Source organism: Variovorax sp. AC103 (assembly GCF_979254005.1).
On record NZ_CEEDFC010000016.1, the window covers coordinates 108,348 to 166,018 of the forward strand.

Consider the following 57,671-nt stretch of genomic DNA (forward strand, 5'->3'; position numbering starts at 1 on the left):
GCACATCCATGAACATCTTCAACGTGGCGGGTTCCGCCATGACCGCGCAGTCGCAGCGCATGAACGTGACCGCCAGCAACATGGCCAACGCCGAGAGCGTGGCCGGCCCCGACGGCATGCCGTACCGCGCCAAGCAGGTGGTGTTCGAGGTCGCTCCCTCGGGCATGCAGGACATCGGCGGCGTGCGGGTGTCCGGCGTCGTCGAGGACCCGTCGCCGCCCCGGCTGGTGTTCGACCCCAAGAGCCCGAACGCCAACGCCCAGGGCTACGTGGCCATGCCCAACGTCAACGTGGTCGAGGAGATGACCAACATGATCTCGGCCTCGCGCAGCTACCAGGCCAACGTCGAAGTACTCAACACCGCCAAGACGCTGATGGTCAAGACGCTGACGCTCGGCCAGTAATCCCTCTCTTCCACAGACCCCCCCTCCACACCATGGCCATCTCCGACACCTCGTCCATCACCGGGCAGAACGCCACCAGCGCCGCAGCCTCCAGCAACGGCAGCGTCTCCAACGAAGACAGCGAGCAGCGCTTCCTCAAGCTGCTGGTCACGCAGCTCAACAACCAGGACCCGCTCAACCCGATGCAGAACGCCGAGCTCACCTCGCAGCTGGCGCAGATGAGCACCGTGAGCGGCATCGAGAAGCTCAACACCACGCTGTCGGGCCTGGTGAACCAGACCGGCTCCAACCAGGTGCTGCAGGCCGCCTCGCTCATTGGCTACAACGTGCTGTCGCCCGGCGACGTGCTCACCACCAAGAAGACCGAAGAAGGCAAGGACCCGGCCACGCAGGCCTTCGCCGTGGAGCTGCCGGGCACGGCCGCCGACGTCGACATCAAGATCCTCGACGCCTCCGGCAACGTGGTGCGCACCATCAACGCCGGCGCCATGAAGGAAGGCGTCAACGCCGTCACCTGGGACGGCAAGGACGACGCGGGCAACGCGGTGCCCGAGGGCGCCTACCGCTTCACCGTGGACGCCACCAACGGCAGCACTGCCGTGAAGGCCACCGCGCTCACCTTCACGCAGGTGGCTGCGGTGAAGCAGGGCACCGACGGCGTCACGCTCGAATTGTCTTCGGGCAACAACATCGGCCTGGCCGACGTGCGCCTGTTCCTCTGAGTCATCCATCGCATCCAACGCAAACGAATTAAGGAACCATCATGGCTTTTTCCCAGGGCATCAGCGGACTCGGCGTTGCCGCCGCCAACCTCGACGTCATCGGCAACAACATTGCCAACTCGGGCACCGTCGGCTTCAAGTCGGCCGCCGCCACCTTCCAGGACGTGTACGCCGGCTCGCGCGTGGGCCTGGGCGCCTCGGTGTCGGGCGTGTCGCAGAACTTCACGCAGGGCACCACGCAGTCGAGCAGCCGCCCGCTGGACGTGGCCATCCTGAACGGTGAGGGCTTTTTCCGCATGGCCAGCGCCAGCGGCGAAATCATGTACTCGCGCAACGGCCAGTTCACCAAGGACAAGGACGGCTACATCACCAACGCCCAGGGCCTGCGGCTCACGGGCTTCGGCGTGAACGCCAGCGGCGGCATCAGCGGCGGCACGCCGGCGGCCATCCAGATCCCGACCGCGGCCATGACGCCCAACCCGACCAGCAACATCAAGGCCGAGTTCAACATCGACGCGCGCCTCAGCGCCCCCACGAAGACGCCGTTCAACGCGGCCGACTCCGACACCTTCAACTACTCGAACGCCGTCGGCCCGATCTACGACTCGCTGGGCAACCCGCACGACGTGGCCGTGTACTTCGTGAAGACAGCGGCCAACACCTGGAACGTGTACGGCTCCTCCGACGGCGCGCCGATCGGCGCCGGCCCGATCCTCACCGGCATGACCTTCGACACCAAGGGTGTCATGACGGCGCCCGCCGGCGGCTCGGTGAACATCGGCCCGCTCAACTTCGCCAACGGCTCCGCCGCGCTGACCGCCAAGGTCGACCTCACGGGCACCACCCAGTTCGGCGCTGCCAACGCCATGAGCAAGCTCAGCCAGGACGGCTACCGTTCGGGCGAGCTCACCTCGTTCTCGATCAACGCCGACGGCACGCTGACCGGCAAGTTCTCCAACGAGCAGACCAAGCTGCTCGGCCAGATCGTGCTGTCGTCGTTCGCCAACCCCAACGGCTTGGAGCCCAAGGGCGACAACGTGTGGGCCGAAACGGCCGCCTCGGGCGCCGCGCTCACCGGCACGCCGGGCGAGGGCACCAAGCTCGGCGCGCTGCAGTCCGGCGCGCTGGAGTCGTCCAACGTCGACCTCACGTCCGAGTTGGTCAACCTGATCGTCGCGCAGCGCAACTACCAGGCCAATGCGCAGACCGTGAAGACGCAGGACCAGGTCATGCAGACGCTGATGAACATCCGCTGACGCACCGCCCCCCAACGACTCACACCAGGAACACCCAGTGGATCGCATGTTGTATGTCGCCATGAGCGGCGCCAAGCAAATCATGGAACAGCAGGCCTCGGTCGCCAACAACATGGCGAACGTCTCGACGCCTGGCTTCCGTGCGCAGATTGCCAACTTCCGCGCGGTGCCCGTGGTCGGCGGGGAAGCGCCCACGCGCGCCTTCGTCGCCGCCACCACGCCCGGCGCTGACTTTTCCCACGGCCCGCTCACCGAGACCGGCCGCCCGCTCGACGTGGCCGTGAGCGGCCCCGGCTGGCTGGTGGTGCAGACGCCCGACGGCGGCGAGGCCTACACCCGTGTGGGCAACCTGCAGATCGGTGCCGACGGCCAGCTGACCACCATGGGCGGTCGCCCGGTGATGGGCGACAACGGCGCGATGACCGTGCCGCCCGGCTCCGCGCTGACCATCGCCTCCAACGGGCTGGTCGCGGCGCGCGACCCCGCCTCGGGTACCTCCACCGGCATTGCCGAAGTGGGCCGCCTGAAGCTGGTGAACCCGGACAACGCCGACCTCGAGCGCGGGGACGACGGTCTGTTTCGCATGCGCGCGGGCCAGCAGCCGGCGCAGGCCGACGAGGCCGTCACGCTGGTCAGCGGCGCCATCGAAGGCAGCAACGTCAATCCGGTCGAGGCCATGGTGGCCATGATCGCCAACGCGCGCGGCTTCGAGATGCAGATGAAGTCGATGCAGACCGCCGACACCAACGCGCAGTCGGCCAACAAGCTGCTGTCGTACGGCTGATTCGCGGCCCACGCGCCCGCTTCAGTCGCCACCCGCCTCGCCACACACGCAGGACTCCCAAGAAATGATTCGCTCCCTCTACATCGCCAAGACCGGCCTCGACGCGCAGCAGACGCAGCTCGACGTGGTCTCCAACAACCTGGCCAACGTCGGCACCACCGGCTTCAAGCGCAGCCGCGCCGTGTTCGAAGACCTGGTCTATCAGAACCTGCGCCAGAGCGGCGGCCAGTCGTCCGACCAGACCCGCCTGCCTTCTGGCCTGCAGGTCGGCACCGGCGTGCACGTGGTCGCCACCGAGCGCATTCACTCGCAGGGCAACCTCACCAAGACCGACAAGCCCACCGACGTGGCCATCAACGGCGGCGGCTTCTTCCAGGTGCTGATGCCCGACGGCACCACCTCGTACACGCGCGATGGCTCGTTCCAAAAAGACCGCGACGGCCAGCTCGTGACCGCCAGCGGCTTCCCTGTGCAGCCCGCGATCACCATTCCGGCCAACGCCACCAGCATCACCGTGGGCCGCGACGGCATCGTCTCGGTCGTGCAGGCGGGCAGCACCAACACCGTGCAGGTCGGCCAGCTCCAGCTCGCGACCTTCATGAACCCCACCGGCCTGGAAAGCAAGGGCGAGAACCTGTACGCCGAAACCGACGCCTCGGGCGCCCCCAACCAGGTGAACCCCGGCGTCGACGGCGCGGGCACGCTGAGCCAGGGCTATGTGGAAGCGTCGAACGTCAACGTGGTGGAAGAGCTGGTCAACATGATCGCCACCCAGCGTTCGTACGAAATCAACAGCAAGGCCGTGCAGACCTCCGACCAGATGCTGCAGCGCCTGGCGCAGATGTGATGAGCGGCGTGCGTCTTCTTCATCGGGCCGTGCGGGGCGGCAGCGCGGTGTCTCGCGCGCTGGTGCTGGTGTGCGTCACCGCGCTGGGCGCGGGCTGCGCGCAACTGCCGCGCGAGCCGCTGGTGCACCAGCCGATGACGGCGCGCGCCGAAAGCTACGCGGCCCTGCAGCCGCGACGCGCTCCGGGCGCGATCTTCCAGGACGGCCCCGGCGCCAACGCGCTGTTCGAGGACCGCCGTCCGCGCAACGTCGGCGACATCCTGACCATTCTTATCAGCGAGAAGGTCAACGCCACCAAGAACTCCGGCGCGAATGCCAGCCGTGCGGGCAGCACCGCCAGCGTGTTCGCCGTCATTCCGAAGCTCATCGGCGGCCTGCTCGACGGACAGGACTCCAAGCTCAGCGGCACCAACACGCTCACCGCCAAGGGCGGCGCCAACGCCAACAACACCTTCAACGGCGTGATCACGGTCACGGTGACGGACGTGATGGGCAACGGCAACCTGCTCGTGAGCGGCGAGAAGCAGATGGGCATCAACCAGGGCACCGAGTACATCCGCTTCTCGGGCGTGGTGAACCCGCGCACCGTGTCGGGCAACAACACCGTGCCCTCCACGCTGGTGGCCGATGCACGCATCGAGTACTCGGCCAAGGGCTACATCGACGAGGCGCAGACGATGGGCTGGATGCAGCGCATCTTCCTCAACGTGATGCCATTCTGAACATGAAAAACATCCTGGCATCGCGCACCTCGGCGCTCCTGCGCACCGCGGCTTTCGCGGTCCTCGGCACCTTGTGCCTTGCACCCGTTCATGCCGAGCGGCTCAAGGAGCTCGCCAGCATCCAGGGCGTGCGCGACAACCCGTTGATCGGCTACGGCCTGATGGTGGGCCTGGACGGCACCGGCGACCAGACCATGCAGACGCCGTTCACCACGCAGAGCCTGAACAACATGCTGCAGCAGCTGGGCATCACGATCCCGCAGGGCGTGAACATGCAGCTGAAGAACGTGGCGGCGGTGATGGTCACGGCCACGCTGCCTTCGTTCGCGCGGCCGGGGCAGAACATCGACGTCACCGTGTCGTCCATGGGCAATGCCAAGAGCCTGCGCGGCGGCACGCTGCTGATGACGCCGCTGAAGGGCGTGGACGGCGCGACCTACGCGGTGGCGCAGGGCAACATGGTGATCGGCGGCGCCGGCGCCGCGGCCAACGGCAGCAAGGTGCAGATCAACCAGCTGAGCTCGGGCCGCATTCCGGCCGGCGCGCTGGTGGAGCGCACGGTGGAAGCGCCCGTGGGCGCGGAAGGCACCTTCGCCATCGAGCTCAACCGCTCCGACTTCGGCACCACGCAGCGCGCGGTGGACGCGATCAACCGGCAGTTCGGCCCCGGCACGGCCGAGGCCATCGACGCGCGGGCGATCCGCGTGCGGGCGCCCGAGCCGCAGCAGCGCGTGGGCTTCCTCGCGCGGCTGGAAGACCTCGAGGTCACGCCCACGCAGGCCGCGGCCCGCGTGGTGGTCAACGCGCGCACCGGCTCGGTGGTCATGAACCAGGCGGTTCGGGTGCGCGACTGCGCCATTGCGCACGGCAGCCTGTCGGTGGTGATCAACACCGAGCCGGTCATCAGCCAGCCGGGCGCGCTCTCGGGCGGCAGCACGGTGGTGGCGCAGACCTCGCAGATTTCAGTGAACCAGGGCGGCGGCGCGATCCAGATGGTGCGCGGCGGCGCCTCGCTGGCGGACGTGGTGAAGGGGCTGAACGCCCTGGGCGCGAATCCGCAGGACCTGGTGTCGATCCTGCAGGCCATGAAGTCGGCCGGCGCCCTGAGCGCCGAGCTCGAGATCATCTGAGGACGACGCAATGACGGTATCCACCTCCAGCGCCTGGAGCGGCGCCGACGCGGCCAGCCGCACCGGTGCGCTCGACCAGCGCTTCGCGCTCGACGTGCAGGGCGTCGACGCCCTGCGCCACACCGTGCGCTCCTCGCCCGAAGAAGGCCTCAAGCAGGTCTCGCGGCAGTTCGAGGCGCTGTTCATGAACATGGTGCTCAAGAGCATGCGCGAGGCCACGCCCTCCAGCGGCCTGCTCGACAGCCAGGACCAGAAGGTCTACATGTCGATGTTCGACCAGCAGCTCACGCAGAACCTCTCGGGGCGCGGCGTGGGGCTGGCCGAGTCGATGCTCGCGCAGCTGCGCCGCCAGCTGCCCTCGGGTCCGACCGATTTCGAGGCCGACGCGGCCATCGGCACCAAGCCCATGTCGCTGGAGCCGCGCGGCGGCTTCCCGTATGCGCCGAACGCGGGCATTCCGCTGGGCTCCGCGCCGACCAACCGCGTCGGCACGCAGGCCGACCTGAGCGTCTACCAGTTCAACAGCGACCGCCGAGGCAACGGCACGGGCGGTGGCGGCGACGCCTCGCTGCAGGGCAAGGTCGACGACTTCGTGGGCCGCATGGGCGCCTCCGCGCAGGCGGCCAGCACGGCCAGCGGCGTGCCCGCGCCGCTGATCCTGGCGCAGGCCGCGCTGGAGTCGGGCTGGGGCAAGCGCGAGATCCGCGCCGACGACGGCACGCAGAGCTTCAACCTGTTCGGCATCAAGGCCGACAAGAGCTGGAAGGGCGCGACGGTCGAGACCACCACCACCGAGTACGTCGACGGCGAACCGCAGAAGATGCGCGCCAGGTTCAGGGCCTACGGCTCGTACGAAGAGGCCTTCACCGACTACGCGCAGTTCATCACGCGCAACCCGCGCTACGCCAACGTGCTGGCCACCGACGACGCCGCCGCGGCCGCCCACGGCCTGCAGCGCGCGGGCTATGCCACCGATCCGAAGTACGGCGAGAAGCTGGTTCGCATCATGCAGAAGTTCGGTTGAACCGCACCCGGCCCGCCCGCCTGCCCGAGGCTTCGTGGCGGGCCACACCCTACCGAGAAACGCCATGACAGAGATCGCGGGCATCGCCCACACGCAGCAGCAGTCGCAACACATCGTCGCCGCCCGCCTGGAGGTCGTGACCTTCAAGCTGGGCGAAGAGGAATACGGCATCGACATCCAGAAGGTGCAGGAGCTGCGCGGGTACGACGCGGTGACGCGGATTGCGAACGCGCCGGACTACATCAAGGGCGTGGTGAACCTGCGCGGGATCATTGTTCCGATCATCGACATGCGCATCAAGTTCAAGCTGGGCGACCCGACGTACGACCAGTTCACGGTGGTGATCGTGCTGAACATCGGCGGGCGGGTGGTGGGGATGGTGGTGGACAGCGTGTCGGACGTGATCACGTTGACGGGCGAGCAGATCAAGCCTGCGCCGGAGATGGGTTCGGTGCTGGACGCGGACTACCTGATCGGGCTGGGCACGCTGGACGAGCGGATGCTGATCCTGGTGGACATCGACCGCCTGATGTCCAGCGACGAAATGGGCCTCGTCGAAAAGATGGCCGCCTGACGGCCGCCTGAAAGCCGCGATAAGCAAGACAACCACGACGACAACGACACAAGGGCCTGCGAGGAGCAACACATGAAAAACTGGAAGATCGGGCGGCGCATGGCCGCCGGCTTTGCACTGGTGCTGGCGCTGGCGCTCATCACCGCGGGCATTGCCGTGCTGCGCCTGCAGGGCGTGGGCGAGGCCACGGAGTCGATGGCCAAGCACTCGCTCGCGAAGGAGCGCCTGGCCGCGGCCTGGCAGCTGGGCACCAGCACCAACGGCGTGCGCACCCTGTCGCTGCTCAAGAGCAACGACCCTGCGGTGCAGGCCTATCTGCAGAAGAACATCGACGCCACCAGCGCCAGCATCAGCGAGACGCAGAAGAAGCTGGAGGCCCTGTTGCAGACGCCGGCCGAGCTGGCGCTGAGCGCCGACATCAAGAAAAAGCGCGGCGAGTATGTCGAACTGCGCAACCGGATCTTCAAGCTCAAGGCCGAGGGCCGCGGCGACGAGGCCGCCCGGCTCACCGACGCCCAGATGCTGCCCGCGCTGGAAGCCTACGACGCGAGCATTCGCGCCATGGTGGCGCAGCAACAGCAGGACATCGACACCACCGCCGCCGACATCGACACGCAGTACCGTTCGGGCCGCATCTACGTGCTGACGCTGACCATGTTCTCGCTCGTGGTGGGCACGGTGGTCGCATGGGCGCTGACCCGCAGCATCGTCGACCCGATCGGCGAGGCGCTGCTGATTGCCGAGACCGTCGCCTCGGGCGACCTGAGCAAGGACTTCGAGACCGAGCGCGGCGGCGACTTCGGCCGGCTGCTGCGCGGCATGGGCGAGATGGAAGACACGCTGACCGACCTGGTGACCCGCATCAAGGCCTCGACCGATTCGATCGCGGTCGCCTCGCGACAGATTGCAGCAGGCAACCAGGACCTGTCGTCGCGCACCGAGCAGCAGGCCAGCTCGCTGGAAGAAACAGCCGCCTCGATGGAAGAGCTGACCTCGACGGTGAAGCAGAACGCGGACAACGCACGCCAAGCCAACCAGCTCGCGGTGTCGGCATCGGAAGTCGCGGTGAAGGGCGGCCATGTCGTGTCGCAGGTGGTCGGCACCATGGGCTCGATCAATGCGTCGTCCAAGAAGATCGTGGACATCATCGGCGTGATCGACGGCATCGCGTTCCAGACCAACATCCTCGCGCTGAACGCGGCGGTGGAAGCCGCACGCGCCGGCGAGCAGGGCAAAGGCTTTGCCGTGGTGGCCTCGGAAGTGCGCAGCCTCGCGCAGCGCTCCGCGTCCGCCGCCAAGGAAATCAAGACGCTGATCGGCGACTCGGTCGACAAGGTCGCCGAGGGCAGCAAGCAGGTGGCCGAAGCCGGCCGCACCATGGACGAGATCGTCGGCAGCGTGCGCCGCGTGACGGACATCATGGGCGAGATCACCTCGGCCAGTCAGGAACAGACCTCGGGCATCGAGCAGATCAACCAGGCCATCAGCCAGATGGACCAGGTCACGCAGCAGAACGCCGCGCTGGTGGAGCAGGCTTCGGCCGCCGCCCAGTCGCTGCAGGAACAGGCCGACGACTTGATGCGGGCTGTGAGCACGTTCAAGCTCGACGCCGACGAACCCGTCTTGCTGGGGGCCTGAAGCAGCCGTGCGCATTCGTCTCAGTCCCAAGATCGCCCTTCGCCTGGGCACCGGTTTCGCCGTGTCGTTGTTCGTGCTGGCCGCGGCGTTGAGCCTTGGCTTCAAGGCCGGTGCCGGCTTCGAGTGGGCGCGCCACGCCGTGTTCGGCCTGGGCGTTGCCGCGCTGCTGGCCGGCGTGCTCGTTGCCTGGTGCGTCACCCGCTCCATTGCCCGCTCGTCGCGCGACGCCGAACTGGTGTCCCAGCGCCTCGACCGCGTTTTCAAGAATCTAAAAGCAAGCGACTCCTGACATCCTCCATGAACTCCATCCTCAATCTCAGAATCGGCACCCGCCTCGGCATCGGCTTTGCCGCGGTGCTCCTTTTGCTGGCCGGCCTGGTCGGCCTGGGCCTCGAATCGATGGCCGACATCCAGCAGCGGCTGAACGGCATCGTCACCGGCAACAACGCCAAGGTGGCCGCCGTCAACAAGATGGCGGACGCGATCCGCGACATCGCCATCCTCGACGGCAACCTCATCCTGTTGAGCGACGACGCCGCCATGCGCGAGGAAGCCAAGAAGATCTCCGGCGCGCGAGACCGCTTCTCCGAAGCCCGCGAGGTCCTGGTCAAGCTGCTCGCCACGCCCGCGGGCAAGGCGCTGCTGGCCGGCATCGACGAGAAGGTGGGCGTGCTCGTGCCGCTGAACGCCGCTCTGTCGGAGCTGGCGCTGCAGAACAAGAACGACGAAGCGACGATGCTCTTCATCACCAAGTTCCAGCCGGCCGTGAAGGCCGTGCTCGCGGAGCTCGACAAGCTGGACGCGCACGAAAGCCGGCTGTCCCGCGCGGCGAACGACGAAGCCGGCGCCGGCTACGCGTGGGCACGCAACCTGATGCTGGCGTTGGGCGCGCTGGCCGTCCTGGCGGGCGCCGCCATCGCGTGGTTCATCACGCGCACCATCACGCGCCCGATCAGCGAGGCCGTGCAGGTGGCCGAGAAGGTGGCCGCAGGCGACATCAGCTCGCGCATCGACGTGCATTCGAAGGACGAAACCGGCCGGCTGATGGCCGCGCTCAAGGCGATGAACGAGAGCCTGGTGCGCATCGTGGGCGAAGTGCGCACGGGCACGGACACCATCGCGACGGCGTCGAGCCAGATCGCTTCGGGCAACCAGGACCTGTCGTCGCGCACCGAAGAGCAGGCCAGCTCGCTGGAACAGACTGCTGCCTCGATGGAACAACTCACGAGCACCGTCAAGCAGAACGCGGACAACGCGCGCCAGGCGAACCAGCTGGCCGTGTCGGCGTCCGAGGTCGCAGTGCGCGGCGGCAACGTGGTCGGGCAGGTGGTCGGCACGATGGGCTCGATCAACGCATCGTCCAAGAAGATCGTGGACATCATCGGTGTCATCGATGGCATCGCGTTCCAGACCAACATCCTGGCGCTGAACGCGGCGGTGGAAGCTGCTCGCGCAGGCGAACAGGGCCGTGGCTTCGCCGTCGTGGCATCTGAAGTTCGAAGCCTGGCGCAACGCTCGGCCGCAGCAGCCAAGGAAATCAAGACCTTGATCGGCGACTCGGTGGAGAAGGTCGAAGAGGGCAGCAAGCAGGTGGAAGAAGCCGGCCGCACGATGGAAGAGATCGTGGGCAGCGTGAAGCGCGTGACCGACATCATGGGCGAGATCACGGCAGCCAGCCAGGAGCAGACCTCGGGCATCGAACAGATCAACCAGGCCATCTCGCAGATGGACCAGGTGACCCAACAGAACGCCGCGCTGGTGGAAGAGGCCTCGGCCGCAGCCCAGTCGCTGCAGGAGCAGGCCGGCAGCCTGGTGAAGACCGTGAGTGTCTTCAAGCTGGGCGGTGAAGAGCGGGCGCCCGCGCGCCCGAGCTTCACCCGAATCACCCCCATCAGGCCCGCCGCCCCCGTCTCGAAGACGGTCCGGCCGGCGGCCAAGGCGCTGCCTGCCCATCGCAAGCCCGCGTCCGCCCCGCAACTCGCCATGGCCGGCGACACCCCAGGCGACTGGACCGAGTTTTGAGAACAAGGCCCTCAACTCCGGCGCTGCGATGCCGATACAGGAACACGGCGATGCCGCGGCGTCCGGCCGCGAAGCAGGGGCCGTTCCCTTGACCTGAAAGAGAACCGATGAGCCTCGAACGACCTGGTGCGCCGCCACACGACGCACCGCCGCCCGCCTTTGTATCGCTCGCGCGCACGCTGAGCATGCGCGCCGGTGTGGCAATCCTCGGGGTCACGGGGCTGATGCTGTGCGTCTTCTATGCACTGGCGTCGCAGCAGCAGCAGCGCGGCGCCGCCCAATATGCCAACGCGAAGGCGGAGGCCATCGCGCGGTCCCTGGACATCTTCGACCAGACCATGCAGTCGACCGCCGGCAACGCCTTCGGCGTGTTCCGGCGGCAGTTCGCGCAGACGCTGGCGCTCGATGCCTCGGGCCTCCTTTCCAGCGACGGCACGCCCATCGACGCCGCCAGCACCAGCGAGGTCGACCGCTTCGCGAGCGACTTCCCCGGTGCCAACGCCACCGTGTTCGTCGCGCAGGGCGAAGATTTCCGGCGCGTGACCACCTCGGTGAAGAAGGAAAACGGCGAGCGTGCCGTGGGCACGCTGCTCGACCGCAAGAGCGCGGCCTATGCGCTGCTGCGCGAAGGCAAGCGCTTCGTGGGGCGCGTGACCCTGTTCGGGCGCCCCTACATCACGGTGTACGAGCCGGTGCGCGACGCGGCCGGCCGCGTGGTGGCCGTGCTCTACATCGGGCTGGACATCTCGCAGCAGCAGGCCGCCTTCGCCGAGGCGGTGCAGGGCACGCGCATCTACACGCAGGGCGGCCTGTACATCGTCAACCCGGCTGGAGCGGGCGCCGGCGGCCCCGGCGCGGCGCCCGAGCCCACGCTCGTGTTCCATCCCAGCGCGGCCGGCAAGCCGTTGTCGGATGTGTTGAAGGGCGATGCCAATGCATGGCTGGAGCGCCTGAAGGGCGGGGACGCCTTCTGGATCGACGACGCACCGGCGGTGCTGGCGCCGGGCGCTGCGGGCGCGCACCATGCGTCGGTCGCCCGCAGCGAAGCCACCGGCTGGCTGGTGGTGGCCGAGGTGCCGGCCGACGAGGTGATGGCCGGCCTGCGCCGCCAGCTGGCATGGCTGGGCGGCTGCATCGCGATCGCCGCGCTGGTGCTGGGTTTCGGGCTGGTGGCGTTCATCCGGCGCACGGTGCGCCCCATCAGCGCGCTGAGCGCGCATGTCGCGGCCATCGGCGGCGGCGACCTGTCGGGCCGGCTATCCTCGCAGCGCCGCGACGAGATCGGCGTGATCACCCGCGCCGTGGAAACCATGCGCGCCAGCCTGGTGCGCATCGTGGGCGAAGTGCGCACGGGCACGGACACCATCGCGACGGCGTCGAGCCAGATCGCTTCGGGCAACCAGGACCTGTCGTCGCGCACCGAAGAGCAGGCCAGCTCGCTGGAACAGACTGCTGCCTCGATGGAACAACTCACGAGCACCGTCAAGCAGAACGCGGACAACGCGCGCCAGGCGAACCAGCTGGCCGTGTCGGCGTCCGAGGTCGCAGTGCGCGGCGGCAACGTGGTCGGGCAGGTGGTCGGCACGATGGGCTCGATCAATGCGTCGTCCAAGAAGATCGTGGACATCATCGGCGTGATCGACGGCATCGCGTTCCAGACCAACATCCTGGCGCTGAACGCCGCAGTGGAGGCGGCGCGCGCTGGCGAGCAAGGCCGCGGCTTCGCCGTCGTGGCATCCGAGGTTCGCAGCCTCGCGCAGCGCTCGGCCGCAGCAGCCAAGGAAATCAAGACCTTGATCGGCGACTCGGTGGAGAAAGTCGAGGAGGGCAGCAAGCAGGTGGAGGAAGCCGGCCGCACGATGGAGGAGATCGTGGGCAGCGTGAAGCGCGTGACCGACATCATGGGCGAGATCACGGCGGCGAGCCAGGAGCAGACCTCGGGCATCGAGCAGATCAACCAGGCCATCAGCCAGATGGACCAGGCGACGCAACAGAACGCCGCATTGGTCGAGCAAGCCTCGGCGGCAGCCCAGTCGCTGCAGGAGCAGGCCGGGAGCCTGGTGCAGGCCGTCAGCGTCTTCACGCTGGAAAACGCCGCAGCGCACGCGCAGCCGGGCGGTTTTGTGCGTGCGTCGCCGATCTTTCCTCCTTTTGAGAACAAAGGTCTCAAGTCTGGCGGCCCGTTGCCGATAACAGGATGACGGCATTGCCGCGGTGGCCCTGTCGCCCTGTGACGGAAGGAATAGAGCTGTGAGTTTGAAAGATCTGAAAATCGGTACCCGCCTGGGCTTCGGCTTCACGGTGATGCTGCTGCTGATGGCACTCATCGCCGGCATCGGCGTGCTGCGGCTGACCCACGTGGGCAACGCCACCGACGAGATGGTGGGGCAGGCGCTGGTCAAGGAGCGGCTCGCGACCGAATGGCTCGCGAATCTCCGCTCGAACACCGTGGCCAATTTCGCCATGGTCAAGACCACCGACCCAGAGATCGCCGCCTACTTTGCCAAGACGCAGGCCGCCGGCTCTGCGCGCATCAGCCCGGCGCAGAAGAAGCTCGAATCGATGCTCAGCACGCCCGAGGAAAAGGCGCTCTATGCCAAGGTGGCGGCTTCGCGCGCCGTGGTGCTCGAGACGGTGGGCGTCCTCAACAAGCTCAAGGAAAGCGGCCAGCAGGCCGAAGCCAACACGCTGGTCGACACCAGGTTCACCGAGGCGCTGGCTGTCTACAGCGGCGCCGTGGAGGCGCTGGCCAACCACCAGCGCGAGAAGATCGACGCAACGGCCCAGGGCATCGACACCGAATTCAAGAGCGGACGCACCATGCTGCTGGTGCTGGCCGCCATTGCGCTGGTGCTGGGCGCGCTGTTCGCATGGCGCCTGACGCTGGGCATCGTGCGTCCGCTGGGCCGTGCGGTGACGGTGGCCGAGACGGTGGCCGCCGGCGACCTGAGCGCGGACATCGTGGTCGAGAGCCGCGACGAGGCGGGCCAGCTGATGCATGCGCTGCGCGAGATGAACGCCAGCCTGGCCAAGGTGGTGGGCGAAGTGCGCATGGGCACGGACACGATCGCGACCGCGTCGAACCAGATCGCCTCCGGCAACCAGGATCTCTCGTCGCGCACGGAGCAGCAGGCGAGTTCGCTGGAAGAAACAGCTGCCTCGATGGAAGAACTCACGAGCACCGTGAAGCAGAACGCGGACAACGCACGCCAGGCCAACCAGCTGGCCGTGTCGGCCTCCGAGGTGGCGGTGCGCGGCGGCAACGTGGTCGGGCAGGTGGTCGGCACCATGGGCTCGATCAATGCGTCGTCCAAGAAGATCGTGGACATCATCGGCGTGATCGACGGCATCGCGTTCCAGACCAACATCCTGGCATTGAACGCAGCGGTGGAAGCTGCTCGCGCCGGCGAACAGGGCCGTGGTTTTGCCGTCGTGGCCTCCGAAGTTCGCAGCCTGGCGCAGCGCTCGGCCGCAGCGGCCAAGGAAATCAAGACGCTGATCGGCGATTCCGTGGAGAAGGTCGAAGAGGGCAGCAAGCAGGTGGAGGAAGCCGGCCGCACGATGGAAGAGATCGTGGGCAGCGTGAAGCGTGTGACGGACATCATGGGCGAGATCACGGCGGCCAGCCAGGAACAGACCTCGGGCATCGAGCAGATCAACCAGGCCATCAGCCAGATGGACCAGGCGACGCAACAGAACGCCGCATTGGTCGAGCAAGCCTCGGCTGCCGCGCAATCGATGCAGGAACAGGCTGGGAACCTGTCGCAAGTGGTGGGCGTGTTCCGCCTGGACAGCAGCCGCGCCAACGGCTCGGCGCAGCACCCGCAGTTCACCGCACTCGCTCCATAAACAAGGAAAAAAAGAAATGCAATGGTTCCAGAATCTCCGCGTCACTGTCCGGCTGATCCTCAGCTTTCTCGTGGTCGCGGCCATCGGCGCGGCCGTCAGCGCGCTCGGCATCTATCACATGGGGCGCATCAGCGACGCCACGCAGCGGCTGTACGCCAATGAGCTGCAGGCGCTCCAGGCGGTCCAGGAAGCCAACATCCACCTGCTGTACGCCAGCCGTGCACAGGTCACGCTGCTGTCGGCCGGCACGCGCGGCGAACGCAACGCGGGGGCGACCGAACTCAAGGCGTCCATGGAAAGCCTGGCGGCGCGCGCCGGCGAGGTGAAGCCCTTCTTCGAGGAGACCGAGGAAGGCAAGAAGCTCTACGGCCAGTACGAGGCCCTGATCGGCCCTCTGACCAAGCGCATGAGCGATTTCGTGGCGCTGGTGTTCAAGCAGCCGCTGGACAGCTCGCAGTTCGACAACCAGGTGACCGAAGACAGCACCCGCCTGCTGAAGGAATCGCGCGGCGTCGAGGAAGTGCTCAAGGGCATGGTCGCGCACAGCAAGGAGCTGGCCAGGCTCAGCGCCGAGCACGCCGGCGACACCTACAGGACATCGCGCCTGATGATGGTGGTGCTGGCGCTGGCCGGCATTGCGGCGAGCGTGGGCCTGGGCGTGCTGGTCGCGCGCCTGCTGAGCCGCCAGCTGGGCGGCGAGCCGGTCTATGCGGCCGACGTGGTCAGCCGCATCGCGAACGGCGACCTGTCGATGGCCGTCGACGCCGATACGGCGCGCGACGGCAGCCTGCTGCACTCCATCAAGCAGATGCAGGCGCAGCTGACCTCGATCGTCGGAAGGATCAAGGAGTCCAGCGACACCATTGCCACGGCCTCGGGCCAGATCGCGGCAGGCAACCAGGACCTGTCGTCGCGCACCGAAGAACAGGCCAGTTCGCTCGAAGAGACGGCGGCCTCGATGGAAGAACTCACGAGCACCGTGAAGCAGAACGCGGACAACGCGCGCCAGGCGAACCAACTGGCCGTGTCGGCGTCCGAAGTGGCGGTGAAGGGCGGCACCGTGGTCTCGCAGGTGGTCGACACCATGGGCTCGATCAATGCGTCGTCCAAGAAGATCGTGGACATCATCGGCGTGATCGACGGCATCGCGTTCCAGACCAACATCCTGGCCTTGAATGCAGCGGTGGAAGCCGCGCGTGCCGGTGAACAAGGCCGTGGCTTTGCCGTGGTGGCGTCCGAAGTTCGCAGCCTGGCCCAGCGCTCCGCAGCCGCAGCCAAGGAGATCAAGACGCTGATCGGCGACTCGGTCGACAAGGTCGCCGAAGGCAGCAAGCAGGTGGCCGAAGCGGGCCGCACCATGGACGAGATCGTGGGCAGCGTGCGCCGCGTGACCGACATCATGGGGGAGATCACCGCGGCCAGCCAGGAGCAGACCTCGGGCATCGAGCAGATCAACCAGGCCATCACCCAGATGGACCAGGTCACCCAACAAAACGCCGCGCTGGTCGAGGAGGCTTCGGCCGCCGCCCAGTCGCTGCAGGAACAGGCGGGCAGTCTTTCGGAAGTCGTCGGCGTGTTCCGCCTCGGCAACCCACAGCTGGCTTTGGCCTGACACAGAAAACACCGACATGCGCGTCAACCTGCCGATCACCGGCATCGAATACGAACTCCCACCGGGCGCCGCCCTGGTGTCACGCACCGACCTGAAGGGCCGGATCACCTACGTCAACCCGGCTTTCGTGGAGGCCAGCGGCTTCGCGGTGGGCGACCTCATGGGCAAGGCGCACAACATCGTGCGCCACCCCGACGTGCCGGCCGAGGCTTTCGCCGACATGTGGGCCTCGCTGGGCCAGGGCCTGCCCTGGACCGGCCTCATCAAGAACCGGCGCCAGAACGGCGACTTCTACTGGGTGCTGGCCAACGTCACGCCCGTCCGGCGCAACGGCCGCGTGCAGGGCTACATGTCGGTGCGCAGCAAGCCCGGGCGTGCCGAAGTGGCCGAAGCCGACGCGCTGTACGCCCGCATCCGCGAAGGCCGCGCCAATGACATCGAGCTCCTGCAGGGCGAGGTGGTGCAGCGCGGCTGGCGCAACCCGCTGGCGCGGCTGCGCCGCATTCCGGTGCGCAGCCGCGTGGCCGGCGCCACGGCAGTGGCCGCCGTGCTCTCGCTGGGCCTGGGTCTGGCGGGCTGGATGGAAGCGTCGCGGCTGGTGGCTTCCGCCGGCGCGCACGGCAGCCTGCCTGGGCTGATCGCGGCCTGCGGCGCGGCCTCCGCGCTTGCCTGGCTGGGCCTGGGCCGGTTCCTCGGCCGCACGGTGTTCCGTCCGCTGGACGAGGCGGTGCACGTGGCCCGTGCCATCGCAGGCGGCGACCTCGCGCGCTTCGAGGTGCGGCGCGGCGACGAAATCACCGGGCTGCTGCGTGCTCTGAACCAGATGAGCGCCAATCTTTTCGCCATCGTCTCGGACGTGGGCGAGAACGTGGCCGGCGTGATGTCGGCGTCCAGCCAGATCGCCTCGGGCAACCAGGACCTGTCCTCGCGCACCGAGCAGCAGGCCAGTTCGCTGGAAGAGACGGCGGCGTCGATGGAAGAGCTGACCTCGACGGTGAAGCAGAACGCGGACAACGCGCGCCAGGCCAACCAGCTCGCGGTGTCGGCATCGGAAGTCGCGGTGAAGGGCGGCCATGTCGTGTCGCAGGTGGTCGACACCATGGGCTCGATCAATGCGTCGTCGAAAAAGATCGTGGACATCATCGGCGTGATCGACGGCATCGCGTTCCAGACCAACATCCTGGCGCTGAATGCGGCCGTGGAAGCGGCGCGCGCAGGTGAACAAGGCAAGGGCTTCGCCGTGGTGGCCTCGGAAGTGCGCAGCCTCGCGCAGCGCTCCGCGTCCGCCGCCAAGGAAATCAAGACGCTGATCGGCGATTCGGTCGACAAGGTCGAGGCCGGCAGCAAACAGGTGGCGGAGGCCGGCCGCACGATGCAGGAGATCGTGGGCAGCGTGAAGCGGGTGACCGACATCATGGGCGAGATCACCACCGCCAGCCAGGAGCAGACCTCCGGCATCGAACAGATCAACCAGGCCATCAGCCAGATGGACCAGGTCACGCAACAGAACGCCGCGCTGGTCGAAGAAGCCACGGCCACGGCCGAACTGCTGCAGGAGCAGGCCGACGGCCTCGTGAAGGCCGTGCGCGTGTTCCGCGGCGACGCGAGCCAGGTGGCCGAAGTCGCAGAGGCCTCGCAAGCCGCGCTGGCCGCCTGAAGCGCGCGCACCGCGAATCCAACTCACATTCAACAGACTCAACCCGGAGAAGACCCCATGCTCAACAAGGCAAAAGACCCATTGAAACAAGCCGCCTCGGCATCGTCCGCCGCCGCCGTCGCCGCCCGCCTGGAGGTCGTGACCTTCAAGCTGGGCGAAGAGGAATACGGCATCGACATCCAGAAGGTGCAGGAGCTGCGCGGGTACGACGCGGTGACGCGGATTGCGAACGCGCCGGACTACATCAAGGGCGTGGTGAACCTGCGCGGGATCATCGTTCCGATCATCGACATGCGCATCAAGTTCAAGCTGGGCGACCCGACGTACGACCAGTTCACGGTGGTGATCGTTCTGAACATCGGCGGGCGGGTGGTGGGGATGGTGGTGGACAGCGTGTCGGACGTGATCACGTTGACGGGCGAGCAGATCAAGCCTGCGCCGGAGATGGGTTCGGTGCTGGACGCGGACTACCTGATCGGGCTGGGCACGCTGGACGAGCGGATGCTGATCCTGGTGGACATCGACCGGCTGATGTCCAGCGACGAAATGGGCCTCGTCGAGGCCGCCGCCACCGCCTGACCCCCGCCTGCACATTCGCCTGAAGGCACCCCATGAACTTCCTCGCCAATCTTCGCATCGCCCGACGCCTCACGCTGGCCTTTGCCATCGTGCTCGGCCTGACCGTGATCTCGACCGCCATCGCGCTGGTGTCCGCGCGCAACAACGCGGAAGCCACGCGGTTGATGATGCAGAGCCCGCTCGCCAAGGAACGGCTCATCTCCGACTGGTACGTGCTGACCTACGCGGCCATTGCACGCACCTCGATGATCGCGCGCACCACCGACGAGACCTTGCCCGCGACCTTTTCCGACGTCATCTCCGACAGCGTGAAGAAGGGCAGCGAGACCATGGCGAAGGTGGAGCCGCTGTTGTTCACCGACGAGGAAAAGGCGACCTACAAGTCGATCGTCGAGCTGCGTGCGAAGTACCAGGCCGCCAAGGACGAGGTGGGCAAGGCCAAGTCGAGCGGCAATGCGGTGGACACGGCGCGAGCGTTCAAGGACGTGTTTCAGCCGGCCGCCAAGGCCTACGAGAGCCGCGTGCTGGAGCTGCTGTCGATCGAGCGGCGCGACATCGACCGCATGAGCCACGACATCGACGCCGCCAACCTGAAGAGCTTCAACCTGCAGTTGCTGCTGACCGTGCTGACGGTGGTGTGCGGCGGCATCTTTGCCTTCTTCATCTCGCGCAGCATCGTGCGTCCGCTGGCAAGGGCGGTGGTGGTGGCCGAGACGGTGGCGCAGGGCGACCTGAGCGCGGACATTCGCGTGGACAGCCACGACGAGGTGGGCCAGCTGATGCAGGCCCTGAAGAACATGAACACCAACCTGGCCAAGGTGGTGGGCGAGGTGCGCTCGGGCACCGAGACCATTGCCACGGCGTCGGGCCAGATTGCGGCGGGCAACCAGGACCTGTCCTCGCGCACCGAGCAGCAGGCCAGCTCGCTGGAAGAAACAGCCGCTTCGATGGAAGAGCTGACCTCGACGGTGAAGCAGAACGCGGACAACGCGCGCCAGGCCAACCAGCTGGCCGTGTCGGCTTCGGAAGTGGCTGTGAAGGGCGGCAGCGTCGTGTCGCAGGTGGTCGGCACGATGGGCTCGATCAACGCCTCGTCCAAGAAGATCGTGGACATCATCGGCGTGATCGACGGCATTGCGTTCCAGACCAACATCCTGGCGCTGAATGCGGCCGTGGAAGCGGCGCGCGCCGGCGAGCAAGGCCGTGGCTTTGCCGTGGTGGCCTCCGAAGTTCGCAGCCTGGCGCAGCGCTCGGCCGCAGCAGCCAAGGAAATCAAGACCTTGATCGGCGACTCGGTGGAGAAGGTCGAAGAGGGCAGCAAACAAGTCGCTGAAGCGGGCCGCACCATGGACGAGATCGTCGGCAGCGTGAAGCGCGTGACCGACATCATGGGCGAGATCACCTCGGCGAGCCAGGAGCAGACCTCGGGCATCGAGCAGATCAACCAGGCCATCAGCCAGATGGACCAGGTCACGCAGCAGAACGCCGCGCTGGTGGAAGAAGCCTCGGCCGCCGCCCAGTCGCTGCAGGAACAGGCTGGCAGCCTCGTGCAGGCCGTCAGCATCTTCAAGCTCGACCACAACGCCGTGGTCGCGCGCACCGGCTTCACACGCATCACGCCCATCGCCCGGCCCGCCAAGGCGGTTGCCGCTTCCCAGTCGGCGCTCAAGCGCCCGGCCAAGGCGCTGCCTGCGCGCCACGAACCGGCCAAGGGCGCCGCGCCGCGACTGGCCGTGGCTGCCGACGCCAAGGGCGACTGGACAGAGTTTTAAGAGACAAGCGAGCCAAGAGACACGAGGGCTCAAGACCGGCGGGCCTGTGCCGATAACGAATCGACAACGCCGCATCCCGCGGTGGGATTCGCTGCAGTTCTGAAAGAGAAGAAATCAAATGAGTTTGAAGAACCTGAAAATCGGCACCCGCCTGGGCCTTGGCTTCGCGGCCATGCTGCTGTTGATGGCGGTGATTGCCGGCACCGGCTTTCTGCGCCTTGCCAGCGTGGGCCAGTCCACGGACGAGATGATTGCGCACGCGCTCGTGAAGGAGCGCCTGGCCAACCAGTGGGCCAACCTGCTGGGGCCGACCGTGGTGCGCTCGTACGCGATGGTGAAGTCCACGGACCCGACCGTGGTGGCCTATTTCGCCAAGGCGCGCACCGAAAGCTCGAACCGCATCAACCCCGTGCAGAAGGAGCTCGAAGGGCTGCTGACCTCGCCGGAAGAAAAGAAGCTCTACGTCGGCGTGGCCGATGCGCGCGCGGTCGTCCTGGAAATCAGCGACAGGCTCAACAAGCTCAAGCTCGCGGGCCAGAGCGACGAAGCCACTGCCCTGGCGGACAACCAGTTCGCGTCGGGCCTCGCCGTCTATGAAGATTCCGTGGCCAAACTCGCCGCGTACCAGCGTGACAGGATCGACGTGCTGTCCAAGAGCATCCTTGCCGACCACGCGAGCGGCCAGACCCTGCTGCTGGTGCTGTCGGCCATTGCGCTGGTGCTGGGCGCGCTGTTCGCGTGGCGCCTGACGCTGGGCATCGTGCGTCCGCTGGGCCGTGCGGTGACGGTGGCCGAGACGGTGGCCGCCGGCGACCTGAGCGCGGACATCGTGGTCGAGAGCCGCGACGAGGCGGGCCAGCTGATGCATGCGCTGCGCGAGATGAACGCCAGCCTGGCCAAGGTGGTGGGCGAAGTGCGCGCTGGGACCGAGACCATCGCCACGGCGTCGGGGCAGATCGCCTCGGGCAACCAGGACCTGTCGTCGCGCACCGAAGAGCAGGCCAGTTCGCTCGAAGAGACGGCCGCCTCGATGGAAGAGCTGACCTCGACGGTGAAGCAGAACGCGGACAACGCACGCCAGGCCAACCAGCTGGCCGTGTCGGCGTCCGAGGTCGCGGTGCGCGGCGGCAACGTGGTCGGGCAGGTGGTCGGCACCATGGGCTCGATCAATGCGTCGTCCAAGAAGATCGTGGACATCATCGGCGTGATCGACGGCATCGCGTTCCAGACCAACATCCTGGCGCTGAACGCCGCAGTGGAGGCGGCGCGCGCTGGCGAGCAAGGCCGCGGCTTCGCCGTCGTGGCATCCGAGGTTCGCAGCCTCGCGCAGCGCTCCGCAGCCGCCGCCAAGGAAATCAAAACCCTCATCGGCGACTCGGTCGAGAAGGTGGAAGAGGGCAGCAAGCAGGTGGAAGAAGCCGGCCGCACGATGGAAGAGATCGTGGGCAGCGTGAAGCGCGTGACGGACATCATGGGCGAGATCACGGCGGCCAGCCAGGAGCAGACCTCGGGCATCGAGCAGATCAACCAGGCCATCTCGCAGATGGACCAGGTCACGCAGCAGAACGCCGCGCTGGTCGAAGAAGCCTCGGCCGCAGCCCAGTCGCTGCAGGAACAGGCCGGCAGCCTCGTGCAGGCCGTCAGCGTCTTCAAGCTCGACCGCAACGCCGTGGCTTCTCCCCGCGCGGCGTTCACGCCCATCACCCCGATCCCGAAGGTGGCGAGGCCCGCGCCGCGGCGTGCGGCCCCGCCCTTGCCCGCACGGCGTGCCCCCGGCGCCGCCGCGGCCCCGCAGTTGTCCATGACCGGCGACGCCAAGGGCGACTGGAGCGAGTTCTGACCCTCAACTTTCGGCCGATGCTGCCGATAGAGAGAACAAGGCATCGAAAAGACAGTGACTCGGTGCCACCCCTACACACCATCGACAGGTAAAGCCTTATGTCCGGAAGTTTGTTCTACACAGGTCTGAGCGGTCTGAGCGTCGCTCGCACCGCGCTGATGACCACGGCCCACAACACCGCCAACGTGTACACCGCCGGCTACAGCCGGCAAGTGGCGGAAATCGCCACCGGCAGTGCCATTTCCAGCGGCTCGGGCTTCATCGGCTCGGGCGCCAACGTGACGACCGTCTCGCGCAGCTACGACCGCTACCTGACGGCGCAGCTGGGAACGGCGCAGTCGGCTTCGGCCGCGCTGGCCACCAACAGCGTGCAGATCAACCGCATCGACACCCTGCTGGCCGACAAGACCTCGGGCATCGCGCCGCTGATGCAGAGCTTCTTCACCAGCATCCAGGGTGTGGCCAACACGCCGGCCGACCCGGCCGCGCGCCAGCAGATGATCAGCTCGGCCCAGGCGCTGGCCAGCAAGTTCCGCGCGACCGACCAGTACCTGTCGGACCTGAACTCTTCGGTGAACGAGCAGATCGTGGGCAGCGTGGACCAGATCAACACCTACGCGACCAAGATCGCCAGCCTCAACCAGCAGATCAGCCAGATCAGCGCCATGGCCGGCGGCCAGCCGCCCAACGACCTGCTCGACCAGCGCGACCAGCTCGTGAGCGACCTGAGCCAGGTGGTCGACGTGAAGGTGCTGCAGCAGGACAACGGCAAGTACAACGTGTTCATCGCCACCGGCCAGTCGCTGGTGGTGGGCGACTACGCCTCGCAGATGGTGGCGGTGAATTCCGCCGCCGATCCGTCGCGCAAGGCGGTGGCGCTGCAGGGCTTTGCCGGCAACACCTCCGAGCTGTCGGACAGCGCCATCACCGGCGGCGTGCTGGGCGGGCTCATGAGCTTTCGCCGCGACACGCTCATTCCGTCGCAGAACGCCATCGGCCGCCTTGCGATGTCGGTGGCCGACGCGGTGAATGCGCAGCACAAGCTGGGCGTGGACCTGAACGGCGCGCTGGGCAAGGACTTCTTCACGCAGGCCGTGCCAGGTGCGCTGCCCAACGCAAAGAACACGGGCAACCTCGAATTCGGCGCCACGGTCTCGAACGCTTCGCAGCTCACGACCAGCGACTACAACGTGAGCGTCACCGATGTGGCCGGCACGCTCACCTACTCGGTCACCCGGCTTTCGGACAAAACGTCGATGGGCACTTTCACCACATTCCCGATCACCTTCGACGGCGTCAGCCTCACGGCCGCCAGCGGCACCGCGCAGGCCGGCGACTCGTTCCTGGTGCAGCCCACGCGCACCGGCGCGCGCGACCTCGACGTGCTCACGCTCGACCCGGCCAAGGTGGCCGCCGCGTCGCCGATCGTCACCGGCAACACCGCCGGCAACAAGGGCAGCGGCGCGCTGGGCGCCGCCACCGTGGACGCCAGCTACCCGGGCACGCCGCTGGCCGGCCCGGTGACGCTGAGCTACGACGCCGCCACCGGCAGCTTCTCGGGCTTCCCCGCCACCTCGGCCGTCACCGTGACCCTGGCCAACGGCACCAGCACCAGCTATGCGGCCGGTACGCCCGTGCCTTACACGGCTGGCGCCAAGATGAGCTTCGACGGCATCACCGTCGGCATGACCGGCGCACCTGCGCAGGGCGACACCTTCACCATCGGCAAGAACACCTCGGGCGTGTCCGACAACAGCAACGCCCTGGCGCTGGGCGCGCTGCAGCGCAAGACCCTCATGGCCGGCGGCACGGCAACCTTCAACGGCGCCTACTCGCAGCTGGTGAGCGAGGTGGGCAACCGTGCCATGGCCGTGAAGGTGGCGGCCACCACGCAAGACAGCGTGACGGGCCAGATCAAGGCCAGCCAGCAGTCGATCTCGGGCGTGAACCAGGACGAGGAAACCGCCAACCTGCTGATGTTCCAGCAGATGTACCAGGCCAACGCGAAGGTGATCCAGACCGCTTCGACCATCTTCGACGCGATCCTCGGCATCAGCAACTGAGCCTTCATTTCGTACCGATCCAGGAAACCGCGATGCGCATCAGCACCCAATCCTTCTACGACCAGAACGTCAGCGCCATGGGGCAGCAGCAGCAGAAGCTGTTCCGTGTGCAGCAGCAACTGGCCACGAACTCCAAGTTCCTCACGGCCGGCGACGATCCGGTCGGCGCGGCCCGCGCCCTCGGCGTCACGCAGACGCTGTCGGAGAACGCTCAGTACGCCACCAGCCGCCAGCGCGCGTCGCTGTCGCTGTCGACCGAGGAGAACGCACTCAACTCGGTGACCTCGATCCTGCAGAACATCAAGACCCTGACGGTGGCGGCCGGCAACGGCACGCTGGCGGACGCTGACCGCGCCTCGCTCGCCACCACCATCCAGAGCGCGCTCGACCAGCTGGTGGGCGTGGCCAATTCGGACGACGGCAACGGCCAGTTCCTGTTCGCCGGCTTCAAGAGCGGCTCGCCGCCCTTCGTGGCGGCGTCCGGCGGCGGCGTGCAGTACGTGGGCGACCAGGGCCAGCGGCTGATGCAGGTCGACGTGGCGCGCCAGCTGTCCACCTCGGACGACGGCCGCAGCATCTTCCAGACGGTGCAGGGCGGTGCAGGCTACGTGACCGTGGGCGCGGCCGGCAATACCGGTACCGGCGTGTTCGGCGCGGTGGGCGTGAAGGACGCCACCGATGCGAACTACGGCAAGGACTTCAGCATCAGCTTCACGGGTGGCAACTACTCCGTGTCGACCAAGGACACGCCGCCCGTTGTGGTGGCCGGCGGCGCGTATGCCGAAGGCCAGCCGATCTCGTTCGGCGGCGTGCAGATGAGCTTCAAGGGCACGCCGGCCAACGGCGACAGCTTCGACGTGTCGACCGCGAAGAACGCCGGCACCGACATCTTCGCAAGCATCGGCGAGCTGGTGTCGGCGCTGCGCACCCCGCTGACCGGCGGTGGCGCGGCGGCCCAGGCCAAGCTGCAGAACGCCTTGAGCACGGCCAACGTGAAGGTCACGAACGCGCACGACAACGTGCTGACGGTGCTGTCGTCGGTGGGCTCGCGCCAGACCGAGATCGACGCGCTCGACACCGCCGGCGCGGCCAGCAAGCTGCAGGAAGAAAGCTACCGCTCCAGCATCGAGGACCTGGACCCGTACAGCGCCATCGCGGAGTTCTACCAGCGCCAGTCGTCGCTGCAGGCCACGCAGATGACCTTCGCCAAGCTCAACAGCATCGCCCTGTTCAATTACCTCTAAGTGAAGAAGGCAGGGCCTTGCAGTTCTACGGACGCAAGCCCTGCGTGAACCGCAGCATGTTCGAGATGGCTTCCGCGAAGCGTGGCTCCAGGAACGCCGCCAGGTTCGGCATCAGCAGCTGCAGCATGAAGATGCCCGCCAGCAGCGTGAGCGGAAAGCCCACGGCGAAGATGCTGAACTGCGGCGACGCGCGGTTCAGGATGCCCATGGCCAGGTTCAGCGTGAGCAGCGCGGTGATGAGCGGCAGCGCCAGCATCAGCCCGCTGGCGAAGATGTCGCCGCCGGCCAGCACCAGGAACAGCCAGCCGCCCGAAGCCAAGGGCCCATCGGCGATCGGAAGCGTGCCGAAGCTGTCGGCCAGCGCGTTCACCATCAGCAGGTGGCCGTCCAGCGCCAGGAAGATCAGCATCGCCAGCATGTTCAGCAGGCGCGACACCACCATGGTGCTGCCGTGGCTCATGGGGTCGAAGAAAGAGGCGAACGACAGGCCCATCTGCAGGCCGATGTACTCGCCCGCGGCCAGCACGGCGGTGAACACCAGCTTCATCGAGAAGCCCATGGCCGCGCCGACCAGCACCTGCTGCACGATGATCCACAGGCCGCCGGCGGACACCACCGGCACGGCGGGAAGGGTGCCCAGCGTGGGTGCGATCACGAAGGTCAGCATGACTGCGACCGCGACCTTCACCGGCCGCGGCACCCACGCCTCGCCGAAGATCGGCGCCGTGCTCACCAGCGCGAGCATGCGCACGAACGGCCACAGGAAGGCCACCATCCAGGCCTCGAGCTGGCCCGAGGTGACGGAAAGAATCGACGGCGTCACGCCACCAGCTGCGGAATGCCGGCGAACAGCGCGCGCATGTAGTCGAGCATGCGGTCGAGCATCCAGGGGCCGGCGATCACCAGCGTCGCGAACACCGCGAGCAGCTTGGGAATGAACGACAGCGTGGCTTCGTTGATCTGCGTGGCGGCCTGGAAGATGCTCACGATCAGGCCGATGACGAGCGCCACCAGCAGCAGCGGGGCGCCCAGCAGCAGCGAGATCTCCATGGCCCGGTGGCCCATGGTCATGACGGATTCGGGGGTCATCTCGGCGTACCTAAAGGTAGAAGCTCTGCGCCAATGCGCCGATCAACAACTGCCAGCCGTCGGCCAGCACGAAGAGCATCAGCTTGAAGGGCAGCGCAATGGAAGCGGGCGGCACCATCATCATGCCCATCGACATCAGCACGCTGGCCACCACCAGGTCGATGATGAGGAACGGAATGAAGATGGTGAAGCCGATCTGGAAGGCGGTCTTCAGCTCGCTGATGACGAAGGACGGCAGCAGGATGCGCAGCGGCACCTCTTCCGGGCCCTGCATGTCGGGCACCTTGGCCAGTCGCGCGAACAGGGCCAGGTCGCTCTCGCGGGTCTGCTTGAGCATGAAGGTCTTGAAGGGCGCGATGCCGCGCTCCAGCGCCTTGTCCGCGCTGATCTTGTTCTCGGAGAAGGGCACGTAGGCGTCGGTGTAGGCCTTGTCGAGCACCGGCGCCATCACGAAGAAGGTGAGGAACAGCGACAGCCCCACCAGCACCTGGTTGGGCGGCGAGGTCTGCGTGCCGATGGCGGTGCGCAGCAGGCCCATCACGATCAGGATGCGCGTGAAGCTGGTCATCGACAGCAGCAGCGCGGGCAGGAAGGTGAGCGAGGTCAGCAGCACCATGGTCTGCACGCTCAGCGACCAGGTCTGGCTGCCGCCGGGGCCCGGCGTGCTGGTGATGCCGGGCAGGCCCTGGGTCCAGGCCACGGCGGGCAGCGCGGCGGCGGCAAGCAGCAGCGCGGCACGCAGGCCGCGGCGCAATGCGGAATGCGTCATGGGGCGGTATGCGTCTTGCCCGAGAGGGATTCGCGCAGCTTCCGGGCAAAGAGTTCGACAGGGTTGTTCATGGCGGCGGGCGTGCCCGCCGTGCCGGAGGCCGGCTGTGCCTGGGCCGGCAGCGTGTGCAGCATGTTGACCTGGCTGGACGTGACGCCCAGCACCAGCCATTGGCCGCCCACTTCGACCACGACCACGCGTTCGCGCTGGCCGAGCGCGGCGCTGGAGACCACCTTCACCAGGTGGCCGCCGCCCAGGCGCTGAAGCCCGAAGCGGCGCGCCAGCCAGGCGCACAGAAAAATCAGGCCGACCACCACCGCCATGCCGAAGCCGGCCTGCAGCAGGCCCGACGCACCGACGGCGGCCGGCTGCGCTTCATGCACGGGCGTGGGCACGGTGGGCAGCGCGGCGTGCGCCGTGTGCACGGCTTGCGCGCACAGGGTGCACAGCGCCGCCGCCCATGCGGGCAGCGCACGCAGCGCATGCAGGTGGGGGCGCAGGCTCATGAACGGGCGAGCTTCTGCATGCGCTCGGACGGGGTGACGATGTCGGTCAGGCGAATGCCGTACTTCTCGTTCACCACCACCACTTCGCCCTGGGCGATGAGGTAGCCGTTGATCAGCACGTCCAGCGGCTGGCCGGCCAGGCCGTCGAGCTCCACCACCGAGCCCTGCGACAGCTGCAGCAGGCTCTTGATGGTGATGCGGGTGCGGCCGATCTCGGCGGTGAGCTGCACGGGCACGTCGAGCACGCGCGCGATGTCCACGGCGGTGGTGCTCGACGGCACCGACGGCGCGTCGTGGATCTGCTGGAAGACCTGCGCGGTGGCCGGGGCCACGGTGGGTTCGGGAGCGGCGACTGGGGTGGCCGCGGTCTGTTCGGCCAGCGCGCTGGCCCAGTCGTCCGCGTCGCTGCTGGCGGAAGAGGTGTTGTCAGTCATGGTCGTTCTTCAAATCGCTGTCTTGGTGGGAGATCATGTGTTGCACGCGCAAGGCGTAGCGCTCGTTCGAGGTGCCGTAGCCGCACTCCATCACCGGCACGCCGCCGACCTTGGCGAGCACCGTCGTGGGCAGCTCGATGGGAATCACGTCGCCGGTCTGCAGCTTCATCACTTCGCCCAGCGTGGAGGGCATGGTCACGAAGTCGGCAATGAGCTCGACGTCGGCGGCCTGCATCTGGCGCGACATCTGCTTGACCCAGCGCTTGTCGACCTCGACCTCGTCCTGGATCGGGTTGGACAGCAGGTCCTTGATGGGCTCGATCATCGAGTAGGGAATGCACACGTGCAGGAAGCCGCCCACCGGGCCGAACTCGATCTGCAGCGTGGTGTTGATCACCACCTCGTTGGGCGCCACGATGTTGGCGAGCTTGCCGTGCATTTCGGCGCGCACGTAGTCGAAGTCCAGCGGGAACACCGGCTGCCAGGCGTCGCCGTAGCACTGCAGCGACAGGTCGAGCAGGCGCTTGATGATGCGCTGCTCGGTGCGCGTGAAGTCGCGGCCTTCCACGCGCACGTGGTAGCGCCCGTCGCTGCCGAAGAGGTTGTCCACCACGAGGAACACCAGCTTCGGGTCGAACACGAACAGCGCCGTGCCGCGCAGCGGCTTCAGGTGGATCATGTTGATGTTCGCGGGCACCGGCAGGTGCCGCACGAACTCGCCGTACTGCTGGATCTGCACCGGCCCCACCGAGATGTCGGGGCTGCGGCGCATGAAGTTCAGCAGCGCGCTGCGCAGGCCGCGCGCGAAGCGGTCGTTGATGACCTCCAGCGTGTGCATGCGGTTGCGCACCACGCGGTCGGGCGCGCCGAGGTCGTAGGCCGGCAGGCCGTCCTTGGGCGGCGGCGGGGCGGCCGGCTGGTCGACTTCGCCGGTGACGCCTTGCAAGAGCGCATCGACCTCGTCCTGCGAAAGCACCTGTTCATACGCCATGGGTCGCTTGTCCGAAGAGGGGGGTCACTGCACCACGAAGGTGTTGAAGGACACGTTGGAGATGCCCAGCGGGGGCTGCCCGGCGGCCAGCGGCGTGTTCAGCGCGGTGCGGATCTCCTCCGCCAGCTTGGCCTTGCCCTCGGGCGTGACCAGCGTGTCGGGTGTGCGGTTGGACAGCAGCATCAGCAGGCGGCTGCGCAGTTCGGGCATGTACTCCACGATCTGCGCCTTGGTCTTTTCGTCGGGCACGCGCAGCGCCATGCCGATCTGCAGGAAGCGGCTGCGCCCTTCGGACTGCAGGTTGACCGTCAGCGGCTCGAGCATCAGGAAGATCGGCTTTTCCGGCGCGGCGGCCTTCGCCGGCTCCTCGGCCGCGGGCGCCGCGTTCATGAAGCGGGGAACGAAGGTGTACGCGGCGGCGGCGACGGCCGCGAGGCCGACGGCGATCACGAGCCCGATCACCAGCTTGGAAGAGCGGCGCGGGGCTGGTTGATTCGGGAGAGCGGTTGCTGCGGGAGTGGAGGTAGCCATGGTGATGCGGGGTTGCGGGTCCGGTCTATTCTTTGCGAAGTCCCTCGGCAACGAACGGTCGAACAAGCGCACAAAGGCGTTTCATATCCGTCATTGCGGGCGCCGGGCAGGCGCCGCCGAGGGGAGGGCGGGCGTCAGGCGAAGGTGTCGACCCCCGCGCTCGCGTGGGCGGCAGGCGCCGCGCGAGCGGCCGTCACGGGCGCGGCCGCCACGACGGCGGCGGCACGGCCGGCACCGGGGTAGCTGGCGGCCTGTTGCCGTGCGGCGGTCTGCTGCTGTTGTTGCTGCTGCGCGAACGCGGCGTCCTGGCCGCCGGCCTGGCGGGTGTCTGCGCCGACCGAGGCCTGGCCCAGGGTGATGCCCTGTTCCGACAGCGAGCTGCGCAGCTGCGGCAGCGCGGCCTCGACGGCCTTGCGCACGCTTTCATGGGCCGACACGAACAGGGCCTGCGCCTGGTTGTCGCCCAGCGACAGCGTGACCTTGAGCGGCCCGAGCCCGGCGGGGTTGAGGTTGAGCTCGGCCGTGTGGTGGCCGGTGGTGCTCATGCGCGCCAGCTGCTGGCCGAGGGCAGGGCCCCATTTGTCGCTGCCGACCTCGGGAGCGATGGTGTGCACCGCGGGGCGCGCGGCGGCGGTCTCGTCGCTGCGTCCGGCCGAGGCCGCGGTGGCGGCGGGCTGCTGCAGCGAGAAGGGCGCGACGCCCGCCTGGGTGTCGGCATCGGTGTCCGCGCCGGGGGCGTTGGTGGCGGCCGGCACGGCGGCTGCCGCGGCGGCGATGGCCGCCGTCGTGCCCTCGGGGGCCTTCGGTTGTGCGGCGCTTGCCAGCTGCTCGGCGGTGGTGGCGCTCACGGCGGTGCGCGGACCGGCGCGGCCGGCCGCGGTTGCGCCGGCGGCCGGACCTGCGGGGGTGGACGCGGGCTTTGCAGTGCCTGCACCCATGGCCTGTGCCGCGACGGCGGCGCGCACGATGTCCTGCAGCGAGGCGGTCGGCGCAGTGTCGGCGTCGCGCGGGGCGTTGGCTGTGCCGGCTGCCGCAGCGGGCTTGGTGGCGTCCTTGGCGGCGTCCTTGGCCGCCGCGTCGGCGTCGGCTTCGGGCGTGGCCTTGGCGTTCGCGGCCAGGGTGGCCGCATCCGACAGGGGCGCCTGGGCCTTGGCGAGCGGGTCGGCCGCGGCCGCGGCAGCGTCAGCGGGAATGTCCGCCGCCGCGGCGGCGCCCTGGGCCGCATCGAGCGCCTTGGCTGCGTCGGCCGCCTCGCCGGCACCCGCGCCCTTGGCCGCCGCGCGCCCCGCGAGGGTCAGTGCGTGCAGCGGCGTGTGGGCCGGCGCCAGGAAGGCGAGGTTCGGGTCGGCGGGCAGCGCGTCCTTGGTGTCTTCGTCGGCACCGGGCTTGCGCACCGGCTTGCGCTCTGCGGCCGTGGCGGTGGCGCCCGACGCATCGTCCGTGGTCCGGGCGCGCTGGTTGCCGTTGCTGGCGCGCGAGCGCTCCAGCGCGGCGCCGAAGCCCTGGCCCTGCGCTTCGTCCGCGCCGCGGTTGCGCGCGCCGGCCTGCGACACGGACTGGCTGGCGCCGTTGGGCGAGACGGGGGGCGAGATCATGGATGGCATGTCGGTTCCTGGGAATTCAAAGGGTCGGGTGCGAGGCGCGGTCGAAGAACTTGCGCGCCGCGCGTTCGTCGCTGTCGCGCTGCTCGCGCTTGTTCTCGGCCATCATTTCCTGGGCGCGCACGCGCTCGGCCAGGGTGTCGAAGGAGCTCAGGCGGCGCTTTTGCTGCTGCCAGTCGATGCGGCCGTTGTCCAGGCGGGTCTCGGTCTGCGTGGCGATGGCGCGCTGCTGCTCGATGGCGCCGTCCAGCGTGCCGAGGAAGTTGCGGTAGTTGCGCCACTGCGAGGAGGGCAGGCCGTCGCGCATCAGCGCGTCGAGCTGGTTGTGATAGTCCTGGCGGTACTGCAGCAGCAGCTCGAGTTTCTGGCTGGCGCTGAGGTGCGCGCTCTGCAGCGTGCCCAGGCGCCGCGCGGCGTCGTCGGTCTGCGTGTGGGCCAGGTCGATCAGCATGCCGAGGGGAAGCTTGCGGGTCATGGAAGTAGTCCTTGCGTGATGTCGGGTGTGCTTGGCGTGCGGCAGGCCGCTCAGGCGCGCCGCTCGGGCGTGAACAGGCCGTCCAGCTGCGCGATGGAGTCCTCGTAGCCGGTGCGCTCGTGCATCGACTGCTGCAGGAAGGACTCGATGCGCGGGTACATCGCGATGGCCTGGTCCAGCTGCAGGTCGTGGCCGGGGGCATAGGCGCCCACGCTGATCAGGTCGCGGTTGCGCTGGTAGCGCGAGAGCATCTGCTTGAAGCGGCGCACGCTGTCGAACTGCGTCTGCGGAATCAGCGCCGTCATGGCGCGGCTGATCGACGCCTCGATGTCGATGGCGGGGTAGTGCCCGGCTTCGGCCAGCGTGCGCGAGAGCACCACGTGCCCGTCCAGGATGGCGCGCGCCGAGTCGGCGATCGGGTCCTGCTGGTCGTCGCCCTCGGACAGCACCGTATAGAAGGCGGTGATGGAGCCGCCGCGGCCCTGCGCGTCGCGCGCGCCGTTGCCGGCGCGTTCCACCAGCGCGGGCAGCTTGGCGAACACCGACGGCGGATAGCCCTTGGTGGCCGGCGGCTCGCCCACGGCCAGCGCAATCTCGCGCTGCGCCATGGCGTAGCGGGTGAGCGAGTCCATGATGAGCAGCACGTCCTTGCCCAGGTCGCGGAAGTACTCGGCCAGGCAGGTGGCGTAGGCCGCGCCCTGCAGGCGCAGCAGCGGCGAGTTGTCGGCCGGCGCGGCCACCACCACGGCGCGGGCCAGGCCCTCTTCGCCCAGCGTGTTCTCGATGAAGTCCTTCACCTCGCGCCCGCGTTCGCCGATCAGGCCGACGACGATGACCTCTGCGCTGGTGTAGCGCGCCATCATGCCCAGCAGCACGCTCTTGCCCACGCCGGAGCCGGCGAACAGGCCCATGCGCTGGCCGCGGCCGACGGTGAGCATCCCGTTGATGGCGCGCACGCCCACGTCGAGCACCGAATCGATGGGCGCGCGGGTCAGCGGATTGACCGGCGGCGAACTCAGCGGCACCTTGCGCGCGAAGTCCAGCGGGCCCAGCCCGTCGAGCGGGCGGCCGGCCGCGTCGACCACGCGCCCGAGCATGCCTTCGCCCACGGGCAGGCGCTTGGTGTGGGCGTTGCCGCCGGCGCCGCCCATGCCGGGCTCCAGGGTGACCGGCCGCGCGAACACGCGCGCGCCCGGCACCAGGCCGGCCACTTCGGTCTGCGACATCAGGAACAGGCGGTCGCCCGCGAAGCCGACCACTTCGGCTTCGGCGTAGCGCTGCGCATTGCCCGGCGGCAGTTCGATCAGGCAGTCGCTGCCCACGGGCAGCTGCAGGCCCACCGCTTCGAGCACCAGCCCGACGGCGCGCGTGAGGCGCCCCGAGGCGGTGGTGGTGGTGCACTGGGCGACGCCCTCGCGCGCCTTGTCCAGCGCGGCGCGCACCTTGTGCAGATGGGAGTTGGCGTTCGCGGCGGCGATAGCGGTGGCGGTCTGCATCGTGGGGGTCTCGCGCATGGCGTTCAGGAGGGTTCGCCGCCGTCGGAGGCGTTCTCGCGCAGCACCGAGGCCACGCGCTTCCAGCGTGTCTCCAGCGTGCCGTCGAGTTCGCCGTTGGCGGACTGCACGCGGCAGCCGCCGCGCGCCAGGGTGTCGTCGCTGCGCACCAGCCAGCCGGCGGCCTCGATCTCGTGGCCCAGGCTGTTCTTCACCAGCGCCACGTCGTCCGGGTGCAGCAGCAGGCGCGGCTCGCCGCGCAGGGCGGGTTCGGTGTTCAGCAGGTCGCGCACCAGCGGCAGCACCCATTCGGGCTCGGCCTTCAGCGTGCGGTGCACCACCTGGCGCGCCACGTCGAGCGCGAGCGCAAGCACGGTGTCGGTCAGTTCGCCCTCGGCGCGGCGCAGTGCGTCGGGCAGCGACAGCGTGAGCGCGCGCAGGCGCTCGGCATGCGCGCTGGCGGCGGCCAGGCCGGCGGCCAGGCCTTCGGTGTGGCCGGCCTTGCGGCCTTCGGCGAGACCGTCGGCGCGGCCTTCGGCTTCGGCGGCGGTGCGCGCGTCCTTGCGGATGCGCGCCAGCTCGGCCAGGTCGACCCGGGGCGCCGGGGGCGCGGGCGGAGGAACCGGGGAGAGCGGCGCGGCGCTGCGGTTGCCGTTGCGGTTGAACTCGGCGGCGGCGGCGGCCTTGCGGCTCGCGGGCACCGAGGGCTTGCCGTCGAGCGTGCCCATCTCCCAGCGCTCCCAGGCGGAGAGCGCGGGCGGGGCCGGCCTGCCGGTCATGCCCGGCAGGGGACCCGCTGCGGCTTGCCGTGCAGCGGCGTGGATGGCGGCGAGCCGCTCGCTCGCGCCGGTGAATGCGCCCGGGGCGCCGCGGTCAGACGAAGTCATCGGTGCCAGGCGCCGAAATCACGATCTCGCCGGATTCCGCCAGGCGGCGGGCCACCTGCAGGATCGTCTTCTGTTCGGCCTCGACCTGCGACACGCGCACGGGGCCGCGCAGTTCCATGTCTTCTCGCAGGGTCTCGGCGGCGCGTTGCGACATGTTGTTGAGGAACTTGTCGCGCAGCTCCATCGGCGCGCCCTTGAGCGCGATGATGAGCGAGTCGCTCTCGATGTCCTTGAGCAGGCGCTGGATGCTGCGGTCTTCCAGGCCCAGCAGGTTCTCGAACACGAACATCTCGTCGACAATGCGCTGGGCCAGCGCCTCGTCGTGTTCGCGCACATGGGCGATGGCTTCTTCTTCCACCGCGGTGCTCATCAGGTTGACGATCTCGGCCGCGGTGCGCACGCCGCCCAGTCGGCTGCGGCGCAGGCCCTGGCCCGCGAGCATCTCGGTGAGCACGTCGGTCAGCTCGGTCAGCGCGGAGGGCTGCACGCCGCCGAAGGTGGCCACGCGCATGATCACGTCGTGGCGCAGGCGGGCGGGCAGCTTCTCCAGCACCTCGGAGGCCTTCATGCGGTCCAGGTGCACCACCAGCGTGGCCAGGATCTGCGGATGCTCGTCTCGGATGAGCTCGGCCACTTCGCCGGCTTCCAGCTCGTTGAGCCGCTCGATGCCGCCGTGCGGCTCGTCGGGCTGCAGGATGTCTTCCAGCAGGTTGCTGGCGCGGTCCTCGCCCAGCGCCTTCTTCAGCACGGCGCGGATGTAGCTGGTCGAGCCCAGGTGCAGTGCCGACAGCTGCTCGGTTTCCTGGCGGAACTCGGCCAGCACTTCGGCCAGCTCTTCCTTGGAGACCGAGCTCAGCTTGGACATCGCGAGACCCAGCGTCTGCACCTCGGAGGTGGGCAGCTGGTGCAGCGCGGCGGCGGCGCGGTCTTCGCCCAGCGCCATCAGCAGGATGGCGCCTTTTCGGGTTCCCAGTTCGTTACTCATGGGTGTTCATCCAGTGCTGGATCAGGGTGGCGACCAGCTTGGGGTCCTTGTCGGCGATCGCGTGCGCATAGTCCATGTCGGCTTTCTTGCGGTTGGCCTCGCGTTCGCGCAGGCTGTCTTCCGGCGAGGGCGTGGCGGCGTCCAGCGCGGCGCTCGGAATGATGAGATCGGCCGTCTCCTCGACCGGTGCGGGTGCCGGGGGCGGCGGCGCGTGGCGCCGCATGAGCGGACGCAGCACGGCGAGCCAGGCGAACAGGGCGATCAGTGCGTACAGCAGGTACTGGCCCAGCGTCTTGCCGATCTCGATGTTCTCGCGGTCGCGCCAGAACGGCACTTCGGGTGCGGGGCCGCTGTCGGCATCGCGGGCGAAGGCGCTGTTCACCACGTTGAGCGAGTCGCCCCGCTCCTGGCTGAAGCCCATGGCTTCCTTGGCCAGGTTGCGGATCTGCTCCACCTCGGCCGGCGTCAGCGCGCGGCTGGTGGTCTTGCCGGCCGTGTCCACGCTGTCGCGGTTGTTCACCACCACGGCCACCGACAGGCGCTTCACGCCGCCGGCGGATTGCTGCACGTGGCGGATGGTGCGGTCGAGCTCGTAGTTGGTGGTGGTGTCCTTGCGCGTGCTACTCGGGCCGGTGGCGGCGGCCGCGGTGGAGGTGGTCGCGGCCGTGGCGCCATTCGCACCCGGTGCGCCAGGCGCACCCGGCGTTCCGGGCGGCGGCGTGCCCGGCGCATTCGGTGCGCGCGGGCCGACGATCGGCGCGGTCGGGTTCACCGGCGGCTGGTTCGACAGCGCGCCCGGCACGCCGCCCGGCGGTCCGCTGCCGTGCTGCGCCGACTCGCTGCTCTGCTGGCTGCGCATGGCGGCCTGCGACGGGTCCTGGTTGGGCTTGTACTTCTCGTCGGTGTGCTCGACCACCGAGAAGTCGATGTCGGCCGCCACCTGGGCGCGCACGTTGCTCGCGCCCACCAGCGGCTGCAGGATGGCTTCGATGCGGCGGATGTAGCCCTGCTCGATTTCCTGCGCGTACTTGATCTGGCTCACGTCCAGCCCGCGGTCGGTGCCGCGCGCGGAAGACAGCAGGTTGCCGCGCTGATCGACCACGGTGACGCTCTTGGCGTCCAGGTCGGGCACGCTGCTGGACACCATGTGCACGATGGCGCTGACCTGGCCTTCGTCGATGCTGCGCCCGCGCATGAGCGTGAGCACCACCGAGGCCGAGGGCTTCTTCTGGTCGCGCACGAACAGCGAGGGCTTGGGCAGCGCCAGGTGCACCCGGGCCGCCTCGATGGTGCCGATCGACTCGATGGAACGCGCCAGCTCGCCTTCCAGCCCGCGCTGGTAGTTGACCTGTTCTGCGAACTGGCTGGTGCCGAACTTCTGGTTGTCCATCAGCTCGAAGCCCACGCCGCCGGCCTTGGGCAGCCCCTGCGCGGCGAGCTTCAGGCGCGTTTCCGCCACCTTGTCGCCCGCGATCAGGATCGCGCCGCCGCCTTCGGCGAACTTGTAGGGCACGTTCATCTGCTGGAGCGACGCGATGATCGCGCCGCCGTCGCGGTCCGACACGTTGGTGTAGAGCACCTTGTAGTCGGGCGCGCGGCTCCACAGCATGAACGCGGCGGCCGCGGCCACGAGGGCCGCGCCGCCCACGATCAACGGCAGCTTGGGCTGGGCGCGCATGCGCTCCAGGAAGGGGGGGAGGCCGTTGCCGGAACCCGTCCCGGCAGTGGGCAGGTCGCCCGTGGGCACGGCTGTGCTCATGCGTGCACCTTGGTGGCGCCGGGGTGGCCGCTACGGTCCTGTGCCATGTTTGGAGAGAGATTTCGGTGTTGAGAGTTCATTCCGGAGTGCCGGTGAAGTCGTCCACGGCATGTTCGTTTCGCGACGATTGTCAACAGTGCATGGGAATTCGAATGCCCGAACAGCCGGGGTTTTCGCCCTCAGTTGCGCGCTTGAATCGGGGTCTTCCCTTGATACGCTGCAGGCCAGCCGGAGGACCTTGCGTCCTCCTTGTCAAGTCACGCAGAAGTGTTCACACAGGAAGAAGAGATCCCATGTCGATCAGCGCCATCGAATCCGTCTTGCAGCAGATGCGCGTCACCGCGCTCAACACCGGCATCGGCCCGTCCTCGGGCGCGGCCGCCCCCGCGGAGGCCGGCGGCTTCGCTGCCGAGCTGAAGCGCTCGCTCGCCAACATCAGCGGCGCGCAGCAAAGCGCCTACGCCCAGGCCGAGTCGTTCGAACTGGGCAAGCCCGGCGTGGCGCTCAACGACGTGATGGTCGACCTGCAGAAGGCCAACGTGGCGTTCCAGACCGGTCTGCAGGTGCGCAACCGCCTGGTCACCGCCTATCAGGAAGTGATGAACCTGCAGGCCTGAGGGCTGGGTTGGGTGACTCGCGGGCCCCTGTGCAACTTTTTTGTGCGCGGCCCTAAAGGTTTGAAGGCACTCGCCGATAACTAAATCAACGATGGCTTGAGTCTCACAGCGGAAGCGGGTCCAGCGTTACGGCCGATGGCCGGAGTCACACAACCTTTGTCAATCAGGAGTCCAACATGACGCAAGTCATCAACACCAACAGCCTCTCGCTGGTCACGCAGAACAACCTCAACAAGTCGCAGTCGGCGTTGAACAGCGCCATCGAGCGCCTGTCTTCGGGCATGCGCATCAACAGCGCCAAGGATGACGCTGCCGGCCAAGCCATTGCCAACCGTTTCACGGCCAACATCAAGGGCCTGACGCAAGCAACGCGCAACGCCAACGACGGCATCTCGATCGCTCAAACGACCGAAGGCGCGCTGACGGAAGTCAACAACAACCTGCAACGCATCCGCGAACTGTCGGTGCAAGCCGCCACGGGCACGAACTCGTCCACCGACCTGGACTCGATCCAGTCGGAAATCGGCCAACGCCTGGACGAAATCAACCGCGTGTCGGAACAAACCCAGTTCAACGGCGTGAAGGTTCTGTCGGCTGACGCTGGCAAGCTGACCGTTCAAGTCGGCGCGAACGATGGCGAAACCATCGACATCGACCTGCAAGAAATCAGCGCCAAGACCCTGGGTCTGGACGGTTTCAACGTCAACAACACCGGTTCGAAGAACAAGGCTGCCGGCGCGTCCGACCTCCTGATCGCCGGCTTCGCCGCAGGCACGACCACCAACGGCGTCACGCCTTACACCCGCACGCTGACCACCGCCGCCAACGGCGCCACGGCCAACGACGTGCTGGCCAAGATGCAAAACGGCGGCACGGTCACCTCGACCGGCGGCGCAACGTACACCTACAGCGCCGCGACCAAGAGCTACACCGCTTCGGAAGCCGCACGCAGCCAGGCCAACACGCTCGCATCCCTGACCCCGCCGGCTGGCACCAGCGTGACCGCCACGGTCAAGCTCGGCACCCACTCGATGGACGTCAAGATCGACAGCAACGGCACCATGACCGACGCTGCCGACGGCTCGGCCCTGTACCTCGACGCTTCGAAGAACCTGACCAAGACGGGCGCTGGCGCGACCACCGGCGCCACGCTGGCGGCAGTGCTCGAGCAAGCCACCGGCATGTCCGCTGCTGGCGACTCGATCACCATCGGCGCAACCGGCGCTTCGTACACGGTGGTGACGGCAGCAGCCGGCGCCAGCACCTTCGCGGTTGCCGGCGAGAAGGCTTCGGCCGACCAAGTGGCTGCCAAGATCAACGGCGGCGCTGGTTCCATCGACATCGACGGCGCAGGTGCGACGACGGCCTACGCAGTGGCAGCAGCCGGCGGCGCCGTGACCGGTGCCTACATCGGTGTGAGCGGCCTGACGACGACCGCCGCTGAATCGATCAACCTGAACGCCAACGGCGTGGTGACCGACGCGCAAGGCAGCACGGTGTACGCCGACTCGGCCAAGGCCGGCAAGCTGACGACCAACGCAGTGAGCGATGCCAAGGCAACCGTCGATCCGCTGAAGGCACTCGACGCCGCCCTGTCGAAGGTCGACAAGCTGCGCTCCTCGCTGGGTGCGGTGCAGAACCGTTTCGACTCGGTGATCGCCAACCTGGGCACCACGGTGACCAACCTGTCCTCGTCGCGTTCGCGCATCGAAGACGCCGACTACGCCGTGGAAGTGTCGAACATGACCCGCGCGCAGATCCTGCAACAAGCCGGCACCTCGGTGCTGTCGCAAGCCAACCAGACCACGCAAGGCGTGCTGTCGCTCCTGCGTTGATCGATCAAGGCTAGTTAGAAGCAAAGAAACGCCGGACCCCTCCCGAAAGGGTGGGGTCCGGCCGGTGCAGGTACCCGGACGCAAGCCGGGAGCGCCTGCGCTGTCCTCTGCGGCCATGCCCGAAGGCGAGGCCGCAGAGCACAGCGAATACAGCAAAGAACAAGGTGGAAAAGATGTCGAACCCCGTGCCCGCAAATCCCGTGAAGGACAGTCCCTGGACGCAGATGCTCCTGGGCGGCGCCACGGGCATGAGCCTGCGCGGTACGCCGTCGGGTGCCAAGGCCGACGCCAAGGAGGAGGCGACGCCGGTGCAGGTCGAGCAGGCGGTTCACCAGGTGAACACGGCGCTCGCGCTGCGCGAGGTCGGCCTGCAGTTCGAGGTCGACAAGGACACCGACAAGCTCATCGTCAAGGTCATCGATCGCGCCAGCGGGGAAGTCATTCGCCAGATTCCGAACGAGGAAGTCGTGCGCATCGCCAAGCTCGTGAGCGACGGCAAGGGCCTGCTGGTGGACCACGCGGCCTGAGGCCGCATCCGAATCTTCATCTGCAAACGCAGCAATCAGGAAAAAATTCAAATGGCAACGATCAGCAGCCTGGGCGTAGGCGCCAACCTCGACCTCGCCTCCTTGCTCACGCAACTCCAGACCGCCGAGAGCCAGCCGCTCGTGGCGCTGCAGGCAAAAGCCAAGAGCTACACCAGCAAGCTGTCCGCCTACGGCACGATCCAGAGCGCGCTCAGCACGCTGCAGACCGCCGCCAAGAAGCTGGGTGACCCGACGCTGTTCCAGAGCGTGACCGGCACGCCCACGGTCAGCGGCATCCTGTCCGCATCGGCCACGGACGTGAGCGCGGCCGGGAACTACACCATCGACGTGACGCAGCTCGCCCAGGCGCAGACGGTCATCGCCGCGGGCCAGGCCGACACCAAGACGCCCATCGGCAACGGCAAGATCACCATCGACTTCGGCCAGGTCACGGGCGGCACGCTCAACGCCGCCACCGGCCAGTACTCCGGCGCCACGTTCACCGCGGACGCGAGCCAGCCCGCCAAGTCGATCACCATCGACCCCACCAACAACACGCTGGAAGGCATTCGCAACGCCATCAACGGCGCCAACGCCGGCGTGACGGCCAGCATCGTGAACGACGGCAGCGGCACGCCCAACCGACTGGTGCTGACGTCTTCCACGACCGGCGAGAAGTCGAGCATGCGCATCTCGGTGGCCGGCGACGCGCCGCTGCAGAACCTGCTGAACAACGACCCGGCCGGCACGCAGAACCTGAAGCAGACGACGGTGGCGCAGAACGCCAAGCTCAACGTGAACGGCATCGACGTCACCAGCTCCACCAACACCGTCAAGGAAGCCATCCAGGGCGCCACGATCACGCTGGTGAACACCGGCAAGACGGGCCTGTCGATGAAGGAGAACACGGCGGGCGTGAAGTCGGCGATCACCGATTTCGTGAATGCCTACAACACCCTGCAGAGCACGGCCAAGACGCTGACCTCGTACGACGCCGACACCAACACGGCGGCCGCCCTGGTCGGCGACAGCACGCTGCGCAACCTGCAGACGCGCATCCGCCAGGCGCTCACCACGCCGCAGGACGGCGGCACCAACGACATGAAGGTGCTCACCGAGATCGGCGTGGCCTTCCAGAAGGACGGCACGATCGCCATCGACGCCACCAAGCTCGACAAGGCCCTGGCCGGCAACCTCAAGGGCGTGGCGAACCTCTTCTCCAGCGCGACCGGCAGCACCGGTGGCTACGGCAAGCAGATCGACGCGCTGGTGACCGACCTGAACACCGGCGCCCTGAAGGTCGCCAGCGACGGCGTGACCTCCACCATCAAGGAGCTCGACACCCAGTACGACGCCATGCAGACGCGCGTGGACTCGACGGTTGCCCGCTACAAGGCCCAGTTCACCCAGCTGGACGTGCTGATCAACAGCATGAACAACACGAAGAACTATCTCACGCAGCAGTTCGACGCGATGTCGAGCAGCAGCAAGTAAGACAGACAACGAAGACCTGGAGCCGCAGCGATGTACACCCCTCACAACCTCCGCACCGGCGCCGGCGCCTATGCGCGCGTCGGCGTGGAAACCAGCGTGATGAGCGCGTCGCCGCACCAGCTCATCGTCATGCTGTTCGACGGCGCCAAGACCGCCATCGGCATGGCGAGGCACCACATGGCGGCCGGGGAGATCGAGGCCAAGGGCCAGGCGATCTCCAAGGCCATCGGCATCGTGGACAACGGCCTGAAGGCCGGACTCGATGCGCAGGCAGCCGGCGAGGCCGGTGCCGCACTCGTGAGCAACCTGTCCGCGCTGTACGACTACGTCGTGCGGCGGCTGTTCCAGGCCAACCTGCACAACGACGTGCAGGCGCTGGACGAAGCAGGGCAGCTGCTCGAAAACGTCGCTTCCGCCTGGCGGGAGATCGACGACCGGAACCGCGGCTGAGACGCGGCCGTAACTACAAGACAACAGGGATAGGTGAAAAAGATGGCAGTCCGGAGTGAGGTCGTTCATTGCTATGAGGAGCTTGCAGCCAGCGTCGCGCAGATGCTGGTGCTGGCACGGTCCAAGGAATGGGGCAAGCTGCCCGAGCTTGAGACCCGCTGCTCGGCGCTGGTCGAGCGCCTGCGCGCCATCGAGCCGCTGGAAATGCTGGACGCGATACAGATCGAGCGCGTGCTCGGCCTGCTCGACCGCATCCGCACGGACCAGGCCGAAGTCTCCGGCTTGATCAAGCCGCAGCTCGACGACCTGATCGACCGCATGGGTCATCTCCACAAGCAGAAGAGCCTCGGGCGCGCCTACGGGCAGACGCACTGAGCCTGGCTGTATTCGCCTGAGCCCGCCTGAACCCCCACCCGAGATGCCACGCCCATGACTGGACTTGCCGGACTGATCGACGCACTGCTGGCCGCACGGCTCGCACCGCGCCTCGACGTGCTGGGCATCAAGGGCGAGACGACCATCGGCGCGCCGGGCCCGGCCGTGGGCGTCGGCAAGGTCGACAACGATGTGCGGCTGCCTTCCAATGCCGCGCTCGACCGGCAGATACCGGGTGCGCTGACCGGCGGCGCGGTGCATGCCGGCGGTGGTGCGCCGTCGTCGGTGGCCACGCGGCTGTCGGTGGCGGCACGCGTCATCGGCGCGGTGCTGGCCGACCTGCAGGCGCAGCCGGGGCCGGTGCGCGGCGCGGCGCCGCTGCTGGCATCGGGCCAGCAACCCGCCAGCGCCGCGGCACTGGCCGGCGCGCTGGCGCGCACGGTGTCGGACAGCGGGCTCTTCTACGAAGCGCACCTGGCGGAGTTCGCCACCGGCACCCGCACGCTGGCGCAGATGGCGCGCGAGCCTCAGGCGCGTTGGGCGGGGCCGTTGGTTGCGCGCCCCGACACGGCCGCCGCCCCGGTGAATGCGGCAGCGACGGCAACGGCGACCGCGACCGCGACCGCGACCGCGACCGCGGCGGATGCCGTCGACGTGCTGCTGCCGGCCGGTGCACCGCAGGCTGCTTCCGCCGTGGCGCAAGGTGAGCTGCCGCGCGCCGCCGCACCCAGCCCGCACACACCAGCGACTGTGCCTTCGACCCATGCCGCGGCACAGCCCGGCGCGGCGCAGGCGCCGGACCCTGCGGCATCGGCCGTGTCGGTCGATGCCTTGCGCCTGCAGGCGGCCTACGGCCAGAGCGATGGCGCACCGGCCCGCACGGCCCTGGACGGCGACATGCCCGCGCACCGCGCCGGCGAGATCGCGCGTTCGTCGGAGAGCGCCGCCGTGGCGCAAGCCGCGCGCGGCACCGAAGTCATTCATCCGCAGGCGGTCACGCTCGTGCACCAGCAGCTCGACCTGCTTGCCAGCGCCGCCTTCCGCTGGAGCGGCCAGGCCTGGCCCGACGTGCCGATGCGCTGGTCCATCGAGCAGGAACAGGACAGGCACGATGCCCGCGAAGGCGCGGATTCGGCACCGGAGGCCGAGCGCCGCTGGTCGACCACGGTGTCGCTGTCGCTGCCGCGCCTGGGCGAAGTCGACCTGCGGCTGAGCCTCGCGGGCGCGGCGGTGCAGGCGCACCTGACGGCGCGCGAAGCCAACACCACCGAGCGGCTGCGCGGCGACGCGGGCCAGCTCGCGAAACGCTTCGAGGCCGCGGGCCTCCAGCTGCAGCAGTTGCAGGTCACGGAAAAAGCCATGGCGGAGGCCGCATGAGCACGGCCCTGAACGACGCCATGGAGAACCGGCCCAGCGCGATCGCGCTGTCGTACGCCGACAAGACCAAGGCACCCGTCGTCGTGGCCAAGGGCTACGGCGTGGCGGCCGAATCGATCATGCGCGAGGCGCGCGCGCACGGCCTGTACGTGCACTCGTCGGCAGACCTCGTGAAGCTCTTGATGCAGGTCGACCTCGACCAGCACGTCCCGCCCGAGTTGTACCTGGCGGTGGCCGAGGTCATGGCGTGGATCTACGGCCTGGAAGGCCGTGAACAGAATTAGCCGGGTGCGATCAATGCAAAGTCATGGACATTCCGATGAACGGAATCTGAATAGCAAATTCAGCAGTTCATTCAATGGCCGAATGCCCATAGTCTTTATTAATTCGCAAACTGAAATGAATAAATTATTCCCGAAAACGTCTGTTTGTAACCACTGGTTGCATGTTTTGGGTTACCCAGTTTCCGACGCCGGCGAACCGCTCTCAAAGGGAGAGCGCGGAGGCCTTGTCGGACGATTCCTACTTTTTTTGTCGCCATCTCTTACAAAGTACTTCAAAGTGTAAAACTTTGTGTATAGAATGTATACACGGTCAATTAGAACCTTTGGTGGACTGAGGAACGGAAATGGAACAAGAGATGGAAAACGGTAATTTCAATGCAGGCGGCGTGATTTCCAAGGAAATCGGCGAAATAAACCTGGCTTATATGCTGCTCGCGCAGAAACTGGTCAAGCAGGACAGGGCGGAAGCCATGTTCCGGCTGGGCGTGGGGCGCGAGCTCGCCGATCTGCTGGCGAACATGTCGCTCAGCCAGATCGTGAAGCTGGCGGCTTCCAACTTCCTGCTGTGCAGCTTCAGGCTGGACGACCGCCCGATGTTCGCGGTGGTGGGAGAAGGCAAGGAGCCCGCATTGCAGCAGGCTCACATGTCGATCCTGATGGCGGCGCGCCAGATCCAGGCCCAGGGCCAGATGCGCGACGCGGGCGTGGCGGCTGCATGACCACCCGCAAGAGCGTCCTTGGCGAGGTCCGTGAAGTCCAGCTCGCCGTCGAGCTGATCGGACTCGGCGCGCGCCTGCAGTTTCTCGAAGCGGCGGTGTCGCTGAGCCGGGAACGACTGATCCGCCTGTACAAGGAACTCAAGGGCGTTTCGCCGCCCAAGGGCCTGCTGCCGTTCTCGACCGACTGGTACATGACCTGGCTGGCCAACATTCATTCGTCGATGTTCTACAACATCTACCGCTTCATGCTGGACGAGGCGGACGAGAACGAACTGCCCGCGCTCATCAAGGCCTACCGGCTCTATGTGGAGCAGGTGTCCTCCCAGGGCGGCGAGGTCGTGCTCGACTTCACACGCGCCGAGACGATGGTGCGCTTCTTCGACAGCGACATGCTGCAACTGAGCCCCTGCAGCCGGTGCGGCGGCCACTTCGTGGCGCATGCGCACGATCACAAGAACGGATACGTGTGTGTCCTGTGCCGTCCGCCTTCGCGCGCGGGCAAGGCACGCAAGCCCAAGCTCGCCGAAGTGCGGCTGAGCGGATTCGGTGGGTTGGTGGCCGCAGGGCCAGCGTTGGACCTCGGCGGCGCAAGCTAGAAAAAGTACCCCCGCGCCCGTCTTGCGGACGTTCGGGGATTGAATGAATTGACGCCTCAGGGCGATAGGGGTAGCCCGTGCTGGTTCTGGTTGGATACATCGTGGTGATCGGTTGCGTGTTCGGGGGCTACGCCCTCATGGGCGGGCACTTCGGCGTCCTGTTCCAGCCGATCGAGCTGCTCATGATCGGCGGCTCCGCGCTGGGCGCGTTCATCGCGGGCAACAACGGCAAGACCATCAAGGCGACCATCAAGGAGCTGCCGCTCCTGCTGCGCAGCTCCAAGCACAACCGCCAGCTCTACATGGACCTGATGGCGCTCCTGTACGAGCTGCTCGCCAAGGCCCGCAAGGAAGGGATGATGAAGCTGGAGTCCGACGTGGAGAACCCGGCGCAGAGCGAGATCTTCTCGCGCTACCCGAACATCCTGGGGCACGAGGGCATCACCGTGTTCCTGAGCGACTACCTGCGCCTGGTCATCAGCGGCAACACAGACGCCCACGAGATCGAGGCCCTGATGGACCACGAGATCGAGACCATCCGCCACGAGGCCATGGTGCCCGGCCACAGCCTGGCCCGCGTGGGCGACGCGCTGCCGGCGCTGGGCATCGTCGCGGCCGTGATGGGCGTGGTGCACGCGCTGGCCTCGGCCAACCTGCCGCCTTCCGAGATGGGTGCGCTGATCGCCCACGCCATGGTCGGCACCTTCCTGGGCGTGCTGCTGGCCTACGGCTTCGTGTCGCCGCTGGCCTCGCTGATCGAGCAGAAGGTGGAAGAGAGCATGAAGATCTACCAGTGCGCCAAGGTCACGCTGCTGGCCAACCTCAATGGCTACGCGCCGCAGCTGGCCGTGGAGTTCGGCCGCAAGGTGCTGTTCTCGACCGAACGCCCGTCCTTCTCCGAACTGGATGACCACGTTCGCGAAGTCAAGGCGCGCTGACGCGCCGCCCGACCCGATACCCCTGCAATCGAGCGAACGACAGAGCCACCATGAGCGAAGGCAAGCCAAGGATCATCATCAAGCACGTGCACAAGGCGCACGGCGGCGGCCACCATGGCGGTGGCTGGAAGATCGCGTATGCCGACTTCATGACGGCCATGATGGCGTTCTTCCTGGTGATGTGGCTGCTGTCCATCTCCAGCCCGAAGCAGCGTGACGGCATTGCCGAGCACTTCCGCATGCCGCTGCGCGTGGCGATGAACGGCGGCGACAAGGCCAGCCTGAGCTCCAGCATGATCTCCGGCGGCGGCGCCGACCCGATGCATGTCGAGGGCGAGGTCAGGAACACCGAGACCACGAGCGAGGACGAGGCCGACGCCAGCCGCCTGGCCGAGATGAAGCAGCAACTCGAAGAGCTCATCGCCAAGAGCCCGGTGTTCCAGCAGTTCCGCTCGCAGATCCTGATCGACATCACCACCGAAGGCCTGCGCCTGCAGATCGTGGACACCGAGAACCGCCCGATGTTCGAACTGGCCAGCGCCCGCGTGGTGCCGCACATGCGCGCCATTCTTCGCGAGCTGGCACCTGCGCTGAACCTGCTGCCCAACAAGATCACGCTGTCGGGCCACACCGACGCCATCGTCTACACCAACGACCGCTCGTACGGCAACTGGGAGCTGTCGGCCGACCGCGCCAACGCCTCGCGCCGCGAGCTGGTCATCGGCGGCATGACCGAGGGCAAGGTGCTGCGCGTGATCGGCCTCGCCGACAGCATGCACCTGGACATGGCCGACCCGCGCAGCCCCATCAACCGGCGCATCAGCATCATCCTGCTCAACCGCCGTACGCAGGAACGCATCGAGCACGAGAACAGCACCGAACCCGTGGGCACGCGCGTGGGCAACGTGCCCGGCGCACCCGCTCCCAAGGCGACGCCCGCGTCGCCATGACAACGACAAGAAATCACATGCGGCAGGCGTGAGAGCGCAGGCCCGGAGCACAAGAGATGGACCTCAGTCAATTCACCCAGGCATTCTTCGTCGAAGCGATCGAGCTTCTCGCGGAGATGGAGCAACTGCTCCTGGCGCTCGATGTCGAGTCGCCGGATAGCGAACAGCTCAACGCCATCTTCCGCGCGGCGCACTCCATCAAGGGAGGCGCCGCGACGTTCGGTTTCACAGCCCTGACCAACACCACGCACGTGCTCGAGACGCTGCTGGACCGCGCCCGCCACGGGCAACTGGTCCTGAGCGCTTCGATGATCGATGCCTTTCTGGAAACGAAGGACGCCTTGCAAGAACAACTCACCGCCTACCAGGCCGGCAAGGAGCCGGAACCCGACATGGTCGCGCACATCTGCGGCGTGCTCCAGCAGCTCGCCCAGGAAAACGGCGGCGACGGCAGCGCGGCGCCCAAGCCGCTGGCCGCGCGCACGCCGGTGCCGGCGCCCGCACCGGCGCCAGCGCCCGTTGCCGCCGCGCCCGCGCCCGTGGACGCCGCAGCAGCGGCGGGAGACGGGGTGCTGCGCATCCGCTTCGCCCGCCTGTCCGACAGCGAATGCGAGCTGCTGGCCGGCGAGCTGGCCAACCTGGGCACCGTGCGCTCGCGCACGCGCAGCAGCGACCAGCTGACCATCCTGCTGGAGACCACCTGCGACCCGGACGACATCGTGGCGGTGTGCTGCTTCGTCATCGACGAGTCGCAGATCGACATCACGCGCGAAACCGGCGACGCGCCCGAGGTTGCGCAGGCCGTGGCCGCCGTCGAGGCGCCCGCCGCCGTGGCGCAGCCCGCGCCCGAACCCGAGCCTGAACCCGAACCGCTGCTGGTCGCCGAGGCGCCCGTGAAGCAGGCCGCCGCCGCGGCCCCCGCGGCAGCCGGCGCCAAGGAGTCCAGCTCCATCCGCGTGGACGTCGAGAAGGTCGACCAGCTCATCAACCTCGTGGGCGAACTCGTCATCACCCAGTCGATGCTCACGCAGGCCGCCACCATGCTCGACCCCGTGGCCTACGAACGCTTCCTGAGCGGCCTGGGCCACCTGGAGCGCAATGCGCGCGACCTGCAGGAGTCGGTCATGTCCATCCGCATGATGCCGATGGACTATGTGTTCAGCCGCTTCCCGCGCGTGATCCGCGACGTCAGCGCCAAGCTGGGCAAGCAGGTGCGCCTGGACACCTACGGCAAGGAAACCGAGCTCGACAAGGGGCTCATCGAGCGCATCGTCGATCCGCTCACGCACCTGGTGCGCAACAGCCTGGACCACGGCATCGAGACGCCCGAAGTTCGCCTGGCCAAGGGCAAGGACGCCACCGGCCAGCTGCTGCTGTCGGCGCAGCACCACGGCGGCAACATCGTGATCGAGGTGAGCGACGACGGCGCCGGCCTCAACCGCGAACGCATCCTCGCCAAGGCCCTGCAGCAGGGCATGGCGGTCAGCGAGACCATGCCCGACGAGGAGGTGTGGCAACTGATCTTCGCGCCCGGCTTCTCCACCGCAGAGCAGATCACCGACATCTCCGGGCGCGGCGTGGGCATGGACGTGGTCAAGCGCAACATCCAGGAAATGGGCGGGCATGTGGAGATCCACTCGCGCGGCGGGCAGGGCACCACCACGCGCATCATCCTGCCGCTCACGCTGGCCATCCTGAACGGCATGTCGGTCAAGGTGGGGTCCGAGGCCTACATTCTTCCGCTGAGCTACGTCATCGAGTCGCTGCAGCCGCTGCCCGAGCACCTGCATTCGATCACCGCCGACGGCCATGTGATCCGGGTGCGCGGCGAGTACCTGCCGCTCATCGAGCTGCACCGCGTGTTCGACGTGAGCGGCGCGCAGACCCAGCCCACGCAGGGCATCCTGGTGATCGTGCAGGCCGACGACAACCGCTTCGCGCTGATGGTGGACGAGCTGCTCGGCCAGCACCAGGTGGTGGTGAAGAACCTGGAGACCAATTACCGCAAGGTGCCGGGCATCTCGGCCGCCACCATCCTGGGCGACGGCAGCGTGGCTTTCATCATCGACGTGGGCGCCATGCCGCGCATCCAGCGCGCGCAGGCCGCGAGCGCGGTCGCGCTGGCGGGGGCTGCCCGGAGGACCGACGCCATCGCCCTGTGACGCCCACACAAGACGGAGACAGCTGAATGCGTTTCGATTTCTTCCGACGTTCCGGTTCCGGGGACACCAACGGCAACGCCGCCTCGGGTGCCGCGCTGGTGTCCAGCGAGCCCGGTGCCAACGGCCACGTGGCCTATGAAATGCTGCTCGATGCACAACGCCGCGTCATCGGCTACCGCATGGCGTGGCGCGCGCCGGGCGACGAGCCCGGCTCGCGCACGGCGTCGCCGGCCGCTGGCGTCAAGGCGCTGATGGACACGCTCGCCGTGCACCTCAACCCCGAGAACAGGGGCTGGCTGCTGGGACCGCAGGTGCTGTTCGTCGACGTGGCCGTCGACGCGCTGTTCCAGAGCGAGCTGCAGTCGCTGCCGGCGAACAACGTGGTGCTGTGCATGGGGCCGGACGACCTGCTGGACGCCGACATGCGCTCCATCCTGATGTTCCTGCGCGAGCAGGGCTTCGGCTTCATGCTGTGCGGCGCGCAGTCCTTGCCCGAAGATCCCGAGCTGCGCGCCATCGTCACCCACTTCGAGGTGGACGCCACCGACGTGGCGACCGTGTCGCGCATGCGCCAGGAAATGCTGCTCGGCCATCCGCCGGTGGAGCTCATCGCCGCGCGCGTGAAGAACTGGAACGAGTACGAGGCCTGCATCGCGCGCCGCGTGAACGTGTTCATCGACGGCACCTTCGGCAACCCGCCGGTGCGCGAGGCCGAGGACGCGCTGCAGCCCGAGTCGCTGCTCATCGTGCAGCTGATGCAGATGATCCAGCGCAACGAGGACGTGCGCACCATCGAGGCCTCGCTCAAGCACGACGCCGCGCTGACCTACCGGCTGCTGCGCTACATCAACTCGCCGTCGGTCGGCGTGGCGGTGGAGATCCATTCGCTGCGCCACGCGGTGACGATGCTGGGCTACTCGCCGCTGTACCGCTGGCTGTCGCTGCTGCTGGCCACCAGCAACAAGGCGGGCTCGCCCTTCATGATGAAGAAGGCCATTCTGCGCGGGCGTTTCGTCGAGCTCATGGGCCAGGGCATGCTGCCGCCCGGCGAGTCCGACAACCTGTTCGTGGCCGGCATGTTCTCGCTGCTCGACCAGTTGCTGGGGGTGTCGATGGAAGGCGTGTTGCGCAAGGTGCAGCTCACCGAGGCGGTGCAGCAGGCCATTCTGTCGCGCGGCGGGCTCTATGGTCCCTTCGTGGCGCTGGCAGAGGCCTGCGAGCTGGACAACGGCGAGGCCTCGCGCCTGTCCGAAGCGCTGTTCGTGAGCGCCTCGCAGGTCAACGCGGCGCAGCTGTCGGCCCTGGTGTGGTCGCAGGACGCGGGTCCTGCCGCGTCGGGGCCGTGAAATGACCGTGACCGTGATGGCGCCCACGCCCCGGAAAGTACAGGGCTTTGGTGCGTCTGATCGGCGCATTGGAAACGGCGGCTGCTATGTACATTGAAAGCCACATTTCCAAGGCTGCCGTGAACTCCGAGTTTCTTTTTACCGACAGCGATTTCTCGCGGATCCGCACGCTCATCCATCGCCGCGCCGGCATCGCCCTGGGCGAGCAGAAGCGCCAGATGGTGTACAGCCGCCTCTCGCGGCGGCTGCGCGAGCTGCAGGTGCCCGAGTTCGCCACCTACCTCGACTGGCTGGAAGAGCGCCAGGACGGGGACGAGTGGCAGGTGTTCATCAACTCGCTCACCACCAACCTCACCTCGTTCTTTCGCGAGGCGCATCACTTTCCGACGCTGGCCGACCACGTGCGCCGCGCGCAGCAGCCGGTCACGGTGTGGTGCGCCGCGGCATCGACCGGGGAGGAGCCCTATTCGCTGGCCATCACGCTGATGGAGGCGCTGGGCGACAAGGCGGCCTCCGCGCGCATCATCGCCACCGACATCGACACCGCGGTGCTGGCCAAGGCCGCGACCGGCGTGTTCACCACCGAGCAGGTGCGCGCCCTGGCGCCGGAGCGGCTGCGCCGCTTCTTCAACAAGGGCACGGGCGCGAATGCCGGCAAGGTGCGCGTGCGCCCCGAAGTTGCGGCGCTGGTGAAGTTCTCGCGGCTCAACCTGCTCGACAGTTCGTGGTCGGTGAAGGAGCCGGTCGACGCGATCTTCTGCCGCAACGTGATGATCTATTTCGACAAGCCCACGCAGAAGAAGGTGCTCGACCGCTTCGCGCCGCTGCTCAAGCCGGGCGGCCTGCTGTTCGCCGGGCATTCGGAGAATGCGTCGCTGGTCAACCCGGCGTTCCGCCCGCTGGGGCAGACCGTGTACGAGCTGGCGCGCGCGCGCACCCCGGGCCTGCCATGAGTGCCACCCATGTGGGCGCGCCGGGAGCGGTGGCGACCCATCACTACTTCGACCGCGACGTCGGCCTGATGGCCGTGAAGCTGCTGCCGTCGGAGTACTACGTGACCTCGAGCGACACCGTGCTGAGCACCGTGCTCGGTTCGTGCGTGGCCGCCTGCCTGCACGACCGCGAAGCGGGCGTGGCGGGCATGAACCATTTCATGCTGCCCGACGAGGGCGAGGCGGGTCCCGGGGCCCCCAGGCGCCACGCCACCGAATCGATGCGCTACGGCGCCTACGCCATGGACGTGCTCATCCGCGAGCTGGTGCGCGTGGGCGCGCGGCGCGACCGGCTGCAGGCCAAGGTGTTCGGCGGCGGCGCCGTGCTGGCCAACATGACGACGCTGAACATCGGCGACCGCAATGCGGATTTCGTGCTGCGCTACCTGCGCGACGAACGCATCGAGATCGCCGCGCAGGACCTGCGCGGACCGCATGCGCGCCGCGTGTGCTTCCTGCCCTCGACCGGCAAGGCCATCGTGCGCAAGCTGCGCGCGCAGACGGAGGTTCAGCAAGTACAGAGCGTGGAAGGCGAATTGCTGCGCGGGCTCACCGGCCTGCGCACCGCGCCCGATCTGCAACGAACGGCCCCCCTGCCGGTCGCCCGTGTGGCGCCGGCGGCCGCAATCAAAGGAAACCGGTGAGCGTCAAGAAAATCAAGGTGCTGTGCGTCGACGACTCGGCACTGATCCGCAGCGTGATGACCGAGATCATCAACAGCCAGAGCGACATGACCGTGGTCGGCACCGCAGCCGATCCGCTGGTGGCGCGCGACCTCATCAAGGTCACCAACCCCGACGTGCTCACGCTCGACGTGGAAATGCCGCGCATGGACGGACTGGAGTTTCTCGAGAAGCTCATGCGCCTGCGCCCCATGCCCGTGGTGATGGTGTCGTCGCTGACCGAGCGCGGCTCTGAAATCGCGCTGCGTGCGCTCGAGCTGGGCGCCATCGACTTCGTCACCAAGCCGCGCCTGGGCGTGCGCGACGGGCTGCTCAACTACACCGAACTCATTGCCGGCAAGATCCGTACGGCCGCGAGTGCGCGGCTGCTGCCGAGCCGGCACGCCACCGCGCGCCCGGGCCATGGCGCAGGTGCCGACGCGCCGCAGGAATCGCTGTTGCGCAGCCCGCTGCTGAGCACCGAGAAACTCATCATCATCGGTGCGTCCACCGGCGGCACCGAGGCCATTCGCGAAGTGCTGCAGCCGCTGCCGCCGGATTCGCCCGCGGTGATGATCGCGCAGCACATGCCGGCCGGCTTCACGCGTTCGTTCGCGCAGCGCCTGGACGGCCTGTCCCGCATCAACGTGAAGGAAGCCGAGCACGGCGAGCGCGTGCTGCCGGGCCATGCCTACATTGCGCCGGGCGGCTTCCACCTGTCGCTGGCGCGCAGCGGTGCCAACTACGTGGCGCACCTCGACCAGGAGCCGCCGGTGAACCGTCACCGCCCGTCCATCGACGTGCTGTTCGACTCCGCGGCCAAGCATGCCGGCAAGAACGCCATCGGGATCATCCTGACCGGCATGGGCAAGGACGGTGCCGAGGGCCTGCTGCGCATGAAGCGCGCCGGCGCCCACACGCTGGCCCAGGACGAAGCGAGCTGCGTGGTCTTCGGCATGCCGCGCGAAGCCATCGCGCTGGGCGCGGTGGACGAGGTGTCCCCCCTGAGTGAAGTGAGCCGCCGTGTTCTGGCGCATCTGCGCACGTTCGGTGAACGTGCGAACCGAGTTTGAAAAAAGACCTGTTGGAGTTGGAAATATCGTGATCGACAAGAGCATCAAAATCCTGGTTGTGGACGACTTCCCGACCATGCGCCGCATCGTGCGCAACCTGCTGAAGGAGCTGGAGTTCCTCAACGTCGACGAGGCCGAGGACGGCGCGGCCGGCATCGAGAAACTGCGCGGGGGCAACTTCGGCTTCGTGGTGTCGGACTGGAACATGCCGAACATGGACGGCCTGACCATGCTGCAGACCATCCGCGCCGACCCCGAGCTGAAGAAGCTGCCGGTGCTGATGGTGACGGCCGAGGCCAAGAAGGAAAACATCGTGGCGGCCGCGCAGGCGGGTGCCAACGGCTACGTGGTGAAGCCCTTCACCGCCGCCACGCTGGAAGAAAAGATCACCAAGATCTTCGAAAAACTTGCCAAGGAAGCGGCGTGACATGAGCCAGATCGCGACGGAGGCTGCGGACTCCACCAACACCGCCGAACAACTGCTGGGCCGCATCGGCCAGCTGACGCGCCAGCTGCGCGAGGGCCTGCGCGAGCTGGGCCTCGACAAGGAGGTCGCCAAGGCCGCCCAGGCGATTCCGGACGCGCGCGACCGCCTGAGCTACGTGGCCGAGACCACCGAGCGCGCGGCGCACCGGGCGCTCAACGCCATCGATGTGGCGCAGCCGCTGCAGGAAGCGCTGGCCGCCGACGCCAAGGGCCTGAGCCAGCGCTGGGACAAGTGGTTCGAGAACCCGATCGAGCTCGACCATGCGCGCGAACTGGTGCTGGACACGCGCGGCTACCTCAACCAGGTGCCGCAGCGCGCGAGCGAGATCAACTCGCAGCTGATGGAAATCCTCATGGCGCAGGACTTCCAGGATCTGACCGGCCAGGTCATCAAGAAGATGATGGAAGTGGTCAACGACGTGGAGACGCAGCTGCTCCAGGTGCTCATCGACAACTCGCCCCCCGAGAAGCGCGTCGAGGCCGCGCACAGCCTGCAGAACGGCCCCCAGGTGAAGCCGGGCAACCCCGACGCGGTGACCGACCAGGCACAGGTCGACGACCTGCTGGAGAGCCTGGGCTTCTGACGCCCCGAAGCGCCCGGCCAGCCGCGGCCGGGCCGCGCTGATTAAGCGAAGAGCAGGGCGATCAGGGCCCTGATCGGCAGATTGTTCCGGACCACCAAATTCAATAATTTGGTTCTAGGCAAGGCGTATTCCGCCACCGCCATCCGGAGCATGAATGTCTGAGGAAAGCGATCTCGAAAAAACGGAACCCGCCTCCGAGCGGCGCCTGGAGAAGGCGCGCGAGGAAGGCAACGTTGCCCGTTCACGCGAACTCACCACGTTCGTGATGCTGGCGACCGCCAGCGCCGGGCTGTGGCTCGCCGGCGATTCGCTCAGCCAGAGCCTGAACGGCGCGCTGCGCCTGGGCCTGCAGTTCGACCGCGCCAGCGCCTTCGACCCGCAGCACATGCTGGCCCAGACCGGGCTCATGGCGATGCAGGCGCTGATGGCCGTGGGCCCGTGGTTCGCCATGATGGTCGTGGCCGCGGTGGTCGCGCCGCTGATGCTGGGCGGCTGGATGTTCTCCGGCAAGGCGGTGGCCTTCAAGGCCGGCAAGCTCAATCCGCTGGCCGGCATCGCGCGCATGTTCTCCGCGCAGTCGCTGGCCGAGCTGGTCAAGGCGCTGGCCAAGTCGGCGCTGATCGGCTGGGTGGCGTGGCGGGTGGTGTCGGGCGACATCGAAGCCCTGATGGCGCTGATGGCGCAGCCCGCGCACTACGCGCTGCCGCACGCCATGGTGCTGGTGGCCAAGCACTGCGCGCTGATCGCCGCCACGCTCTTCCTGGTGGCCGCGATCGACGTGCCCTTCCAGCTGTGGAGCTACTTCCGCAAGCTGCGCATGTCGCGCGAAGACCTGCGCCAGGAACACAAGGAAAGCGAAGGCGATCCGCAGATCAAGGCGCAGATCCGCCGCCAGCAGCAGCAGATGGCGCGCCGCCGGATGATGGCCGAGGTGCCCAAGGCCGACATCGTGCTCACCAACCCGACGCACTTCGCGGTGGCGCTGAAGTACATGGACAGCGACATGCGCGCGCCGCGCGTGGTGGCCAAGGGCACCGAGCTGGTGGCGGCGCGCATCCGCGAGATGGCCAAGGAACACAACGTGCCCATCCTGGAGGCACCGCCGCTGGCCCGTTCGCTCTACAAGCACACGAAGCTGGGGCAGGAGATTCCCGCGGGCCTGTACACAGCCGTGGCCGAGGTGCTGGCCTGGGTGTACCAGCTCAAGCGCTGGAAGAGCGACGGCGGTGACGCGCCCCGCACGCCGACCGACCTGCAGGTGCCCGCAGACCTTCAATACACCGACACAGCCCAACCCGTGGAATCCCAAGCCGCATGAACGCGTTGACAACTTTCCTGCGACTGCCGCCGAACACGTTCTCCGGCTCGCAGTTCAAGGGCATGGCCGGCCCGGTGCTCATCATCCTCATCCTGAGCATGATGGTGCTGCCGCTGCCGCCCTTCCTGCTCGACCTGCTGTTCACCTTCAACATCGCGGTGTCGGTGATGGTGCTGCTGGTGAGCATGTACACCATGAAGGCGCTCGACTTCGCCGCCTTCCCGGCGGTGCTGCTGTTCTCCACGCTGCTGCGCCTGTCGCTGAACGTGGCGTCCACCCGCGTGGTGCTGATGCACGGCCACACCGGCCCCGACGCCGCGGGCAAGGTGATCGAGGCCTTCGGCCACTTCCTGGTGGGCGGCAATTTCGCCGTGGGCGTGATGGTGTTCATCATCCTCGTGCTGATCAACTTCATGGTGATCACCAAGGGCGCGGGCCGCATCGCCGAGGTGGGCGCGCGCTTCATGCTCGACGCCATGCCCGGCAAGCAGATGGCCATCGACGCCGACCTGAACGCCGGCCTGATCGGCGAGGAAGTGGCGCGCAAGCGCCGCGCCGAGGTGGCGCAGGAGGCCGACTTCTACGGCTCCATGGACGGTGCCAGCAAGTTCGTGCGCGGCGACGCCATCGCGGGCCTGCTGATCATGGTGATCAACATCATCGGCGGCCTGGTGGTCGGCATGCTGCAGCACGGGCTGGACTTCTCGACCGCCGGCAAGACCTACACGCTGCTGGCCATCGGCGACGGCCTGGTGGCGCAGATTCCGGCGCTGGTGATCTCCACCGCGGCCGGCGTGATCGTCTCGCGCGTGACCACCGACGAGGACGTCGGCAGCCAGCTGACCGGCCAGCTCTTCTCCAACCCGCAGGTGCTGTTCCTCACGGCCGGCATCGTCGGCCTGCTGGGCATGATTCCCGGCATGCCGAACCTGGCGTTCCTGCTGATCGCGGGCGGCCTGGTGTGGCTGGGCCGCCGCCTGCTGCTGCGCAAGCCGCAGGAGGCCGCGCAGCAGGCTGCGGCCGCCGCGCAGGCCGCGAGCGTGTCGCCCGCGGCCGAGATGGCCGAGGCCACCTGGGACGACGTGGCCATGGTCGACCCGCTGGGCATGCAGGTCGGCTACCGGCTCATTCCGCTGGTGGACCAGTCGCAGCAGGGCGAGCTGCTGGGCCGCATCAAGAGCATCCGCAAGAAGATCGCGCAGGAGGTGGGCTTCCTGGTGCCGGTGGTGCACATCCGCGACAACCTCGAGATCAACCCCAACACGTACATCATCAGCCTGAAGGACGTGGAGATCGGCCGCGGCGAGGCCTACCCGAACCAGTGGATGGCCATCAACCCCGGCCAGGTGACGGGTTCGCTGCCCGGCACGCCCACGCGCGACCCGGCCTTCGGCCTGGCGGCGGTGTGGATCGACGCCAGCCTGCGCCAGCAGGCGCAGGTGTACGGCTACACGGTGGTCGATGCCTGCACCGTGATGGCCACGCACCTGAACCACCTGATCCAGACGCACGCCGCCGAACTGCTCGGGCGCCAGGAAGTGCAGCAGCTGCTCGACCAGATCGCCAAGACCGCGCCCAAGCTCACCGAGGACCTGGTGCCCAAGGTGCTGTCGCTCAGCACGCTGCA

55 protein-coding genes (2 of these 55 cut by a window edge) are annotated in these 57,671 nt (G+C 67.7%); 42 read left to right on the forward strand and 13 right to left on the reverse strand.

Annotated elements, in window-relative coordinates:
• The 21 genes from flgC to flgL form a co-directional block, all read left to right on the forward strand.
• Positions 1–404, forward strand: partial view of a flagellar basal body rod protein FlgC gene (gene flgC / locus AC0IYU_RS22510; protein WP_472121255.1) — the 3' portion only. It extends 13 nt beyond the left edge of the window; only the last 404 of its 417 coding nucleotides appear in the window; the start codon falls outside the window, past its left edge; it ends in the stop codon at positions 402–404.
• Positions 405–436: 32 nt separating this feature from the next.
• Positions 437–1,126, forward strand: a complete 690-nt coding sequence (locus AC0IYU_RS22515) for a flagellar hook assembly protein FlgD (RefSeq protein ID WP_472121257.1) — start codon at positions 437–439, stop codon at positions 1,124–1,126.
• Positions 1,127–1,167: 41 nt separating this feature from the next.
• A complete protein-coding gene (flgE, locus tag AC0IYU_RS22520; protein ID WP_472121260.1) occupies positions 1,168–2,382 on the forward strand; it encodes a flagellar hook protein FlgE in 1,215 nt (404 codons plus the stop codon).
• 37 nt (positions 2,383–2,419) lie between these two features.
• The gene (flgF, locus tag AC0IYU_RS22525; RefSeq protein ID WP_472121263.1) at positions 2,420–3,166 is read left to right on the forward strand and encodes a flagellar basal-body rod protein FlgF; all 747 of its coding nucleotides are present in this window, start codon (positions 2,420–2,422) and stop codon (positions 3,164–3,166) included.
• A gap of 64 nt (positions 3,167–3,230) precedes the next feature.
• On the forward strand, positions 3,231–4,013 hold the full coding sequence (flgG, locus tag AC0IYU_RS22530; protein ID WP_116910947.1) for a flagellar basal-body rod protein FlgG: 783 nt from the start codon (positions 3,231–3,233) through the stop codon (positions 4,011–4,013).
• Positions 4,013–4,735, forward strand: a complete 723-nt coding sequence (locus AC0IYU_RS22535; RefSeq protein WP_472121265.1) for a flagellar basal body L-ring protein FlgH — start codon at positions 4,013–4,015, stop codon at positions 4,733–4,735. The genes flgG and AC0IYU_RS22535 overlap by 1 nt, the downstream gene beginning before the upstream one ends.
• A gap of 2 nt (positions 4,736–4,737) precedes the next feature.
• Complete coding sequence (locus tag AC0IYU_RS22540; RefSeq protein WP_435436164.1) at positions 4,738–5,865, forward strand: flagellar basal body P-ring protein FlgI; 1,128 nt, start codon at positions 4,738–4,740, stop codon at positions 5,863–5,865.
• 10 nt (positions 5,866–5,875) lie between these two features.
• Complete coding sequence (gene flgJ / locus AC0IYU_RS22545) at positions 5,876–6,889, forward strand: flagellar assembly peptidoglycan hydrolase FlgJ (protein ID WP_472121267.1); 1,014 nt, start codon at positions 5,876–5,878, stop codon at positions 6,887–6,889.
• A gap of 64 nt (positions 6,890–6,953) precedes the next feature.
• Positions 6,954–7,463, forward strand: coding sequence for a chemotaxis protein CheW (locus tag AC0IYU_RS22550; protein WP_472121269.1), 510 nt, complete (start codon positions 6,954–6,956; stop codon positions 7,461–7,463).
• A 72-nt stretch (positions 7,464–7,535) separates the two neighbouring features.
• Positions 7,536–9,101 carry a methyl-accepting chemotaxis protein gene (locus AC0IYU_RS22555; RefSeq protein ID WP_472121270.1) on the forward strand — a complete coding sequence of 522 codons (1,566 nt, stop codon included), beginning with the start codon at positions 7,536–7,538 and terminating at the stop codon, positions 9,099–9,101.
• 7 nt (positions 9,102–9,108) lie between these two features.
• The gene (locus tag AC0IYU_RS22560; protein ID WP_472121273.1) at positions 9,109–9,390 is read left to right on the forward strand and encodes a hypothetical protein; all 282 of its coding nucleotides are present in this window, start codon (positions 9,109–9,111) and stop codon (positions 9,388–9,390) included.
• Between the two features lie 8 nt (positions 9,391–9,398).
• Entirely contained in the window at positions 9,399–11,123 is a 1,725-nt protein-coding gene (locus AC0IYU_RS22565) for a methyl-accepting chemotaxis protein (protein WP_472121275.1), read from the forward strand.
• Positions 11,124–11,230: 107 nt separating this feature from the next.
• On the forward strand, positions 11,231–13,324 hold the full coding sequence (locus tag AC0IYU_RS22570; RefSeq protein WP_472121277.1) for a methyl-accepting chemotaxis protein: 2,094 nt from the start codon (positions 11,231–11,233) through the stop codon (positions 13,322–13,324).
• A 49-nt stretch (positions 13,325–13,373) separates the two neighbouring features.
• Complete coding sequence (locus AC0IYU_RS22575) at positions 13,374–14,972, forward strand: methyl-accepting chemotaxis protein (protein WP_472121280.1); 1,599 nt, start codon at positions 13,374–13,376, stop codon at positions 14,970–14,972.
• Between the two features lie 16 nt (positions 14,973–14,988).
• Positions 14,989–16,584, forward strand: a complete 1,596-nt coding sequence (locus AC0IYU_RS22580) for a methyl-accepting chemotaxis protein (protein WP_472121283.1) — start codon at positions 14,989–14,991, stop codon at positions 16,582–16,584.
• Positions 16,585–16,600: 16 nt separating this feature from the next.
• Positions 16,601–18,241, forward strand: coding sequence for a methyl-accepting chemotaxis protein (locus AC0IYU_RS22585; RefSeq protein ID WP_472121285.1), 1,641 nt, complete (start codon positions 16,601–16,603; stop codon positions 18,239–18,241).
• 57 nt (positions 18,242–18,298) lie between these two features.
• Positions 18,299–18,820, forward strand: a complete 522-nt coding sequence (locus AC0IYU_RS22590; RefSeq protein ID WP_472121288.1) for a chemotaxis protein CheW — start codon at positions 18,299–18,301, stop codon at positions 18,818–18,820.
• A 32-nt stretch (positions 18,821–18,852) separates the two neighbouring features.
• The gene (locus AC0IYU_RS22595; RefSeq protein WP_472121291.1) at positions 18,853–20,592 is read left to right on the forward strand and encodes a methyl-accepting chemotaxis protein; all 1,740 of its coding nucleotides are present in this window, start codon (positions 18,853–18,855) and stop codon (positions 20,590–20,592) included.
• A 118-nt stretch (positions 20,593–20,710) separates the two neighbouring features.
• On the forward strand, positions 20,711–22,432 hold the full coding sequence (locus tag AC0IYU_RS22600; protein ID WP_472121293.1) for a methyl-accepting chemotaxis protein: 1,722 nt from the start codon (positions 20,711–20,713) through the stop codon (positions 22,430–22,432).
• A gap of 98 nt (positions 22,433–22,530) precedes the next feature.
• A complete protein-coding gene (gene flgK, locus AC0IYU_RS22605) occupies positions 22,531–24,495 on the forward strand; it encodes a flagellar hook-associated protein FlgK (RefSeq protein ID WP_472121295.1) in 1,965 nt (654 codons plus the stop codon).
• Between the two features lie 32 nt (positions 24,496–24,527).
• A complete protein-coding gene (gene flgL, locus AC0IYU_RS22610) occupies positions 24,528–25,739 on the forward strand; it encodes a flagellar hook-associated protein FlgL (protein WP_472121297.1) in 1,212 nt (403 codons plus the stop codon).
• Positions 25,740–25,764: 25 nt separating this feature from the next.
• Here flgL and fliR read toward each other — a convergent pair whose 3' ends face one another.
• The 13 genes from fliR to fliF form a co-directional block, all read right to left on the reverse strand.
• Positions 25,765–26,550, reverse strand: coding sequence for a flagellar biosynthetic protein FliR (gene fliR, locus AC0IYU_RS22615; protein ID WP_472121369.1), 786 nt, complete (start codon positions 26,548–26,550; stop codon positions 25,765–25,767).
• A gap of 8 nt (positions 26,551–26,558) precedes the next feature.
• Entirely contained in the window at positions 26,559–26,828 is a 270-nt protein-coding gene (gene fliQ / locus AC0IYU_RS22620; protein ID WP_435436180.1) for a flagellar biosynthesis protein FliQ, read from the reverse strand.
• Between the two features lie 10 nt (positions 26,829–26,838).
• Positions 26,839–27,570 (reverse strand): flagellar type III secretion system pore protein FliP, encoded by a 732-nt coding sequence (fliP, locus tag AC0IYU_RS22625; protein ID WP_435444763.1) that lies wholly within the window; start codon positions 27,568–27,570, stop codon positions 26,839–26,841.
• A 23-nt stretch (positions 27,571–27,593) separates the two neighbouring features.
• Complete coding sequence (fliO, locus tag AC0IYU_RS22630) at positions 27,594–28,103, reverse strand: flagellar biosynthetic protein FliO (RefSeq protein WP_472121299.1); 510 nt, start codon at positions 28,101–28,103, stop codon at positions 27,594–27,596.
• Positions 28,100–28,537 carry a flagellar motor switch protein FliN gene (fliN, locus tag AC0IYU_RS22635; RefSeq protein ID WP_472121301.1) on the reverse strand — a complete coding sequence of 146 codons (438 nt, stop codon included), beginning with the start codon at positions 28,535–28,537 and terminating at the stop codon, positions 28,100–28,102. Before fliN ends, fliO begins: the two co-directional genes overlap by 4 nt.
• The gene (gene fliM, locus AC0IYU_RS22640; RefSeq protein ID WP_472121303.1) at positions 28,530–29,528 is read right to left on the reverse strand and encodes a flagellar motor switch protein FliM; all 999 of its coding nucleotides are present in this window, start codon (positions 29,526–29,528) and stop codon (positions 28,530–28,532) included. The genes fliN and fliM overlap by 8 nt, the downstream gene beginning before the upstream one ends.
• 24 nt (positions 29,529–29,552) lie before the next feature.
• Entirely contained in the window at positions 29,553–30,059 is a 507-nt protein-coding gene (gene fliL / locus AC0IYU_RS22645; RefSeq protein WP_472121306.1) for a flagellar basal body-associated protein FliL, read from the reverse strand.
• 134 nt (positions 30,060–30,193) lie between these two features.
• Entirely contained in the window at positions 30,194–31,663 is a 1,470-nt protein-coding gene (locus AC0IYU_RS22650) for a flagellar hook-length control protein FliK (RefSeq protein WP_472121308.1), read from the reverse strand.
• 16 nt (positions 31,664–31,679) lie between these two features.
• Positions 31,680–32,135 carry a flagellar export protein FliJ gene (gene fliJ / locus AC0IYU_RS22655; protein WP_472121309.1) on the reverse strand — a complete coding sequence of 152 codons (456 nt, stop codon included), beginning with the start codon at positions 32,133–32,135 and terminating at the stop codon, positions 31,680–31,682.
• Between the two features lie 50 nt (positions 32,136–32,185).
• A complete protein-coding gene (gene fliI, locus AC0IYU_RS22660) occupies positions 32,186–33,631 on the reverse strand; it encodes a flagellar protein export ATPase FliI (protein WP_472121372.1) in 1,446 nt (481 codons plus the stop codon).
• Positions 33,632–33,654: 23 nt separating this feature from the next.
• Positions 33,655–34,515 (reverse strand): flagellar assembly protein FliH, encoded by an 861-nt coding sequence (gene fliH, locus AC0IYU_RS22665; protein WP_472121312.1) that lies wholly within the window; start codon positions 34,513–34,515, stop codon positions 33,655–33,657.
• Positions 34,502–35,500, reverse strand: coding sequence for a flagellar motor switch protein FliG (gene fliG / locus AC0IYU_RS22670; RefSeq protein ID WP_435484658.1), 999 nt, complete (start codon positions 35,498–35,500; stop codon positions 34,502–34,504). Before fliG ends, fliH begins: the two co-directional genes overlap by 14 nt.
• Positions 35,493–37,259, reverse strand: a complete 1,767-nt coding sequence (fliF, locus tag AC0IYU_RS22675) for a flagellar basal-body MS-ring/collar protein FliF (protein WP_472121314.1) — start codon at positions 37,257–37,259, stop codon at positions 35,493–35,495. The genes fliG and fliF overlap by 8 nt, the downstream gene beginning before the upstream one ends.
• Before the next feature lie 293 nt (positions 37,260–37,552).
• On the opposite strand from fliF, the gene fliE reads away from it, so the two are divergent.
• The 21 genes from fliE to flhA all read left to right on the forward strand — a co-directional run.
• Entirely contained in the window at positions 37,553–37,876 is a 324-nt protein-coding gene (gene fliE, locus AC0IYU_RS22680; RefSeq protein WP_472121317.1) for a flagellar hook-basal body complex protein FliE, read from the forward strand.
• A gap of 176 nt (positions 37,877–38,052) precedes the next feature.
• Positions 38,053–39,711 carry a flagellin N-terminal helical domain-containing protein gene (locus AC0IYU_RS22685; RefSeq protein ID WP_472121319.1) on the forward strand — a complete coding sequence of 553 codons (1,659 nt, stop codon included), beginning with the start codon at positions 38,053–38,055 and terminating at the stop codon, positions 39,709–39,711.
• Between the two features lie 173 nt (positions 39,712–39,884).
• The gene (locus AC0IYU_RS22690) at positions 39,885–40,238 is read left to right on the forward strand and encodes a flagellar protein FlaG (protein WP_472121321.1); all 354 of its coding nucleotides are present in this window, start codon (positions 39,885–39,887) and stop codon (positions 40,236–40,238) included.
• A 51-nt stretch (positions 40,239–40,289) separates the two neighbouring features.
• Positions 40,290–41,732, forward strand: coding sequence for a flagellar filament capping protein FliD (gene fliD, locus AC0IYU_RS22695; RefSeq protein WP_472121323.1), 1,443 nt, complete (start codon positions 40,290–40,292; stop codon positions 41,730–41,732).
• 30 nt (positions 41,733–41,762) lie between these two features.
• On the forward strand, positions 41,763–42,182 hold the full coding sequence (gene fliS, locus AC0IYU_RS22700) for a flagellar export chaperone FliS (protein ID WP_472121325.1): 420 nt from the start codon (positions 41,763–41,765) through the stop codon (positions 42,180–42,182).
• 42 nt (positions 42,183–42,224) lie between these two features.
• A complete protein-coding gene (locus tag AC0IYU_RS22705; protein ID WP_472121327.1) occupies positions 42,225–42,557 on the forward strand; it encodes a flagellar protein FliT in 333 nt (110 codons plus the stop codon).
• Between the two features lie 54 nt (positions 42,558–42,611).
• Entirely contained in the window at positions 42,612–43,934 is a 1,323-nt protein-coding gene (gene fliK, locus AC0IYU_RS22710; RefSeq protein WP_472121329.1) for a flagellar hook-length control protein FliK, read from the forward strand.
• Complete coding sequence (locus AC0IYU_RS22715; protein WP_435436199.1) at positions 43,931–44,218, forward strand: EscU/YscU/HrcU family type III secretion system export apparatus switch protein; 288 nt, start codon at positions 43,931–43,933, stop codon at positions 44,216–44,218. Before fliK ends, AC0IYU_RS22715 begins: the two co-directional genes overlap by 4 nt.
• 356 nt (positions 44,219–44,574) lie before the next feature.
• Complete coding sequence (flhD, locus tag AC0IYU_RS22720; RefSeq protein WP_435436200.1) at positions 44,575–44,937, forward strand: flagellar transcriptional regulator FlhD; 363 nt, start codon at positions 44,575–44,577, stop codon at positions 44,935–44,937.
• Positions 44,934–45,533 carry a flagellar transcriptional regulator FlhC gene (gene flhC, locus AC0IYU_RS22725; protein WP_435484649.1) on the forward strand — a complete coding sequence of 200 codons (600 nt, stop codon included), beginning with the start codon at positions 44,934–44,936 and terminating at the stop codon, positions 45,531–45,533. Before flhD ends, flhC begins: the two co-directional genes overlap by 4 nt.
• Positions 45,534–45,610: 77 nt before the next feature.
• Complete coding sequence (motA, locus tag AC0IYU_RS22730) at positions 45,611–46,471, forward strand: flagellar motor stator protein MotA (protein ID WP_435436202.1); 861 nt, start codon at positions 45,611–45,613, stop codon at positions 46,469–46,471.
• A 50-nt stretch (positions 46,472–46,521) separates the two neighbouring features.
• On the forward strand, positions 46,522–47,421 hold the full coding sequence (motB, locus tag AC0IYU_RS22735; RefSeq protein WP_472121331.1) for a flagellar motor protein MotB: 900 nt from the start codon (positions 46,522–46,524) through the stop codon (positions 47,419–47,421).
• A 56-nt stretch (positions 47,422–47,477) separates the two neighbouring features.
• Positions 47,478–49,583 carry a chemotaxis protein CheA gene (gene cheA, locus AC0IYU_RS22740; RefSeq protein ID WP_472121333.1) on the forward strand — a complete coding sequence of 702 codons (2,106 nt, stop codon included), beginning with the start codon at positions 47,478–47,480 and terminating at the stop codon, positions 49,581–49,583.
• A gap of 26 nt (positions 49,584–49,609) precedes the next feature.
• Positions 49,610–50,929 (forward strand): EAL and HDOD domain-containing protein, encoded by a 1,320-nt coding sequence (locus tag AC0IYU_RS22745; RefSeq protein ID WP_472121336.1) that lies wholly within the window; start codon positions 49,610–49,612, stop codon positions 50,927–50,929.
• Positions 50,930–51,015: 86 nt separating this feature from the next.
• A complete protein-coding gene (locus AC0IYU_RS22750) occupies positions 51,016–51,882 on the forward strand; it encodes a CheR family methyltransferase (protein WP_472121339.1) in 867 nt (288 codons plus the stop codon).
• Positions 51,879–52,565 (forward strand): chemoreceptor glutamine deamidase CheD, encoded by a 687-nt coding sequence (gene cheD, locus AC0IYU_RS22755; protein WP_472121340.1) that lies wholly within the window; start codon positions 51,879–51,881, stop codon positions 52,563–52,565. The genes AC0IYU_RS22750 and cheD overlap by 4 nt, the downstream gene beginning before the upstream one ends.
• The gene (locus AC0IYU_RS22760; RefSeq protein WP_472121342.1) at positions 52,562–53,656 is read left to right on the forward strand and encodes a protein-glutamate methylesterase/protein-glutamine glutaminase; all 1,095 of its coding nucleotides are present in this window, start codon (positions 52,562–52,564) and stop codon (positions 53,654–53,656) included. Before cheD ends, AC0IYU_RS22760 begins: the two co-directional genes overlap by 4 nt.
• 31 nt (positions 53,657–53,687) lie before the next feature.
• Positions 53,688–54,083, forward strand: coding sequence for a chemotaxis response regulator CheY (cheY, locus tag AC0IYU_RS22765; protein ID WP_172839779.1), 396 nt, complete (start codon positions 53,688–53,690; stop codon positions 54,081–54,083).
• 1 nt (position 54,084) lies between these two features.
• Positions 54,085–54,726: a protein phosphatase CheZ gene (gene cheZ, locus AC0IYU_RS22770; protein ID WP_472121345.1), complete on the forward strand. Its 642-nt coding sequence runs from the start codon at positions 54,085–54,087 to the stop codon at positions 54,724–54,726.
• Positions 54,727–54,880: 154 nt separating this feature from the next.
• The gene (flhB, locus tag AC0IYU_RS22775) at positions 54,881–56,044 is read left to right on the forward strand and encodes a flagellar biosynthesis protein FlhB (protein WP_472121347.1); all 1,164 of its coding nucleotides are present in this window, start codon (positions 54,881–54,883) and stop codon (positions 56,042–56,044) included.
• On the forward strand, positions 56,041–57,671 hold the 5' portion of the coding sequence (gene flhA / locus AC0IYU_RS22780; protein WP_472121350.1) for a flagellar biosynthesis protein FlhA. The gene runs 469 nt beyond the window's last position; 1,631 of the gene's 2,100 nt are visible here — the first part of the coding sequence; it begins with the start codon at positions 56,041–56,043; its stop codon lies beyond the right edge, outside the window. Before flhB ends, flhA begins: the two co-directional genes overlap by 4 nt.

Coding starts and splice junctions, on each gene's coding strand:
- AC0IYU_RS22540 (WP_435436164.1), top strand. CDS start 4,738: ATGAAAAACATCCTGGCATCGCGCACCTCGGCGCTCCTGCGCACCGCG.
- AC0IYU_RS22585 (WP_472121285.1), top strand. CDS start 16,601: ATGCGCGTCAACCTGCCGATCACCGGCATCGAATACGAACTCCCACCG.
- flgG (WP_116910947.1), top strand. CDS start 3,231: ATGATTCGCTCCCTCTACATCGCCAAGACCGGCCTCGACGCGCAGCAG.
- fliJ (WP_472121309.1), bottom strand. CDS start 32,135: ATGACCCGCAAGCTTCCCCTCGGCATGCTGATCGACCTGGCCCACACG.
- fliK (WP_472121329.1), top strand. CDS start 42,612: ATGACTGGACTTGCCGGACTGATCGACGCACTGCTGGCCGCACGGCTC.
- cheD (WP_472121340.1), top strand. CDS start 51,879: ATGAGTGCCACCCATGTGGGCGCGCCGGGAGCGGTGGCGACCCATCAC.
- fliN (WP_472121301.1), bottom strand. CDS start 28,537: ATGACTGACAACACCTCTTCCGCCAGCAGCGACGCGGACGACTGGGCC.
- AC0IYU_RS22580 (WP_472121283.1), top strand. CDS start 14,989: ATGCAATGGTTCCAGAATCTCCGCGTCACTGTCCGGCTGATCCTCAGC.
- flgK (WP_472121295.1), top strand. CDS start 22,531: ATGTCCGGAAGTTTGTTCTACACAGGTCTGAGCGGTCTGAGCGTCGCT.
- AC0IYU_RS22565 (WP_472121275.1), top strand. CDS start 9,399: ATGAACTCCATCCTCAATCTCAGAATCGGCACCCGCCTCGGCATCGGC.
- AC0IYU_RS22705 (WP_472121327.1), top strand. CDS start 42,225: ATGGCAGTCCGGAGTGAGGTCGTTCATTGCTATGAGGAGCTTGCAGCC.
- fliH (WP_472121312.1), bottom strand. CDS start 34,515: ATGACTTCGTCTGACCGCGGCGCCCCGGGCGCATTCACCGGCGCGAGC.
- fliQ (WP_435436180.1), bottom strand. CDS start 26,828: ATGACCCCCGAATCCGTCATGACCATGGGCCACCGGGCCATGGAGATC.
- flgE (WP_472121260.1), top strand. CDS start 1,168: ATGGCTTTTTCCCAGGGCATCAGCGGACTCGGCGTTGCCGCCGCCAAC.
- fliD (WP_472121323.1), top strand. CDS start 40,290: ATGGCAACGATCAGCAGCCTGGGCGTAGGCGCCAACCTCGACCTCGCC.
- motB (WP_472121331.1), top strand. CDS start 46,522: ATGAGCGAAGGCAAGCCAAGGATCATCATCAAGCACGTGCACAAGGCG.
- AC0IYU_RS22750 (WP_472121339.1), top strand. CDS start 51,016: ATGTACATTGAAAGCCACATTTCCAAGGCTGCCGTGAACTCCGAGTTT.
- AC0IYU_RS22745 (WP_472121336.1), top strand. CDS start 49,610: ATGCGTTTCGATTTCTTCCGACGTTCCGGTTCCGGGGACACCAACGGC.
- AC0IYU_RS22685 (WP_472121319.1), top strand. CDS start 38,053: ATGACGCAAGTCATCAACACCAACAGCCTCTCGCTGGTCACGCAGAAC.
- fliF (WP_472121314.1), bottom strand. CDS start 37,259: ATGAGCACAGCCGTGCCCACGGGCGACCTGCCCACTGCCGGGACGGGT.
- AC0IYU_RS22515 (WP_472121257.1), top strand. CDS start 437: ATGGCCATCTCCGACACCTCGTCCATCACCGGGCAGAACGCCACCAGC.
- AC0IYU_RS22570 (WP_472121277.1), top strand. CDS start 11,231: ATGAGCCTCGAACGACCTGGTGCGCCGCCACACGACGCACCGCCGCCC.
- AC0IYU_RS22590 (WP_472121288.1), top strand. CDS start 18,299: ATGCTCAACAAGGCAAAAGACCCATTGAAACAAGCCGCCTCGGCATCG.
- fliO (WP_472121299.1), bottom strand. CDS start 28,103: ATGAGCCTGCGCCCCCACCTGCATGCGCTGCGTGCGCTGCCCGCATGG.
- fliG (WP_435484658.1), bottom strand. CDS start 35,500: ATGAGTAACGAACTGGGAACCCGAAAAGGCGCCATCCTGCTGATGGCG.
- AC0IYU_RS22595 (WP_472121291.1), top strand. CDS start 18,853: ATGAACTTCCTCGCCAATCTTCGCATCGCCCGACGCCTCACGCTGGCC.
- AC0IYU_RS22550 (WP_472121269.1), top strand. CDS start 6,954: ATGACAGAGATCGCGGGCATCGCCCACACGCAGCAGCAGTCGCAACAC.
- fliE (WP_472121317.1), top strand. CDS start 37,553: ATGTCGATCAGCGCCATCGAATCCGTCTTGCAGCAGATGCGCGTCACC.
- AC0IYU_RS22535 (WP_472121265.1), top strand. CDS start 4,013: ATGAGCGGCGTGCGTCTTCTTCATCGGGCCGTGCGGGGCGGCAGCGCG.
- flhC (WP_435484649.1), top strand. CDS start 44,934: ATGACCACCCGCAAGAGCGTCCTTGGCGAGGTCCGTGAAGTCCAGCTC.
- AC0IYU_RS22555 (WP_472121270.1), top strand. CDS start 7,536: ATGAAAAACTGGAAGATCGGGCGGCGCATGGCCGCCGGCTTTGCACTG.
- fliL (WP_472121306.1), bottom strand. CDS start 30,059: ATGGCTACCTCCACTCCCGCAGCAACCGCTCTCCCGAATCAACCAGCC.
- fliI (WP_472121372.1), bottom strand. CDS start 33,631: ATGCAGACCGCCACCGCTATCGCCGCCGCGAACGCCAACTCCCATCTG.
- AC0IYU_RS22690 (WP_472121321.1), top strand. CDS start 39,885: ATGTCGAACCCCGTGCCCGCAAATCCCGTGAAGGACAGTCCCTGGACG.
- fliM (WP_472121303.1), bottom strand. CDS start 29,528: ATGGCGTATGAACAGGTGCTTTCGCAGGACGAGGTCGATGCGCTCTTG.
- cheA (WP_472121333.1), top strand. CDS start 47,478: ATGGACCTCAGTCAATTCACCCAGGCATTCTTCGTCGAAGCGATCGAG.
- flgL (WP_472121297.1), top strand. CDS start 24,528: ATGCGCATCAGCACCCAATCCTTCTACGACCAGAACGTCAGCGCCATG.
- AC0IYU_RS22650 (WP_472121308.1), bottom strand. CDS start 31,663: ATGCCATCCATGATCTCGCCCCCCGTCTCGCCCAACGGCGCCAGCCAG.
- fliS (WP_472121325.1), top strand. CDS start 41,763: ATGTACACCCCTCACAACCTCCGCACCGGCGCCGGCGCCTATGCGCGC.
- flhB (WP_472121347.1), top strand. CDS start 54,881: ATGTCTGAGGAAAGCGATCTCGAAAAAACGGAACCCGCCTCCGAGCGG.
- flgJ (WP_472121267.1), top strand. CDS start 5,876: ATGACGGTATCCACCTCCAGCGCCTGGAGCGGCGCCGACGCGGCCAGC.
- AC0IYU_RS22600 (WP_472121293.1), top strand. CDS start 20,711: ATGAGTTTGAAGAACCTGAAAATCGGCACCCGCCTGGGCCTTGGCTTC.
- AC0IYU_RS22715 (WP_435436199.1), top strand. CDS start 43,931: ATGAGCACGGCCCTGAACGACGCCATGGAGAACCGGCCCAGCGCGATC.
- flhD (WP_435436200.1), top strand. CDS start 44,575: ATGGAAAACGGTAATTTCAATGCAGGCGGCGTGATTTCCAAGGAAATC.
- cheZ (WP_472121345.1), top strand. CDS start 54,085: ATGAGCCAGATCGCGACGGAGGCTGCGGACTCCACCAACACCGCCGAA.